Source organism: Bradyrhizobium sp. SZCCHNR1002 (assembly GCF_032381435.1).
Classification (GTDB): Bacteria; Pseudomonadota; Alphaproteobacteria; order Rhizobiales; family Xanthobacteraceae; genus Bradyrhizobium; species Bradyrhizobium aeschynomenes.
Genome location: NZ_JAUHIS010000001.1, coordinates 2478315 through 2535726, shown reverse-complemented (window position 1 = coordinate 2535726; position 57412 = coordinate 2478315). Strand labels below are relative to the sequence as shown.

Here is a 57412-nt window from a genome sequence, read left to right as displayed (position 1 = left end):
TGGATCGTCGCCATCGCGCTGGTCGCCTCGTGGTTCGTCGCGGTCATCTTCACCCCCTATATCGGCGTGAAGCTGCTGCCGGACATGAAGGCGCATCACGGCCATGATGAGCACGCCGTCTACAACACGCGGATGTATCGTGGCCTGCGCGCCGTCGTGCGCTGGTGCGTGACGCATCGCATCACCACGGTCGCCGCGACGGTCGGCGTGTTCGCCGCCTCGATCGTCGCCTTCGGCCACGTCCAGCAGCAGTTCTTCCCACTGTCGGAGCGGCCGGAGCTGTTCCTGCAGCTGCGTCTGCCGGAGGGCACCGCCTTCAACGTCACCGAGAAGGCCGCGCGCAAGGCCGAGGCGCTGTTGAAGGACGACAAGGACATCGAGACCTTCACCGCCTATGTCGGGCAGGGTTCGCCGCGGTTCTGGCTCGGCCTGTCGCCGCAGCTGCCGAACGAGGCGTTCGCCGAGATCGTCATCGTCGCCAAGGACGTCGCCGCGCGCGAGCGCATCAAGGCGAAGATCGAGACGGCCGCGGCCAATGGCGACCTCAACGAGGCGCGAGTCCGCGTCGACCGTTTCAATTTCGGCCCGCCGGTCGGCTTCCCCGTGCAGTTCCGCGTGATCGGCCCGGACACCGCCAAGGTGCGCGAGATCGCGCGCGAGGTGCGCGACGTCGTCCGGCAGAATCCGAACGTCAGGGATCCGCAGCTCGACTGGAACGAGCAGTCGCCGTACCTCAAGCTCGTCGTCGACCAGGACCGCGCCCGCGCGCTGGGCCTGACGCCGCAGGACGTCTCGCAGTCGCTGGCGATGCTGATCTCCGGCGTGCAGGTGACGACGATCCGCGACGGCATCGAGAAGGTCGGCGTGATCGCCCGCGCCGTGCCGTCCGAGCGGCTCGATCTCGCCGGCGTCGGCGACCTCACCATCACCTCGCGCAACGGCGTCGCCGTACCGCTGCAGCAGATCGCCAAGATCGAGTATGCGCACGAGGAGCCGATCCTGTGGCGGCGCAACCGCGACATGGCGATCACGGTGCGCGCCGACGTCGCAGACGGCGTGCAGGCGCCCGACGTCACCAACCAGATCTGGCCGAAGCTCGCCGACATCAGGGCCAAGCTCGATCCGGCCTACCGCATCGAGATGGGCGGCGCGATCGAGGAATCGGCCAAGGGCAATGCGTCGATCTTCGCGCTGTTCCCGCTGATGGCGATCGTGATGCTGACCTTGCTGATGATTCAGCTGCAGAGCTTCTCGCGGCTGTTCCTGGTGTTCCTGACCGCCCCGCTCGGCATCATCGGCGCCTCGCTGGGACTGAACGTCGCCAATGCGCCGTTCGGCTTCGTGGCGCTGCTCGGCCTGATCGCGCTGGCCGGCATGATCATGCGCAACACCGTGATCCTGGTCGATCAGATCGAGCACGATGTCGCCTCCGGCCTGACCCGGCGCGAGGCGATCATCGAGGCCACGGTGCGCCGCGCCCGCCCAGTGGTGCTGACCGCGCTGGCCGCGATCCTGGCGATGATCCCGCTGTCGCGCTCGGCGTTCTGGGGGCCGATGGCGATCACCATCATGGGCGGTTTGTTCGTTGCGACCTTTCTGACGCTGCTGTACTTGCCGGGCCTGTATGCCCTATGGTTCCGCAAGAGTCTGGACGAGCGCGGGGCAGGTGCGACGGATCATTCTGCAGCGCAGCACGTTGATGGACCGGCCCCGGCGCTTCCGCTCGCCGAGGCAGCCGAATAAGGGATCAACAAGATCGCAGGCATGATGACGCTGGTTTCCGAACACATCGAACCCGATACCCGCGAACGCATCCTCGTCGTGGCGGAGCGCCTGTTTCGACAGATCGGCTACCAGAAGACGACCGTCGCCGACATCGCCAAGGAGCTCCGCATGAGCCCGGCGAACGTCTACCGGTTCTTCGACTCGAAGAAGGCGATCCATGAGGGCGTCGCGCGGACGTTGATGGGGCAGGTCGAGGCGGCGGCGATGGCGATCGCCGAGCGCCCCGGCCCGGTCGCGCCGCGGCTGCGCGAGCTGCTCGGCACCATCCACCGCATGAACACCGAGCGCTATGTCGGCGACAACAAGCTGCACGAGATGGTCGCGGTGGCGATGGAGCAGAGCTGGGAGGTCTGCGAGTGCCACATGCTGCTGATCACGGAGATCATCGGCCGCGTGATCGGGCAGGGCGCCGCGTCGGGCGAGTTCGCCATTTCCGACCTTCCGCTGGCGGCAAAATGTGCCTGCACGGCGATGATGCGCTTCTTCCATCCCCAGATGATCGCGCAATGCGCCACCAAGCCGGGACCGACCATCGACGAGATGATCGATTTCGTCCTGGTGGGGCTTGGTTCGAAGGGCGCTGCAAGCTAAGTTCTCCGTCATTGCCAGCAATGACGGAAGGGACGACGGCGTGACCGAACGGGATCTGCATTTCTACGAACCGAAGAACGGCCACGGCCTCAAGCACGATCCCTTCAACGCCATCGTCGCGCCGCGCCCGATCGGCTGGATCTCCTCGCGCGACGGCAAGGGCAACGCCAATCTGGCCCCCTACAGCTTCTTCAACGCCTTCAACTATACGCCGCCGATCATCGGCTTCTCCTCGACGCAGTGGAAGGATTCCGTCGCCAACATCCAGGATACCGGCGAGTTCGTCTGGAACCTGGTGACGCGCGATCTCGCCAAGCAGATGAACGCCTCCGCCGCGCATGTCGCGCGCGATGTCGACGAGTTCGCGCTGGCCGGCGTCACGCCGGTGCCGTGCAAGTTCGTCGACGTGCCCCGTGTCGGCGAGAGCCCGGTGGCGTTCGAGTGCAAGGTCACGCAGATCATTCAGCTGCAGGGCGCCGACGGCACCAAGGCCCAGGCTTGGCTGACGCTCGGCGAGGTCGTCGCCGTGCACATCGACAAGGCGCTGATCAAGGACGGCGTCTACCAGACCGCGCTGGCGCATCCGATCGTGCGCGCCGGCCGCCGCGGCGACTATTTCGAGATCAAGGCCGAAGACATGTTCGAGATGATCCGGCCGGACTGAGCGCCTCTCGCCGAGCGCCGCGAATTGGAGACCGACTGACGTGACCGAATCTGCCGCCCAAGCATCTGCCGCTCATGCCGCGCCGGCCGAGCCGCGCGGCGATCTCTGCATCCGCACCCTGGCGATGCCGGCCGACACCAACGCCAATGGCGACATCTTCGGCGGCTGGCTGCTCAGCCAGATGGATGTCGGCGGCGGCGTGTTCGCAGCCAAGGTCGCGAAGTCGCGCACCGTTACGGTGGCGATCGAGGCGATGAACTTCCGCAAGGCCGTGTATGTCGGCGATCTCGTCTCGGTGTATGCGCATCTGGTGCGCATCGGCCGCACCTCGATGACGGTGCGGCTCGAGGCCTGGGTGCTGCGCCGGAAGGAGGAGCAGCCGATTCTGGTCACCGACGGCAACTTCACCTACGTCTCGATCGACGATGACGGCCGCCCGCAGCCGATCAAGCGCGACGGCGTGATCGCGACCTGATCACGCGGATGGCTCCGCTGCGGCGTCAATAACCTCCGTCAATGCGTGAGGCTCCTGACGCGACCTTGATCGGGGAACCACGCTCCGGCGGCTCGCGTTCACCGAGATCGCGTGCGCGAAAGCCCGCAAGCATGCATTCGCTGCCGTGAAAGGCAGACCGAGGCCGGGCACGTTTACGATGATTGCAAGTTGAGGTTGCGCGATGGCGGCGATGCCGTGTGTCCGCCGCATTGCGGGTCTCCGTAGAGAGTTCGCACGCGATCGAATGCTCGCTTGGGGCGGCAACAAACAGGCCGGAAGAAATGGCCGATGCGCGGGAAACGATCGGGGGCATCTTGCGCGAACAGGGTGGGAGAGAATCCATGTCGGATGTCGAAGAGAAGCTGACCTTGGAGGTGCTCAAGAAGTTGCAGCAGCGCCTTCTCCATGCCGAACGGAAGATCGGGGTGTATGAGATTCAGCTCAATGCGTTCCGCCAGCATCATGTCGAGGTGCTGCAGGATCTTCGCACGATCTATCAACTGCTCGGCCATCACCACGACCGCTTGAGCGGCGCCGACGCGTCGCATCGCAAGGCCACTCTGGTCCCGGATGATCCGCACTGATCTGGCGCTGCCCGGGCCGGTGCCGCCGATGGCAAGATCACGATCCGCGTGCCGGGTCGCTTCGTCCGTGCCGTCCGCTGCAATTCGTTTGCGCTGCGGCACAATGCAAACGACAACACCTCATCATCAACCGGGCATCGGTCAAACACACCATGGACAAAATCGCCTGTTGACATTCCGCATGGACCGAAGCTGCGGGCGCCGCAGGGAACATTCCTCTCGGCGCTCGGTTATAAGCCCCGGAATGAACGACGGGATTTCGCAATGTCCGACACCTACATCATCGAGGTCAGCTCCCAGGCGGCGGGAATCGTCGTGCGCGACCGCGGCGGCTTCCGCTTCTTCGCGGCGTCGCATCGCTTCAATGCGCTCGAGGGCCAGGTGTTTCGCAACGCCCGCGAGGCCGAGCGCGCCGCGCTTCGGATCGTCACGGGCGAGCTGAGCGCAGCGGCCTGAGCGGATCTCGGGACGAGGGCGATCGCCTCTGCCTCAGGATGTGGTGCTGCCTCTCTGACGGTCCGGCGATTGCTGCGGTGCGTTCAGGCGCCTCGTGCATTGACCCTTGACTCGATCAGCATCACCATGGTGCAGCTCGTTTCGAAAGCTTGCCATGGCCGTCCTCTCTCAACGTCAGACCGACATTCTCAACATCGCCCGCGCCTCCGGCCGCGTCATGGTCGAGGATCTTGCGCGCCGGTTCGAAGTGTCGGCCCAGACGATCCGCAAGGACCTCAACGACCTGTGCGAGCAGCGCGCGCTGACGCGCATTCACGGCGGCGCGATCATCGCCTCGGGAGTCGAGAATCTGGCCTATGAGGCGCGGCGCTTCGTCGCTGCCGACGAGAAGAAGGCGATCGGCGCGATCGCGGCCGCGCGCATCCCGAACGGCTCCTCGCTGTTCATCAATATCGGCACCACGACCGAGGAGGTGGCGAGCGCACTGACCTCGCATCAGGACCTGCTGGTCATCACCAACAATCTCAATGTCGCGATGCTGCTCTATCCGCATCCGCGCATCGAAGTGATCGTTGCCGGCGGCAGCGTGCGGCGCTCCGACGGCGGCGTCGTCGGCTCGACGGCGACGCAGCTGATCGGCCAGTTCAAGGTCGACTATGCCATCATCGGCGCCTCCGCGATCGATGAGGAGGGCGCGCTGCTCGACTTCGACTATCGCGAGGTGCAGGTGGCCCAGGCGATCATCGCCAATGCCCGTAGCGTGATGCTGGTCGCCGATTCCACCAAGCTCCACCGCAGCGCGCCGGTGCGTATCGCCCATCTCAGCCAGATCCAGACTTTCGTCACCGACCGTCCCTTGCCGGATGGGCTCGCTGCCCTTTGCCATAGCCGCGGCATCGAGGTCGTCTCGGCCATGCCCGTGGACGAGACGGATGACACCGCAGAGCCAACCGAAACCAGCTCGTCGGCTGTGCTTCGCCGCGCCTGACTTTCCGACACCCTCAAAGGCTGTTTGATCCCGGATTGGGCAGGTTCTGCCCAATCTCGGCCCAACATGCGAATTTCGATTTGCTTTCACTTTCGTTTGTGTTTAACTCGAAACCGAAAGTGAAATCGCTGCGGTCAAGGCGATTGCCGGGGGATGCGTCTGTTGGAGCGAATCTACGACCTCGCCATCATCGGAGGCGGCGTGAATGGCTGCGGCATCGCACGCGATGCGGCCGGGCGCGGAAACTCCGTTTTCCTGTGCGAAATGAACGATCTGGCGAGCGGAACCTCGTCCTGGTCGACCAAGCTCGTTCACGGCGGCTTGCGCTATCTCGAGTATTACGAGTTCCGCCTGGTCCGCGAGGCGCTGATCGAGCGCGAGATCCTCTGGCAGATCGCGCCCCACATCATTCGCCCGCTGCGCTTCGTGCTGCCGCATCATTCCGGCCTGCGCCCAGCCTGGCTGCTGCGCCTCGGCCTGTTTCTCTATGACCATCTTGGCGGCCGCAAGCTGCTGCCGCCGACGCGATCGGTCAACCTGCGCAGCGACGAGGTCGGCCGGCCGCTGATCCCGGGGCGCTATGCCACCGGCTTCGAATATTCCGACTGCTTCGTCGACGATGCCCGCCTGGTCGTGCTGACCGCGCGCGACGCCGCCGATCGGGGGGCCGTGATCCGCACCCGCACCCGTGCGACCGAGATCCGCCAGGACGGCAGCCATTGGCTGGTCACCACCGAGAACACCCAGACAGGCGAGCGCGAGACGATCAAGGCGCGCGCGCTGGTCAATGCCGCCGGTCCCTGGGTCGAGCAGGTTCTGGCGACCGGCGCCGGCGTCAATGCGAAAGCAAAAGTGCGGCTGGTGCAGGGGTCGCATATCGTGGTGCGCAAGCTCTACGACCACGACCGCGCCTATATCTTCCAGAACGCCGACGGCCGCATCATCTTCGCGATTCCCTATCAGCAGGATTTCACGCTGATCGGCACCACCGATCGCGACTATCAGGGCGACCCTGCCAAGGTGAAGGCGACCGACGAGGAGATCGCCTATCTCTGCGCCGCGGTCGGCGAGTACATTGCCAAGCCGGTGGCGCCCGCCGACGTGGTATGGAGCTATTCGGGCGTGCGTCCGCTGTATGACGACGGCGCCAGCGAGGCCAAGGCGGCAACGCGCGACTACGTGTTCGAGCTCGACACGCCCGGCGGCCTGCCGCTGCTGTCGATCTATGGCGGCAAGATCACCACCTATCGGCGGTTGTCGGAAGAGGCGCTGGAGCGGCTTGCGCCCTATCTGAACGGCGCCAAGGCGGAGGAAGGCTGGACCGGCAAGGCGTCGCTGCCCGGTGGCGACATGAAGGTTTCGGCCGTCGCGCCGCTGATCGCCGATCTCCGCAAGGCCTGCCCGTTCCTGTCGGATGCACATGCGAAGCGCATCGCGCATGCCTATGGCACGCGGGCCAAGACCATGCTGGCGGGTGCGACATCTTCGGCCGATCTCGGCCAGGATTTTGGTGGCACCTTGACGGAGCGCGAAGTCAGGTACCTGATGACGAATGAGTGGGCGTTGACGGCCGAGGACATCGTGTGGCGGCGATCGAAGCTGGGGTTGCGGATGTCGGCGGCTGAGATTGCCGCGCTGGACGCGTGGATCATTGCCAACCGGGAGCAGAAGGCCGTGACGCCGCGTGAAGCCGGGGGACGCGCATGAGCGTGACGCTCGATCACGTCTCGCGCATCGTCGACGGCGTCACGACCATTCGCGACGTCTCGCTGACCTTGCAGCGCGGCACGCTGAGCGTGCTGCTTGGGCCGACGCTGTCCGGCAAGACCTCGATCATGCGGCTGCTCGCCGGCTTGGACAAGCCGACGACGGGGCGTGTGCTGGTCGACGGCAAAGACGTCACCGGCGCCGACGTGCGGCAGCGCTCGGTCGCGATGGTCTATCAGCAGTTCATCAACTATCCGTCGCTGACGGTCTATGAGAACATCGCCTCGCCGTTGCGGGTGCAGGGCAAGTCGCGCGAGGAGATCGAGAAGCGCGTCGCCGAAGCGGCCCGGCTGCTGCGGCTCGAGCCCTATCTGAAGCGCACGCCGCTGCAGCTCTCCGGCGGCCAGCAGCAGCGCACGGCGATTGCGCGCGCTTTGGTCAAGGGCGCGGATCTGGTGCTGCTCGACGAACCCCTCGCCAATCTCGACTACAAGCTGCGCGAGGAATTGCGCACCGAGCTGCCGCGCATCTTCGAGGCGTCGGGCGCAATCTTCGTCTACGCCACCACCGAGCCGTCGGAAGCGCTGCTGCTCGGCGGCCGCACCGTGTGCATGTGGGAAGGCCAGGCCCTGCAGGTGGGCGACACCACGGCGGTGTATCGCCGTCCAGACACGCTGCGCGTCGGCCAGGTGTTCTCGGATCCGCCGATGAACACGGTCGAGATTCAGAAGCGCGGCGACAGCGTGCATTATTCCGACAGCGTCAATGCGCCGGCCGTCGGGCTGTATGCCAATTTGCCGGATGGCTCCTACCGCGTCGGCTTCCGTCCGCATCAGCTCGGGCTGGCCAAGGGAGAGGGCAACCACGGCCGCCATGCTTTTCCGGCGACCGTCTCGGTCACCGAGATCACGGGCTCGGAGAGCTTCGTGCATCTGACGCGCGACGGCATGAACTGGGTCGCCGTGCTCCATGGCGTCCATGAATACGAGCCCGGCGAGATCCTCGATGCCGTGCTCGATCCATCCAACGTATTCGTGTTCGATGCCAGCGACCGCCTGGTCGCGGCGCCGGCGACTTGAGGGAGATGCCGCATGGCCCGCATTGACCTCGAAGGTCTCGCCCACTCCTACGGCAACGGCAGCGATGTCGAGAGCTACGCGCTGAAGCCGGTCACGATGACCTGGCGGCAGGGCGGCGCCTATGCGCTGCTCGGCCCCTCCGGCTGCGGCAAGACCACGCTGCTCAACCTGATCTCCGGCATCCTCACGCCCTCGCACGGCAAGATCCTGTTCGACGGCACCGACATCACGCAACGCTCGACCCGCGAGCGCAACATCGCGCAGGTGTTCCAATTCCCGGTGATCTACGACACGATGACGGTCGGCGAGAATCTCGCTTTTCCGCTGAAGAACCGCGGCGTGCCCAGGGCCGAGATCGACAAGCGGGTCGCGGAGATCGCGCGTCTGCTGGATCTCACGCCGCACCTGAACCGCAAGGCCACCCGACTTACGGCCGATGCCAAGCAGAAGATCTCGCTCGGCCGCGGCCTAGTGCGCTCCGACGTCGCCGCGGTGCTGTTCGATGAGCCGCTGACGGTGATCGATCCCGAGCTGAAATGGCAGCTGCGCTCGAAGCTGAAGGCGCTGCATCGCGAGCTCGACTTGACGATGATCTACGTCACCCACGATCAGACGGAGGCGCTGACCTTCGCCGACACCGTCGTCGTCATGCATGACGGCCGTGTCGTGCAGAGCGGCACGCCGGCCGAGCTGTTCGACAAGCCCGCGCATACCTTCGTCGGCTATTTCATCGGTTCGCCCGGCATGAACATCCTCGCCGCCGAGGTGAAGGGCCGCGAGGCGCGGATCGACGGCCACACGCTGACGCTGGCGCGCAGCTACGATGCGCTGCCGGCCGGCGCGAAGATCGAGATCGGCGTGCGCCCGGAATTCGTCGACGTCGCCGCGCCCGGGCCGGGGCTGCTCGACGCCAACATCGAACGGGTCGATGATCTCGGCCGGATCCGCTTCGCACGCGTCCGCGTCGGCGACGTCAAGTTTGCCGCGCGCCTGCCGGCCGGTTTCTCGCCGTCGGGGTCGGCGGTCGGGCTGAAGTTCAATCCGGCCAATGTCCACGTCTATGCCGACAGCCGTCTGGTCGAGGGAGCCTGAGTGATGGACAAGACCATCAACAACAAGGCCTGGTTCCTGGTGCTGCCGGTGTTCCTGCTGGTTGCGTTCTCGGCGATCCTGCCGCTGATGACGGTGGTGAACTATTCGATGCAGGACACCTTCGGCAACAACCAGTTCTTCTGGAACGGCGTCGGCTGGTTCAAGGAGCTGCTCGATCCCTCGACGGATCTCGGCGGCCGCTTCCTCGCCTCGCTCGGCCGCAACCTGATGTTCTCCGCCGCGATCCTCGCCATCGAGGTGCCGCTCGGCATCGTCGTGGCGCTGTCGATGCCGCGGGGCGGCTGGACGGTGGCGTTCTGCCTCGTCGTGCTGGCGCTGCCGCTGCTGATTCCGTGGAACGTGGTCGGCACGATCTGGCAGATCTTCGGCCGGCCCGACATCGGGCTGCTCGGCTACACCCTGAACGGCCTCGGCATCGACTATAATTACGTCTCGAACGAGTTCGATGCCTGGGCGACCGTCATCGTCATGGACGTCTGGCATTGGACCAGCCTGGTGGCGCTGCTGTGCTATGCGGGCCTGAAGTCGATTCCCGATGCCTATTATCAGGCCGCGCAGATCGACGGCGCCTCGCGCTGGGCGGTGTTCACCGCGATCCAGCTGCCGAAGATGCATCGCGTACTGCTGATCGCCGTGCTGCTGCGCTTCATGGACAGCTTCATGATCTACACCGAGCCGTTCGTGGTCACCGGCGGCGGGCCGGGCAATTCCACCACCTTCATCTCGATCGAGCTCGTCAAGATCGCGCTCGGCCAGTTCGACCTCGGCAAGGCGGCTGCGCTGTCGCTGGTCTACAATCTGATCATCCTGATCGTCTGCTGGGTGTTCTACACCATCATGACCAATGCCGGCGCCGAGCGCCGGCCGGTGGAGGGGGGCGCGTGATGAACACCATTCCGGGCCGCCGCATCATCATCTCGCTGTTCCTGGTCTTCCTGCTGCTGCCGATTTACTGGCTCGTCAACATGAGCTTCAAGACCAACAACGAGATCGTCACGACGATGACGCTCTGGCCGCATCAGCCGACGCTGGCCAACTACGTCAGGATCTTTACCGACGAGAGCTGGTACTCCGGCTATATCAACTCGCTGAAATACGTGATCATCAACACGGTGATCTCGATTCTGGTGGCGCTGCCGGCGGCCTATGCGTTCTCGCGCTACCGCTTCCTCGGCGACAAGCACCTGTTCTTCTGGCTGTTGTCGAACCGCATGGCGCCGGCCGCGGTCTATGCGCTGCCCTTCTTCAACCTGTACTCGGCGATCGGCCTGTTCGATACGCCCTGGGCGGTGGCGTTGGCGCACTGCATCTTCAACATCCCGCTGGCGGTGTGGATCCTCGAGGGCTTCGTGTCGTCGGTGCCGCGCGAGATCGACGAGACCGCGTTCCTCGACGGCTATTCCTTTCCGCGCTTCTTCGTGAAGATCCTGGTGCCCTTGATCGCGAGCGGCATCGGCGTCGCCGCGTTCTTCTGCTTCATGTTCTCCTGGGTCGAGCTGCTGCTCGCGCGCACGCTGACGTCGGTCGACGCCAAGCCGATCTCGGCGGTGATGACGCGCACGGTTTCGGCCGCCGGCATGGATTGGGGCCTGCTCGCCGCCGCCGGCGTGCTGACCATCATCCCCGGTGCGCTCGTCATCTGGTTCGTCCGCAACTACATCGCGCGCGGCTTCGCGCTGGGACGGGTGTGATGATCGAGCGCTCGTATCTCCAGGGCCGCTGCCGCACCTCTCCCGCTTGCGGGGAAGGTCGCATCGCATCGTCAGATGCGATGCGGGTGGGAGCCTCCATCCTCTCGGGCAGTCCGACTCGTGGCGCCCTTACCCCGACCTTCCCCCGCAAGCGGGGGAGGGGGCTCATCATCGCCTGGAGCTACTAGCCATGGACAGCATCGCATGGATGGCCTGGACGGCGCCGACCGCGATCTTCTTCGTCGCGCTGGCCTGCACGCTCGTCATCATGACGCTGCTCGCCGCGCGCTATCCGGAAGCCGAACGCGTCGGCGTGCTGCGCATTCCGACCACGCGCGGCGACCGGCTGTTCATCTCGCTGATATCTGCCGCCGTTATCCATCTGGCATGGATCGGGCTGGTCGGGACAGATACGATTGCGACCTTGCCGATCGGCGAGGAAGGTCTTGAGGTCTCGAGCCTGTGGCTCGCGACCGCAATTTCGCTTGCGTCTGCCGTTGCGATCTTTCGCACCGTCTGACGCGAGCGAAGAAGGGCAGATCCGGGGCCAACCCGGACCTGGAATACGTCTGTCGCTGCAAGGAGGAAACCATGCGACACTTGAAACGGAAGCATCACCTGAGCAAGGCCAGTTATCTTGCGATGACCAGCGCCGTTGCGCTGTTCGCCGCGACCATGACGTTGTCCATTCCGGCGCGAGCCGACGACGCCACCATCCAGAAGTGGATCGACAGCGAGTTCCAGCCGTCGACCCTGTCGAAGGAAGAGCAGAAGAAGGAGCTCGAGTGGTTCGCCAAGGCGGCCGAGCCCTTCAAGGGCATGGAGATCAACGTCGTCTCCGAGACCATCACGACGCACGAGTACGAGGCCAAGACCCTGGCCAAGGCGTTCAGCGAGATCACCGGCATCAAGCTGAAGCACGACCTGATCCAGGAAGGCGACGTGGTCGAGAAGCTGCAGACCCAGATGCAGTCCGGCAAGAACGTCTATGACGGCTGGATCAACGATTCCGACCTGATCGGCACCCACTTCCGCTACGGCCAGACCGTCGCGCTGTCGGACTACATGAAGGGCGAAGGCAAGGACGTCACCAATCCCGGTCTGGACGTCAACGACTTCATCGGCAAGTCGTTCACGACCGGCCCCGACGGCAAGCTCTATCAGTTGCCGGTCCAGCAGTTCGCGAACCTGTATTGGTTCCGCTACGACTGGTTCACCAACCCGGACTACAAGGCCAAGTTCAAGGCCAAGTATGGCTACGATCTCGGCGTGCCCGTGAACTGGTCGGCCTATGAGGACATCGCCGAGTTCTTCACCAACGACGTCAAGGAGATCAACGGCGTCAAGGTCTATGGCCACATGGACTACGGCAAGAAGGATCCCTCGCTCGGCTGGCGCTTCACCGACGCCTGGCTGTCGATGGCCGGCAACGGCGACAAGGGCATCCCGAACGGCCTGCCGGTCGACGAATGGGGCATCCGCATGGAAGGCTGCCGTCCGGTCGGCTCCTCGGTCGAGCGCGGCGGCGACACCAACGGTCCGGCCGCGGTCTACTCGATCGCGAAGTACCTCGACTGGATGAAGAAGTATGCGCCGCCGCAGGCGCAGGGCATGACCTTCTCCGAGGCCGGCCCGGTGCCGGCGCAGGGCAACGTCGCCCAGCAGATCTTCTGGTACACCGCCTTCACCGCCGACATGGTGAAGCCCGGCCTGCCGGTCGTGAATGCGGACGGCACGCCGAAGTGGCGCATGGCTCCGTCGCCGCACGGCTCCTACTGGAAGGAAGGCATGAAGCTCGGCTACCAGGACGCCGGCTCTGCGACGCTCCTGAAGTCGACCCCGCCGGATCGCCGCAAGGCCGCCTGGCTGTACCTGCAGTTCATCGTCTCGAAGACGGTGTCTCTCAAGAAGAGCCATGTCGGCCTCACCTTCATCCGTGAATCCGACATCTGGGACAAGTCGTTCACCGAGCGTGCGCCGAAGCTCGGCGGCCTGATCGAGTTCTACCGCTCGCCCGCGCGCGTGCAGTGGACCCCGACCGGGAACAACGTGCCCGACTATCCGAAGCTGGCGCAGCTGTGGTGGCAGAACATCGGCGATGCGTCGTCCGGTGCGAAGACCCCGCAGCAGGCGATGGACGCGCTCGCGGCCGCTCAGGACTCCGTCCTCGAGCGTCTCGAGAAGTCCAAGGTGCAGGGTGAGTGCGGTCCGAAGCTGAACAAGAAGGAATCGGCCGAGTTCTGGTTCAACAAGTCGGCCAAGGACGGCAACATCGCTCCGCAGCGCAAGCTCGCGAACGAGAAGCCGAAGGGCGAGACCGTCGACTACGACACGCTGATCAAGTCGTGGCCGGCGACCCCGCCGAAGCGCGCCGAGGCCAAGTAAGCGCCTGACAACAGCGATCGCCCGGCTTGACCGGGCGATCCAGTCACCTGAGGCCGGGAGCAATCCCGGCCTTTTCTATTGCCGGTCTATTGACGGCGATTTGAGCCGCGTGCCCGTCTCGTCCGGGAATTATTCCCGGATCGCCTGGGACATATTCCACGTGCCAAGTGCCTTGAAGGCGATGACGACAGGCGGCACTCTTTCTTCGCCGGCATCGTTGCCATTTCGCCGCGACTTTGCCCCAACGACGCGAAACAACAAGGCCTCGACACGATCCGGCGTTGCGTCATGCGATCAGGCGCCGGCATCGCGATCAGGAAGCACGGGGCCATCGAGGGAGTACGGCCATGGATCAGGCGCACATCGCCAATATCGCGAGCACGCTGCCGGAAGCGTTGTCGCCCTGGACCATGTTCATGCAGGCCGACGTCGTCGTGAAGGCCGTCATGATCGGGCTTGCGCTGGCGTCGGTGGCGACCTGGACCGTGCTGGTGGTGAAGACCATTCAGCTTCGCTCGGCGTTGCGCGCGGCCCGCAATGCGCTCGGCATCGCGATGGCGGCGCGCGCCTTGTCGGATGCGTCGGGTCGGATTTCCGCCGCGGATGGTGTCGTCGGCCGGCTGCTGGCCGTGGCCGACGACGAGATCGACAAGTCGCGTGGACTGCCCGCCGACGGCATCAAGGAGCGCGTCTCCTGGCAGTTCGAGCGGATCGAGGCGGCAGCGGTCGCGCGGATCGGGCGCGGCATCGGCATTCTCGCGACCGTCGGTGCCGTCGGACCGTTCGTCGGCCTGTTCGGCACCGTCTGGGGCATCATGAACAGCTTCATCGGCATCTCGCATGCTCACACGACCAACCTCGCGGTGGTCGCGCCGGGTATTGCGGAGGCGCTGCTCGCCACCGCCTTCGGCCTCGCCGCGGCGATTCCTGCCGTCGTCATCTACAACCTGTTCGCGCGTGCGACCGGCGGCTATCGCGCTGTGATCGCCGATGCCTCCGTGGCGGTGATGCGCCTGCTCAGCCGCGATCTCGATCGGCAGCATTCCGGGCCAGCCGAAGCGCGGCGCAGCGCCATCCGCGCCGTGGACGCGCCGATGCTGTCGATCGCTAATCCCGCGGAGTGAGCCATGGCCGTCAAGCTTGCCCGGCGCACCGACGAGTTCGAGGAGACGCACGACATCAACGTGACGCCGTTCATCGACGTCATGCTGGTGCTGCTGATCATCTTCATGGTGGCCGCGCCGCTCGCCACCGTCGACATCCCCGTCAATCTGCCGGCGATTTCGGCCGAGCCGCAGCCGCGCGCGGAGACGCCCGTCTTCGTGACCTTCAAGGCTGACCGCTCGCTCGCGGTCGGCGATCAGGGCGTCGCGCAGGCCGACATCGCGGCCTCCCTCGACGCGGCGACCAAGTCCGATCATGGCCAGCGCGTGCTGCTGCGTGCCGACCAGACGCTGCCCTATGGCGAGGTGATGGCGCTGATGAACACGCTGCGCCGCGCCGGCTACACGAAGGTGGCGCTGGTCGCCTTGGAAGACCGGGGCGCGCAGTGAGCGTCCTGACGCTCGATCCGTTCGACCATGAGGAGCGCCGCGAGCGGACGCTGTGGACCGTCGCTGCACTGGTGGTGGCTGGGCTGCATGTCGGGCTCGCCGCGGGCTATTTGTTGCTGCGTGCCGCGCCGCTGGGACGTGCCGAGGCGCCGGCGTTCGATGTGGTGTTCACCCCGGCAGTCGTGAGCGAGCCGGCGGCCCCGGCGCAAGAAGCACCGGCGGCGGAGCCGACCCCTCCGGTGGAGCCGCCGCAGGACGAGCCGCTCAAGCAAGAGCCGGTTGCCCGCGAGGCCGTCGCCGAGCCGGTGCCGCAACCTCAACCTGACCCGGAGCCGCAGGTGGCGGCCCAGCCGGAGCCGGTGCCGGAGGTGATTGCCTCGCCAGAGCCGATGCCGCAGGTCGCGCTTGCGCCCGAGCCGCCGCGCGCGGACGACGTCGTGCTGCCGCCCCCGCCGCCGCCCAAGCCGATCGAGGCGAAGCCGCCTGAGACGAAACCTGCTCCGCCGCCCGAGCGCGTCGAGCGCAAGCCGGTCGAGAAGAAGGAGGCGAGGGAGAAGGCCGAGAAGAAGCCCGCGCCGCCGAAGCCGGCTGCCGCAGCGCCGAGCCGGCCGTCACGCGTGGCGTCTGCGCCAAATCCCGGCGAGGACAGCGTCGGCTCGCGTGAGGGACAGGCGTCCTGGAACGCGGAAGTGGTGGCGCATATCCGCCGTCATGTTGCCTATCCATCCGACGGCAACGGCGCCAGCGGCACGGCGATGGTCAGCGTCGTCATCGATCGCAACGGCCGGCTGCTGTCGCGCCGGCTCAGCCGCAGTTCGGGCTCTCCGGCGCTGGATCGCGCGGCGCTGTCCATCATCGATCGCGCCGCGCCGTTTCCGCGCTTTCCTCCCGTCATGAGGCAGGCGCAGGAGTCGCGGACGGTGCCGCTCAACATGAGGCCGCGCTGAGCGGCCTCATCGCGTTCAGTCTACTTCGAGCATTCGGTGAGATCGGTATCGCGCACGATGAACTGCGCGCCTTCCTTGAGCTCGATGTTCTTGGCGACGCAGGTACGGCCGCCTTGTTCGGACAGCTTGATGTCATAGCGGCCCGATTTCACGCCAACCAAGGTCATGCGCTCGTTGTGGTCGACCATGCCTTCGTCGTCGTTCTTGCACTGATCGGCGCCCCAGTTCTTGGTGCCGGCGGCCGCCAGATACATCTTCACGATGGTCTGGCCGGTGCGGTTGAGAAAGCGCGGACCGTCTTCGGCGTAAGCGGCAGAGCCTGCCAGTGCGAGCATGGCGTAGGCGGTGACGAGGCGACGCATGAGGAGTGTCCTTTTCTTATGATTGAGGATGAGATGAGGGGCCGACAGCGGGGCCGAGGTCAGAAATCCTTGCCGATGCTGGTCTTGACCGCGAGGCCGCGCGAGTTGTTGGTCAGGCCGTAGCCGACGCCGAAGCTGAACTCGAAGCCTTTGAATCTGGTGTCGGCAACGGCGTAGAGCGTCTGCATCTGCTGATGCCACGGCAGGACGTGGCCGAGCGGGCCGAGGTTGGCGAAATGCTCGATGCCGACGGTCCAGCGGTCGTTCAGGCGCTTGACGAAACGGATCGAGGGCTCGAAGGCCGAGCCGGCACCGACGACGCCGAAGGTCATGTTGGCGTTGAAGATCAGCTGATAGTCGTTGGGCAGGTTGACGCCGACGATCGGCGTGATCATCTGCGCCACGCGCGGCGTCGCCTCCTGCACGAAGCGCGGCGCACCGGGCTGGCCGGCGCCGGCCTTGTTGGCAACCCACAGATCCGGCGTGAGCCCGCCCTGCGGCGCCAGGATGGTGCGCGAGACGAGGCCGACGAACACCGTGCGCTCAAGCCGGTCGCCCTGGATGAAGGTCTGGCGAATCGTGACGCCGCCGGACTGGAATGAGTAGCCGGGCACGCCGTTGTCCATGACGTTGCCCAGCGCCATCGGCACGTTGGCGCGCGCGAACGCATAGGGCGAGGTCAGCGCGATCTCGTACCATTCGGTCGGCGAGTACCCGATCTCGGTCTCACCGGTGAGCGCGCGCTGCGGCACGCGCCGTCCGCCGTTCTGCTGCGGATTGAACGTCGTGAGATAGCCGAAGCGTTGCTCGACCTGAAAATGTCCGGGCGAGGCAGGATCGTTGCCCTGAATCTCCTCGGCCGCGGCGGCGACGGGTGACAGCAGGACAGCACAGGTGATGGCGCGGCAGACCCATCGTCTCGCCCGGCCTACCCTTGTCTGATCCGTCGACACCATTGTCCCCGCACTCCCCTCGCTGACGAACTAACGAGTCGGCACGGCGAAAACATGCGGCGGTCCCGGCTGAAAGGTGACACAATCGGGAAACGATCAGTTGCGTATCGCCGCATTTTGTCGTCCAGGTGCAGGCGTCAGCGGCAATAGGGATGTTTTGGCAAGTCGATCGGGAGTTTTTGACCGATCGAATATGGCGCTGGAGTCGCGAGTGAATCTCAGCTCGGTGATGAATGTGGCGCGTTGCAAACACATTCAGGTCATAGAGCGATGGAAGACATGCATCGCAACACGCGTTGCTGATGATCGGATCAGCCAGAGATCGGATACGCCCGTGACTCACGCCAACGATCAACGTCGCCGCACGTCCACGCGGTCCGTCCGGCGGCTTGCTGTGGTGATCACCGTGACGCTGTTCGCCTTGATGAGCCTGTCCGAACCCGGTCTTGCGCGGGAGAAGCTGCTGCGCGAAGACCTCGAAGCCTGGTGGAGCCAGCTGCAGGCCAGGAAGGACGCGGCCAGGAAAACATGTGCCGAGTCCACCGCGCCGGGCTGCGGCCGCCATCAGACCGCGCGGTCTCGGACCGGTGGCGCAGAAGCCATGACTCAAAGGGACGCCTCTGCCCACGCCACGCCGCACCGTTCCCGAACGAGCAGGCACGAACGTGGCATGACCGCCAACGCCCGGGCCGAGGCGCGAGACAACGCCGACAGCTCGGACAGGAGGCCTCGCCGCGATCGCCCCGGGAGATACTTCCTGCACGGTCCCAGGTTCTAGTCCCGACACGTCGGGCGCAATTTTCCCGCGCGTCGGCTTCTTGCACTTGCGAAAGGGCGGAACCTCGCATAGTTCCGTAGTGTGCATGTCGTGTCGCGGCAGAACCAGCGACGCTCGCATACGTTGTTACTGCACCCCTTCATCGCCGCCCCGATCGGACGGCGGAGACAAAGGATCAATTCGATGAATTGGAAACTGATGACGACGGCGGCCGCGGTTGGCATGGCCGCGATCGTCGGCACGGCGACGGTGGCGGTCAGTGCGCCCGCTCCCTCCAAGCTGCTGACCTCGATCGATCCCGACAAGGACGGCACCGCCGACATGAACGAGATCCGCGCGGCCGCCGGTGCGCTGTTCGACAAGCTCGATCGCGACCATGACGGCACGCTCGATGCCAAGGAGTTGCGCGGCCGCGTCTCGGCCAAGGACCTGAAGGCCGCTGATCCGGACAATGACGGCACGCTGACCAAGGACGAGTATCTCGCGCTGGTGGCCGGCCGCTTCAAGGCAGCCGACCCGGACAATGACGGCACGCTCGATTCGAAGGAACTGAAGTCGGTGGCCAAGCTGCTGAAGTGAGCGCGCGTTCTGCGTGACCTGTTGCTATCGATGCCGAGGGCCCGCGACGACGCGATCGTTGCGGGCCCTCCGACTTTGAGCGCATCCGCATCACAGGCTGAGCGGATCCGGCCACCAACGCTGGGCAAGCGCTCACAGGCCCGGTCGGGACATCTCCACGGCCAGACGAACCAGGTCGGGCAGGCTGCGCGCGCCGAGCTTCTGCCGCAACCGGTAGGTCAGGTTGATGACCGTCTTGTAGCTGATCCCGAGATGATCGGCGATCGCCTGGTAGGATTTCGCCTCAGCCAGCAGCGCGAGCGCCTGACGCTCGCGCGGCGTCAGTGACGTCGCCTCCGTTCCATCGGCCTCCTTGCGCAGCAGCGCGATGCGCATGGCCAGTTGCGGATCGAGATAGGTGCCGCCGGCCCGCACCTGCTCCAGCGCTTTCGGCAGCTCCTGCGGCGGTGCATCCTTCAGCAAATAGCCGCTGGCGCCGGCCTCGATGGCGGAGCGGACGATGCGCGGATCGCCCAACATGCTGAAGACCAGGATCCGGGGGCGCGGGTCGTGGGATCGCATTCGCTCGATCAGGCCGATGCCGCCGAGGTCATCGCCCCGCAGGCGCAAATCGACGATGGCGACGTCCGGCGGATCGCGGAGATAGGCCGCGTACGCGCTCTCGGCGTCATGCGCCGCGGTCAGCGCGCCGATCCCGGCCTCGTTCAGCAGCCAGCGGCAGGCCGTGATCACGACCGGGTGGTCATCGACGAGCAGAACGCGGTACATCCGATGAAGGTCTCGCCCCTAGCGCCGGCTGCGCCGACGTCCCTTATAATGCGAGTTCCCTTGCAAACCAGAACCGAGTGCGACAATGCGGCCGAGCCGAGGAGTAAGCTTGGCGAAATCGTTGCGAGTTTCCGGATCCGGGAAAAATGTCCCTAAAGCGGGAAGAATAATCCCCATTGCGGCAGTATTGGCCGCTGTTTACGAATGTTACCGTTCATATTCTGTTGGAATTGACTGGTTTCGGCACGTGTGAGGCTCAGGGGCGTGAGCTGTTGCCGGGATCGGTCGACAAGAAACTGGGGGACGTCTTGACCAGACTCTCGGCGCTGAAGAGCGCTCTTCTCGCGACGTGCGCGTTGCTGCCTACGGCTGCCTTCGCGCAGCAGACATTGGAGACCATCGAGGTGGTCGGCGTCTCGCCCGTCCAGGGCAGCGAAATGGCGAAGGACAAGATCCCTTCCAACGTGCAGACGATCACCGCGAGGGATCTCGATCGCACCCGGACGCCGTCGCTGCTCGACGGCATCCTGCAATCGGTGCCCGGCGTCTCGCTGAGCGACCAGACCGGCAACCCGTTCCAGCGTGACCTCGACTATCGCGGCCAGACCGCCTCGCCCGTGCTCGGCACGCCGCAGGGCATCGCCGTCTACCAGAACGGCACCCGCATCAACGAGGCCTTCGGCGACATCGTGAACTGGGACCTGATCCCGGAGATGGCGATCGCGCGCATGACCCTGATGCCGAACAATCCGCTGTTCGGCCTCAACGCCACCGGCGGCGCGATGTCCATCGAGATGAAGAACGGCTTCAACTACCAGGGCGCCGAGACCCAGCTGTTCGGAGGCTCGTTCGGCCGCATCCAGTCGGGCGCGCAATACGGCTGGAACAACGGCACCTATTCGGCCTATATCGCCGCCGAAGGTGCCTATGACCGCGGCTGGCGCGACTACTCGTCGGCCTCGCAGATCCGGCGCATGTATGCCGATTTCGGCGCGCGTGGCGACACGACCGAATTCCATCTCTCCTTCACCGGCGCCGACAACAAGCTCGGCTCGGTGGCGGCCACCCCGATCGAGATGCTGAACCGGCGCTGGTCCAGCGTCTACACCTGGCCGCAGTCGCTACATCTGCAGATGCAGATGATCCAGGCCAGCGCCAAGTGGACGCCGACGGATACGCTGTCGATCCAGGCCAACGGGTACTACCGCAACTACAAATCCGCGCGCGTCGACGGCAATGGCACCGAGGTTGCGGCCTGCGACCCCGCGGGCGCGTTCCCCGGAGAATTCTGTCTCAGCGATGCCGCCGGCACTGAGTTCCAGATGAACCGCAACGGCCCGACTGCCAACACGCTGGCCGCCGATGCGGCGCTCGGCCAGATCGACCGCAATACCGTCAAGACTGCCAGCTATGGCGGCTCGCTGCAGGCGACCTCGACGACGCAGCTGTTCGGTCACGACAATCATTTCGTGGTCGGCGCCAGCGTCGATCACGGCAATACCAACTTCCAGGCGACCTCCGAGCTCGGCACCGTCGACAACAATCTGTTCGTCACCGGCCTCGGCGTCTACGTCGATCAGCCGAATGCCGGCCTCGCGCCGGTCAACCTGAATGCCAAGAACACCTATCTCGGCATCTACGCCACCAACACCTTCGACATCACCTCGCAACTGGCGCTGACGGCGGGCGGCCGCTTCAACTGGGCGCAGATCAACCTGCGCGACCAGACCGGCTTTGCGCCGCTCCTGAACACCAACAACAATTTCCAGCGCTTCAATCCGGTGGTCGGCCTGACCTACAAGATCACGCCGAACATGACCGCCTATGCCGGCTACTCGGAGGCCAACCGCGCGCCGACGCCGCTCGAGCTCGGCTGCTCCGATCCCGCCAATCCCTGCTTGATCGACAACTTCCTGATCGCCGATCCGCCGCTCAAGCAGGTGGTGTCGCGCACCATCGAAGGCGGCCTGCGCGGCGAGATCTCCGGCGGCCGTTCGGCGATGGCGGCCGATCTGCCGGCCTATCGCAAGGCGCCGATCAAGGCGGTCTCCGTCGATGACGGCTGGCGACTGCGCTGGGGCCTCAGCGTGTTCCGCACCGAGAATTCGGACGACATCATCAACGTCGTCGACCCCGCCAATCCCGTGCGTGGCTATTTCAAGAACGCCGGCACCACCCTGCGGCAGGGCGTCGAGGCCAAGGTCGATCTCGCCTGGAACCGGTGGACCGCCTACGCCAACTACACCTTCATCGACGCCACCTTCCGCAGCGCCTTCGACGTCAACGACCCGTTCCTGGGCGTGCCCGTGGGCGTGGTCTCCGGCAATCACATCCCCGGCATTCCGGCGCATCGCCTGAAGCTCGGCGCCGAATATGCGGTGACCGATGCCTGGAAGGTCGGTGCGAGCCTCAACTATGTCGGCAGTCAGTATCTGCTGCGCGACGAGACCAACGTCTATCCGAAGGTTCCGTCCTATTGGGTCGTGAATCTCAATACGTCCTATCAGGTGACGAAGAACGTCGAGGTGTTCGGGCTGGTGCAGAACCTGTTCAATCAGCGCTACTATTCGGCGGGTGCCGTGTTCGATGTCGCCGGCTTCAACACGGCCGGTGGCGGCAACGCATTCGCGTTCAACGATCCGCGCAGCATGGTGCCGGGCATGCCGCTGGCTGCCTATGCGGGCATCCGGGCGAAGTTCTGAGCGTTCGGAACGAACCGCCAATGACCATAGGCGCATCGCGCCGTGCCACGGAAGCCCCCCGCCGTGGCAAGAGGGTCGGGAGAAATCCCGGCCCTCTTTGTTTTTGCGCATGCCTTCGGTGGACTGCATCTCTGACGCGAAATCGGCCGGTCGCAAGATGATTTGTCGTCGTTAGTTGTTTGTCGAAGTGATTACTAATAAGTCGGTTGGAAAATGTCCCTGGCATTTCGAGAAACTTTCGCCGCGCTGACTCACGTCAATATTTCGATACAATTTGGAACCAACAAGAAAGTGCATGTAATGCGTAAAGTTGGGGCGTCAGGTGAAATCAAAGAGCAGGAAGCGCAGCGAAGCGGCTGCCGCGAGTTTCGTTTTGTTGTCGACATGGATGGTCGCGGGCGAAGCAAGGGCCGAGTGTACGACGCCCGGCCTGACGGTGACCTGCAGCGGGGCCATCACCTCCGCGGTCACGGTGTATGACGCGGCCGCTGCAACGGCGCCGACGAACGGCAGCAATGCCTACACGCCGGCCAACCCGGCCTTTCCCGCCACTGGTTACAATCCGAATCCGCCGACGACCACCATCACCCTGGATGCGACGGCGATTCGCAATCTCACCACCAGCAATCAGACCGGTCTTGCCAACCGCGGCATGATCGTAGCCAATTTCTCGAATGATGAAGATCCGGCGGTCAACAACGTCGTCATCAACAATGCGGGTTGGCTCGGGCTCACCGTCACCCAGCTCAGCGCTGGACGGCTGCACGTCATCGTCGCCGACAGCCAGGTCAACAGATTCACGGTCAACAACACGGGGACGCTCGCCGTCACTCAGAATTCGTTCGGCACGTTCAACGCGGCGAACCTGAACGTCTCGATCGGCACGACCGCGACGGGACGCTACAATAGCACGAACCTGCCGATCATCTCGGCGCTGTTTTCGGACGACAACACCAACAGCTTCGTGGTCAACAACCGGGCCGGTGGCACGATCTCGGCAACCGGCAATTTCGCGGCGGGCTATTACGGCCGTGCCGACACGACGATTGCCAACTCGGGCACGATCGCCAACACCGGCTGGACCGCGGCGAGCCGGTTCTATGATGGCCATTGGGCGATCGCAGCCTTCGCCGGCGCCGAGTTCGAGACCATTCCCGGCAGCAACCCTGACTCGCCGCTCTACAAGTTCGACTCGAACGGAAACGTCACCGTCGCCGAAACCAAGGCGCTGACCCTGACCAACAACGCCAGCGGCGTCATCAAGGGCGATATTCTCGCGCTGGACACCAACCCGCTGACCACGGCCGCAGGTCTTGCCGCAGGCTCGACCTTCCCGCTGACGGGCAGCGGCTCGAACTCGGGCCCGCGTGACAGCGTCATCGCCAATGCCGGCCTGATCCAGGGCAACATCTATCTCGGCTCGGGCGAGCACGAGGTGACCAACAGCGGCACGATCTCGGGGTCGATCTCGGTCGATCAGAGCGCCTCGCGCGGATCATTCGCCAAGGGGACGGCGGGTACGGTCGCCGGAACCTTCGCCAGTTCCGGCGCCGGGACCGACGCCAACGGCAACGCCTGTCCGACCGCGGGCACCAACACCACCGATCCGCTGTGCGCCGCCACCACCAATGTCGCCGCCACCTTCTTCGGCGAGCGCGTCTTCAACCTGGTCAACACGGGCAAGCTCGGCGGCGACATCGTGATCAACGATCAGGATGACGCCACCAACACCATCCTGCTCAAGGGCACGGGCTTCAGCGGCAACGTCATCGCCCAGAATGGACTTGGCACGAACGCGCTGACGCTCGACGGCGTGACAAGTCTCGCCAGCGTCGTCAATTTCGGCATGCTCGATCTGATGAAGTCGCAGGTCACGGTCAATGGTGCGGCCGGAGTCCAACTGGTCGACGGTGCGGTGCTGAGGACGACGATCTTCGGACCCGGCGGCACCGCCGTCTCGCCCTCGGCGAAGCTCGGCAGTATCACGGGTACGTTGACCTTTGCCGGCGCGGGCACGGTTGCCCCGACGCTACAGGGTATCGTGCGCAATGGCGATGTGTACCGGGTGGCGACCTCGGTGTCGGCGACGCCGCTCGACGTCGACTTCTCCAGCGCGCTCGTGGGATTCACCGCCGATACGGCCACGGGCGCTCTGCTGCTGAACGCAACGGTGCGGTCGCCGTCGACCATTGCCGGCATCTCGCCGAGCAGCCTCGCTGCGCTGAATGGCCTGTTCGGCTATGCCGGCAGCAATGCGCAGGTGCAGGCGCTGGGCGGCGCCGTCCAGAGCCTCGGCTCTGACCGCGAGGTGCGCAACGCCGGCGATCAACTCCGTCCGTTCGTGAACGGCGCGCAGGTCCAGGTGCCGCTCAGCACCGCAGCGCTGTTCCAGGGGCAGATCGACAATCGCCTCACGGCCGCAGCCGCGGGGCCGTCCGCCAATTCGCGCGTCGCCTCGGCCTTCGCGTCCGAGACCGATCCATTGACGTCGATGCTGATGGCGTATGGCGCCACCAAGGCTCGTCCGGCTCTGAAGGCCCCGGCCATCGCCCCAGAGCCCGAGCGCAGCGTATGGGGAAGCCTGATCGGCACCAACGTGTCGCAGCACGACGTGGCCGGAGTCGCCGGCTATTCGGGCAACACCGGCGGTCTCGTCGCGGGCATCGATCAGCGGATCGACAGTGCGTTCCGCGTCGGCGCCGCGTTCGGCTACGCCACCAGCAGCATGGACGATCGCACCGCTGCGGGCGATGCGGTGGGGATGCAGCACTATCAGGGCACGGTCTACGGCGCCTATGTCCAGCCGTCCTGGTACGTCAACGGCTCTGCCGGCCTCGCTCTGATCGACTACACGACCACGCGCCGCATCAATTTCGCGGGCTTCACCGACGCCGCGTCGGGCAGCCACAAGGGCTGGCTGAGCCTGGTGCGCGGCGAGTTCGGCGTTCCGGTCAAGCTCGGCGAGGCCGTGCTGACGCCGTTCGCAGGCGTGACCTACGCCCGTCTCGATCAGCAGGCCTATACGGAGACCAGCGCCGCCGGCGCTGCGCTGACGGTCGCCAAGCAGACCACCAATTCGGTGCGCTCCAATCTCGGCGTCCGCTCGACCGTGCCACTGCTGGTCACATCCACCTACGGCTTCGGACTGGAGACGCTGGCCGCCTGGCGGCACGAGTTCGGCAACACCGCCCAGAACGTGACGGCGAGCTTCGCCGGTGGCGGTGCGAGCTTCGTCGCCGCCGGTCCGTCGCCCGAACGCAACCTCGCCGAGCTCGGCGCCGCGCTGAAGCTGGTGGCCTTCGGAGAACGCCAGTCCATCTCGCTCGGCTACAATGCCGTCATGGGCAGCCAGTATCTCGAACAGTCCGCCGTGCTGAAGGTGCGCGCGGAGTTTTGATCAGCGGCGTTTGCGCCGTGTGTAGATAGGCACGAGGGCCGGGAGCGATCCCGGCCTTTTGCGCGCGTGTCGCCACCGGTGACCGTGCTGCTCAGTCCGCTCTGCTGCCTGCGCTCGCAACCCGGTGCTTTGGCGCAGTACGCCACGGCCATCGATGTGATCACGACTGCCTCGGCGCGCTGGATCGCCGCGGTCAAGCCGGCGACGACGGCGGAAGGTGGCGTGCGCAGATGACGGTCTCCTACGCATATGCGTTCTCATGCGCAAAACGTTCCCGATGTGCGAGTCCCATCGAACGCCATCGATCGAGCACGGACGCATGAGCATGGAGATGCAGGAATACGTCCCGGCTTCCCGGTGAATGAATCTGCCCTGCATCCAGAAAATTGGGAGATCGACGCGATCGCCATGGATCGTCGTTGATGACTGCGAACTTATGCCACGAAGATCGACGAGCTATTGCCCATCTCTCGCATCGAACAATGAGGTGATGGATATGAGCGGCCAGTCATCGAGGTCCCTAGCTGTTGTTTCCGCAGCGGCGCTCGCGATCGGCCTCGCGTCGTGTTCGTGGCTGCTCCCCGCCGCGATGGCGCGCGATGTCGATGGACGCTATGCCAACTCGCCGCTCAAGAGCTGGTTCGAGAAATTGCGCTCGGCGAAGGGGCCGTGCTGCTCGGATGCCGACGGCACGGCGCTGTCGGACATGGACTGGGACATGAAGGACGGACGCTACCGCGTTCGCATCGAAGGTCAGTGGTGGATCGTTCCGGACGAAGCCGTGGTGACCGAGCCCAATCGTGCCGGGCGGACCATGGTGTGGCCGGTATATTATCGCGAGCTCAATACCGGCCTGCGCATCGATGTGCGCTGCTTCCTGCCGGGAAGCATGACGTAGTTGGAACGACAGGTCGCGAGCACGGTAGGGTGGGCAAAGGCGCGGGCGAGATATCGCGTCAGACGCGGTCTCGCCTTGCGCCGGGCCCACCACTGCCAGTGTGGATGCAGGAGGAGACACGCGCCGCCTGATGGCGGCGCTTTATCCATCCCGCAAGAGCTTGACTACTCCGCCGCCTGCGCCGCGCCGAGCGTCGGATAGTCCGTGTAGCCCTTCTCGCCGCCGCCATACAGCGTGGCGCGGTCCAGCTCGTTGAGCGGGGCGCCGGTCTTGAGACGTTCGACCAGATCGGGATTTGAGATGAACGGCTTGCCGAAGGCGATCAGGTCGGCGGAGCCGGCGTCGAGCTGCTTGTCGGCGAGGGCGCGGTCATAGCCATTGTTGGCGATATAGGTGCCCTTGAAGCGCTTGCGCAACGACGCGTAGTCGAATGGCGCATTGTCGCGTGGCCCGCCGGTGGCGCCCTCGATGACGTGGATGTAGACGAGGTTGAGTGCGTCGAGCTGGTCGACGATGTAGTCGAACAGGGCCTGCGGGTTGGAATCGGAGATGTCGTTGGCGGGGGTCACCGGCGACAGGCGGATGCCGGTCTTCTCGGCGCCGATGGCACCGGCGACGGCCCTGGCAACCTCGAGCATCAGCCGGGCCCGGTTCTCGATCGATCCGCCATAGGCGTCGGTGCGCTTGTTGGCGCCGTCCTTGGCGAACTGGTCGAGGAGATAGCCGTTGGCGCCATGGATCTCGACGCCGTCGAAGCCGGCTTCGATCGCGTTGAGTGCGGCCTGCTTGAAGGCCTCGACGATGCCCGGAATTTCGCTCAGCTCCAGCGCGCGTGGTGTCGAGACGTCCGTGAAGGCGCCGCCGACGAAGGTCTTGGTCTTGGCAGGGATGGCGGAGGGCGCAACCGGTGCGCCGCCATTCGGCTGCAGCGAGACGTGAGAGATGCGCCCGACATGCCAGAGCTGGACGTAGATGCGGCCGCCCTTGGCGTGCACGGCGTCGGTCACCTTGCGCCAGCCGGCGATCTGCTCCTTCGAATAGATTCCGGGCGTGTCCTGGTAGCCCTGGCCCTGCTGCGACACCTGGCTCGCTTCGGTGATCAACAGCCCTGCGCTGGCGCGCTGGGCATAGTAGGTGGCCGTCAGTGGGCCGGCGACAAGGCCTTCGATGGCGCGGTTGCGCGTCAGCGGCGCCATCACGACGCGATTGGCCAGGGTGATCGGACCCAGCTCGTACCGTTCGAACAGTTTCGATGTGCTCATCGGGATCTTTCCAGCAAGAGAGAAGGGGTTGTGGTCAATTGTGCATTGCCGCGGGCGCCGCAATGCCGCGAGGTATCCGCCGGGCGCAGACGAGAACCGCGACCTTGCCGGCCGGACATGTCCGCGTGGCGAAACCGGCGATCAAACAGAGAACGCCGTGTCAGGCGACGCCCAGGAAGTCCCGCTTGCCGATCTCGACCCCGTTGTGGCGCAGGATGCCGTGCGCGATCGCGGCGTGAAAATAGAAGTTCGGAAACGAGACCCGGTTGACGAAGTCCTGGCCCTTCAGCGTCATGCTGACGCCGCCCGCAGCCGGGAAGGTCACGTCGCGGCTATCAGCACCGTCGAACTGCGCCGGCGTGAACGTCTTCAGATAGTCGATGGTCTTGGCAAGCCGCTGGCGCAGCTCGGCAAAGCTCATCTCGGTGTCGGGAGTGCTCGGGATCTCGCTGTGCGTCAGCCGTGCGCAGCCCTTGGCGGCGAAGTCGCAGGCGAGCTGGATCTGCCTGGAGAGCGGCAGCATGTCCGGATACAGCCGGGCGCCGAGCATCACCTCCGGAGCAATCTTCTTGGCCTCGCAATGGGCCTCCGCCTTGCTGAGCAGGCCGGACAGGCTGCCGAGGATCGGGAGGTAGGCCGGCACGGTCGAATCGTAGAAGGACATGATGCTCTCGCTGAGGGAGGAGACGGCGCAAACGATGCGTGTTCCCGAGATGGGGCGGCGTCCAAGAGAATGCAACTGCATCTTCTTGCGGTTTTGCGTCCGCCGTCCGATTCACCTCGGCGATGTCGCTGCCGCCGCCCGCGGCGAGCCGCCTCGCATCCGCGCCAGCAGCTCCGCCGTCGGCCAGGAATCCGCCGGAAGCCCGAGCCGCTGCTGCATGGTCTTGACCGCGATGCGGCTCTGCTGGCCCAGCACGCCGTCCACCTTGCCGACATCGAAGCCGGCTTTCACCAGCAGCGTCTGCAGCTCCTTGATTTCGTTGAACGGCAGCTGCGCGACCGGGGCAGTCGGCTTGCGCATCGGCGCGGCGCCGGCGATGCGGGTGGCGAGGTAGGCGGCAGTGGTCGAATAGATCAGCGAATTGTTCCACTCGGTGTAGGCGGCGAAATTGGCGTAGGCGAGGAAAGCCGGGCCGTTGCGGCCCATCGGCAGCAGCACCGAGGCTTCCAGCGCATCGCTCGGCAGCGGCCGGCCGTCGGCATAGGTCACTCCTAGGCCGGCCCATTTGCTGCGCGGCGCCTTGACGGTGAGATCGGCCTGCTCCCACGGGAATGTCTGGGGGACGCGGATTTCCTCCAGCCACGGCTCGCCGCGGCGCCACTTCAGCCCGGTCGCGATGTAGTTCGCGGTGGAGCCGATCACGTCGGGCGCGCTGCGCAGCAGGTCGCGGCGGCCGTCGCCGTCATAGTCGACGGCGTAGGTCACGTAATGCGTCGGCAGGAACTGGGTCTGACCCAACTCGCCGGCCCAGGAGCCGATCATCTCGGGGGGCGTGAGATCGCCGCGGTCGATGACCTTGAGGGCGGCGATCGTCTCGTTCTGAAAACGCTCGCTGCGGCGGCAGTCATAGGCCAGCGACACCAGCGAGGGCAGCACCGGCAGATTGCCCATGTTGGCGCCGAAATCACTCTCCAGGCCCCAGAACGCTGCAATGACCGCGGGCGGCACGCCGTAGTCCTTTTCGGCGCGTGCGAATGCCGCCGCGTGCATCCTGATGTGCTGCTGACCGTTCTGCATCCGGTAGGCCGCCGCCATCCGGCCGGCGAACTCGGTGAACAGCTGGCCGAACACGCGCTGGCCGCGGTCGCGGTTGACGATCCCCTGATCATAGGTGAGGTAGGGCGAGGCGGCGGCAATCGCGCGCTGCGACACGCCCTCGGCGATCGCACGCTGCTTCAGCTCGGCGAGAAAGCGGTCGAAGCTCTGGCCGTTATGGCAGGCTGCCGCCCGCATCGACGGCGCGGGCTTCGGCCGCGGCGCTGTGGCCTCCGGCGCCATTTGCGCGGCGGCGCTGACAACCAGCATGAACGAGGTTGCAAGCGCGCTGAAGGTGACGCGCAAGGCAGTCGAAGAGCTTCGCATCCGGTCTCACCGATGGCTGTCTAATCCCTTGTGCGCCCATCGATATCCGAACCGCGGCAAAAAGGGAAACGGCGGGAACGCAACCGGCGTTGGCCGCGCGAGGCCATCCAAGATGTCAAGGCCCGCAAGGCGCTTGCCGTGCGGGCCGGTCGTTTCGCGTCGGCTCGTCAGCCGCCGCGCGCATCATTGTGCGGCCATCAATACTGGACGCCCGGGCGGTTCGGATAATAGCCGCGGTTGCAGGCCCGGCGCAGCTTGTCGTCCCAATAGCCGCGCTGCGCGGGCGGATAGGTCATGGCCACTTTGTGCGCGTTCGTAAGGCAATTCACATACGGCTTGTTGCTCACCCAGCTGAGATCGAGCGCGGCCGACGGTGTCGCCGAACTCGCAAGCAGGCTGACGGAGAGGGCGGCAGCGGCGGCAAGCAGAGCGATCAGACGGTTCATGATTGTTGGTCCCTGTGATCTCGGCTGCCCGATGCAGCCTGTGACGGGGATCATGATGCAACGTGGCCGAAGCGAATGTGCACGTCGTCACACACGCTTCGAACCCCCATGATGGCCGTTGCTACGCGACCTTCGCCAGCGCGGCCTGCGCCTCGCTCTGGATGCGCTTGAGATGCTCGGCGTCGCGAAAACTTTCGGCGTAGAGCTTGTTGACGTCCTCGGTGCCGGAGGGGCGGGCGGCGAACCAGCCGTATTCGGTTTCGACCTTGATGCCGCCGAACGACTGGCCGTTGCCGGGCGCCTTGGTGTGCACGACGCGGACGGGGTCGCCGGCGAGCTCCTTCAGGTTCAGCGTCTCCGGCGTCAACGCCTTCAGCGCCGCCTTCTGCGGCGGGCTGGCCGGCACGTCGATGCGTTCATAGACGGGGGCGCCGAGCTCCGCCGTGAGCTCCTTGTAGAGCTCGCTCGGGTCGCGGCCGCGCTTGGCCATGATCTCGGCGGCGAGCAGGCCGAGGATGAGGCCGTCCTTGTCGGTGGTCCACACCGTGCCGTCGCGCTTGAGGAACGAAGCGCCCGCGCTCTCTTCGCCGGCGAAGCCGAAGCTGCCGGTGCCCAGGCCCTCGACGAACCATTTGAAGCCGACGGGCGTCTCGACCAGCTTGCGGCCGAGCTTCCGGGCAACGCGATCGATCAGGGAGCTCGACACGATGGTCTTGCCGATCGCGGCGTCGCTGCGCCAGTCCGGCCTGTGCGCGAACAGATAGGAGATCGCGGTCGCCAGATAATGGTTCGGGTTCATCAGCCCGCCGGTGCGCGTCACGATGCCATGGCGATCGGCATCGGTATCGTTGGCGAAGGCGACGTCGAAGCGCTCGCGCATCGCGATCAGGCTCGCCATCGCATAGGGCGATGAGCAATCCATGCGGATCTTGCCGTCCCAATCCGCAGTCATGAAGCGGAAGGTCGGATCGACGACATCGTTGACGATCGTGGCGTCGAGGCCGTAGCGCTCGATGATCGGCGCCCAATAGGCGATGGCGGCACCACCGAGCGGATCGATGCCGATCTTGACGCCGGAGGCCTTCACCGCGTCGAGATCCACCGTGTTGGCGAGATCGGCGACATAGGGCGTGATGTAGTCGTGCGGATGCACCGAGCCGCGCTGCTTGGCCTGATTGTAGCTGATGCGCGACACGCCATCGAGGTCGTTGGCGAGATAGACATTGGCCTGGCGCTCGATCTCGCCCGTGGCGTCGGTATCAGCCGGGCCGCCATGCGGCGGATTGTATTTGTAGCCGCCGTCGTCGGGCGGATTATGTGACGGCGTGATGACGACGCCGTCGGCGAGATGCGCCGTGCGGCCCTTGTTGTAGGAGATGATGGCGTGCGAGATCACCGGCGTCGGCGTGTAGCCGCCGTCCTTGTCGATCATCACCTCGACGCCGTTGGCGCCGAACACCTCCAGCGCGCTGGCGAGCGCCGGCTCGGCCAGCGCATGGGTGTCGATGCCGACGAAGAGGGGACCGTCGAGACCCTGCTGGCGCCGGTAGTCGCACAGCGCCTGCGTGGTGGCGAGAATGTGGTTCTCGTTGAAGCCGGTCTTCAGCGACGAGCCGCGATGGCCCGAGGTGCCGAAAGCGACCCGCTGGGTGGGCTCGTGCGGGTCGGGCTTCAGCGCATAATAGGCCGTGATCAGCCGCGGAATGTTGGCGAGCGCGGCGTTGGCGATCGGCTTGCCGGCAGCGGGGTCTGTCTTGGCCATGGAGCATCCTTCGCAAGTTCGAAAACATCGGCGGCGGCGGTTCGTTCCGCCCCGACAGCAGGCGGTCCAACATGGCGGCGTGCGCTGATCCGATCAACGGAAATTCGTGCCGCCTTCGCGGGGGCCGCGCGCCGGTCAATCCGTCAATTCGTAGACGAGGTGCCCAGGCCCGACCAGCCGCGCGGTGAAATTCACCGTGCGTCCGGCCAGCGCCGCAAAACGCCCCGAGGCCAGCTTGAACACGACCTTGCCTGTGGCCTCGGAGATGGCCGGCGTGCCGTCCTTCATCACCACCGAGCCCGCACCTTCGCTCAGCACGGCCACGGCATAGCCGTCCGTGCTGCGGTGAATGCCGGCGCCGTACAGATATCGGCCCTTCTGGTTCTCCCATTCGGAGGCGACGTTGGCGGTGTAGGTCGCGCCCTTCATCAACCCGTCGGTGCCGATGCACGAATATTGGAAGCTGACCAGCATGTGACCGGGACGGTCGCCGATCGGCTCGAGGCCCATCGTGCCGACGATCGTGCAGTCGTAGCGGGCGATGGTGTCGGCGCTCGCGGTTCCGAGGCAGAGCCCCATCGCGACGCACGCGGCCGACGCCGTCCTGGAGAAGTACATCTGCTCGCCCCCACCTTTCCATGCCGTACAAACACTACCACAGATCGCGCCCGGTCCGGCTGCTGTTCCCCGCGACTTGTTTGATCGCGCTACGAAGAACCTGCTCGGCCGACGCTGCCGCTTCATGCGCTGGACATTAACCACGCCGCGCTGAGACCACCGGCCCGGACCGGCGCTTAAGCCTGAGTTTAACGCATCTCCGTGGAAATAGGAGGCCAACGAGGGGCGCGTGGGGCGCGCAGGAGAGTCGTCAGGAGCGGGAAAGTGAGAGCGCTTTGTATTGGCGCGTTGGCCGTCGTATCAGTCTTGGCTCTGGCAGGATGCAGCCGTCCGGTCATGCCGCAGGTCGCGGCGCCTTGCGTGGATCTGAGCGGCAACGCCTGCGCGGACAATGCTGCCGCCGGTCAGCCGGCGTCGCTGGCGCCCTCCGAGAAGGTGGCCAAAGCGAAGAAGACCTCCGCCGTTGCGCGTCGTGCGGCCCTGCAACGCAAGCACGCCCGCGCGGCCAAGCGACGCTTGCCTCCGCAGGTCGCCACCGCAAGGCCGCCTGAAAAGCCGCCCGCCGCGCCGGCGCCCAGATCATTCTCCGACAAGTCATCTTCCGACAAGCCGTCGCCCGAGCCGGTCCCGCCGGCCGACGGCGCCTCCGCGCCGGTCGTCAAGATTCCGTCGCCCGCGAAGGATACCCCGCCCGCCCCGGGCAAGGTTCAGAGCGAGGTCATGGTCGCAGCGGTCACGGTGGCGGCCGAGCTGGCCGAGCGCATGACCGCGCTACGTGTCCCGGAGGGGCCTGCCGACAGCCATCTCGTGGCCGTGGTGCTGGCGCGCCCGACCGTGCGGGGCCTGGCCGATCTCAGCGGCAAGGTGATCGCGATCGATGAACGCTATGCCAAATCCAATGCGAGGATCACGACGGCCATGAATGCCGCCGGTGCATCCGAGGTGCTGCTGCTGGAAGGGCAGGCGACCGCGATCACCCGGCTCAGCAACGGCGAGGTGAACGCGGCCGTGGTCGCACTGGCCTCGCCGGAAGCCGCCGAGGCGTTTCCGAAGATCGCGGGTTTCCGCCTGTTCACGGTCGCCCTGAAGCCTTAGCTGCAAGGCCAGCTCAGGTCGCCGCGGGGGTGCTCGTCGCACGCGGCAGTGCTGCCGCGCCGCGCGCAGCGGTGACGCCCTTCGGGAAGCCGCTGCGATCGAAATAGAGCCGCTTGCGGCCGCGCCGCGCATCGTGCTGCCGTGCGACGTCCTGGGCTGCGAGATAGTCCAGGACCGTGATGCCGCCGACCATCACCAGCGCAGCCATGACGGTGCCGACGCGCGGGTTGCTCGGCCTGACCTCGCCGAGCAGCGTCGCCATGTCGAGCCCGTCGCCGGCCACGCGGCTCCACAGGCCGGCCTTCTTCTCGACCGACAGCGTCATGACGCCGGCGAGCAGCTCGCGGACACCATAGGCGCGGACCAGGCCCTCGCGGCCGTCCATGCCGAGCGCGCGCGTCACCCGATGCGGGGCCAGCAGCTCGAGCGTGCCGAGCGCGATCGAGAACCAGCCGAGCCCCCGCGCCAGCCGGTCGGCCGCAGTCAGCGAGCTCGGGCCGGTCGCGATGATCTTGGGGTCGCCCTTGGACCTGACGAGATTGGAAAAATGAAACATGCTTTGCGCTTCCCTTACGGCTTCAACACGACCTTGACGCAGCTGTCCTGCTTGTCGCGGAACGCGCGATACATCTCGGGGCCCTGCGCCAGCGGCACGGTGTGGGTGATGACGAAGGACGGGTCGATCTGGCCTTCGGCGATGCGCTGCTTCAGATCCTCGGTCCAGCGGTTGACGTGGGTCTGACCGGTGCGGATCGTCAGCCCCTTGTTCATCAGCGCGCCCATCGGCACCATGTCCGAGAAGCCCGAGTAGACGCCGGGGATCGAGACGATGCCGCCAGGCCTGCAGACATAGATGATCTCGCGCAGTGCGTGCGGACGATCGTTCTCGAGCATGAACATCTGCTTGGCGCGATCGAGCACGCTGTCGGGCTGTGCCATGCTGATATGGCTCTCGAAGCCGACGCAGTCGATGCATTTCTCCGGGCCCTTGTTGTCGGTCAGCTCGTTCAGCCTTTCGACCACGCTCTCTTTGTCGAAGTTGATGGTGATGGCGCCGCCGGCCTCGGCCATCGCCAGCCGCTCCGGGATGCGGTCGATCGCGACCACCTGCTTGGCCCCGAGCAGGATGGCGCTGCGGATCGCCATCTGTCCGACCGGGCCGCAGCCCCACACTGCGACCGTATCGTCGGGCTCGATGTCGCATTGCGCCGCGCCCTGCCAGCCCGTCGGGAAGATGTCGCTGAGAAACAGCGCCTGCTCGTCCGTGATGCCGTCGGGCACCTTGATGTGGGTGGCGTCGGCATAAGGCACGCGCAGATATTCGGCCTGGCCGCCCGGATAGCCGCCGGTCAGATGCGTGTAGCCGAACAGGCCCGCCGTGGTATGGCCGAACACCTTCTCGGCGAGATGCTTGTTGCGGTTGGTGGTCTCGCAGACCGAGAAATTGCCGCGCTTGCACTGCTCGCACTCGCCGCAGATGATGGTGAAGGGCACGACGATGCGGTCGCCCTTCTTGAGCTTGCCGTTGACGCCGGAGCCGACCTCGACGACCTCGCCCATGGTCTCGTGGCCCATGATGTCGCCCGGCATCATCGCCGGGATGTAGTTGTGGAACAGATGCAGGTCCGAGCCGCAGATCGCGCAGCTCGTCACCTTGATGATCGCGTCACGCGGATGCTCGATCTCGGGATCGCTGACCGTGTCGCAGCGGATGTCCTCTTTGCCATGCCAGACCAGCGCCTTCATTCCCATCTCCGCGTCACCAAGACCTCCGGAGCAAGTCTGAGCCGCGACGATGGTTGCTATGAGCGCGCGAATTTTCACCGTGCCACGCGTGGCGCGGCACGTTCCGAGATCAGACGACGAGGCGCTGGCCGGTGTGGGCGCTCGTCGCCCGGCTCACGTTCCGGGTCAGCTCAGGCCTTCGTCTTGGCAGGCTTCTTCGGTCCGGTCTTCGTGGGAGGCGTCTTGCTCGCCTTGCCGCGGGAAGCCTTGGCCGGCGCGGCATCGGACGGCTTGTCGGCCTTCTTCTCCGGCGCCTTCTTGTCGGGGACCTTGGGCAGCTCGGCCGCGGCGGCCTGCCGCATCGCGCGGGCATAGCTGTCGGCAACGTTGTCGGCCGAGATCAGCAGCCGGCGCGCGGCGGCATTGGCCTGCTCGACCGCCTCACGGGCGAGCATCTTGAAGCGCTCCTTGGCGTCCTTGTCCTTGGCCTTGACCGCCATGCCGTTGAAACGGTCCCGCCGCTTCTTGGCCGCCGCCAGAATGGTCTTGTTCTGCTGCTTGGCCAGTTGCCGGATCACGGCATCAAGATCGGCATCTGCCATCGTCGTCCCCAAAACCCCCTCGAGAATCAGCGCGTCGGGCGCCGAAAAACGCGCGGACTATGCTATCCGCGTCGCCACTTTGCAATCGGGGTACCAGAGGAGGGGCGCCGTCCCAATCGGAGGCATGCAGGAGCCGTCGCATCCATCACCGCTCACGCCCCGAAGGGGCCTCGCGAGGGCCGCTGCATGTCAGTCATGCGGGGGGCGATGGTGCGAAGGCACCGTTTAGGACAATCGGAAACAGGATGTAACCGACTCTCTGCAATTCCATCAATTCCAACGCAACGGTTGGTCCGCAACATCGTCCGCAACGGATCTTGTTTGTCGGAGTTTTGAGCCTTGTCGGCCGGACATCAGTACCTCACGCTTCTGTCGCGGTTCCAGCGCAACGACAGCGGTAATATCGCCATCATCTTCGCGCTGGCGCTGCTGCCGATCCTGGCCTTCGTCGGCTCGGCCATCGACTATTCGATGGCCGTGCGGGCCAAGGCCAAGCTGGCTGCCTCGCTCGATGCCGCCATGCTGGCGGCGACCGGCTATACGGCGATGCGCGGCAGTGCGTCCGACGCCAAGACGGCGGCGACCAACATGTTCAACGGCCAGATGTCGGCGCACAACCTGTCATCGAACGCGCTGAACATCGACATCGCAGATAGCGTGACCGCGCGAACCGTGACGGGCACCGCCAACGTGGTGGTGAAGACCGTATTCATGTACATGTTCGGCTATCCGACCATGACGATCTCCACGTCCTCGTCGGCCTCGGCCTCGTTCCCGACCTACATGGACTTCTACGTGCTGGTCGACAATTCGCCGTCGCAGGGCCTCGGCGCGACCACGGCCGACATGACCAAGCTGCAGAACGCGACCTCCGACAAATGCGCCTTCGCCTGCCACGACACCTATACGTCGAGCTCGAAGAAGACGCTGCAGACCAACAGCTACTATCAGATCGCCAAGAACAAGGGCGTGACGATGCGGATCGACGTCGTGAGGTCCGCGACCCAGTCGCTGACGGACACTGCGACCGCAAGCCAGGTCGTCAGCAATCAGTATCGGATGGCGGTCTACAGCCTGGGCAGCGATTGCGGCTCGCTGGGGCTGACGACCATCGCCAGCCTGTCCTCGAGCATGTCCTCGGTGAAGTCGTCGGTCAGCTCGCTCGACCTGATGACCATTCCCTATAGCGGCTACAACAACGACATGTGCACCGATTTCGACGGCACCATGTCGGCCATGAACGGGGTGATCCCGACCCAGGGCGACGGCTCGTCGTCGAAGCCGCAGAAATGGCTGTTCTTCGTCTCCGACGGCGTCGCTGATTATTCCTATCCGACCACGTGCAGCAAGACCGTGCTGTCCGGCGGACGCTGCCAGGAGCCGCTCAACACCACGACCTGCACCGCGCTGAAGGCCCGCGGCATCAAGATCGCAGTGCTCTACACCACCTATCTCGCGATCACCAACAACAGCTGGTACACGACCTACATCGCGCCGTGGCGCGACTCGATCGGCGGCATCATGAAGTCCTGCGCCAGCCCCGGCTACTACTACGAGGTCGATTCGAGCGGAAGCATCGGCACGGCGCTGACGGCGCTGTTCCAGCAGGCCATCGCCTCGGCGCATCTGACGAAGTAGGGCGGAGGCTCAGGCCTTTGCAGCAGGCAGCGCAACCAGCCGTTCCAGCGTCGCGCGGTCGTTGAGCACGGCGAGCATTTCTCGGCGGGAGAGGAAGCCTGTCGCTTCGTCGAAGCTGGTCGCGTCGGCAATCCGGGCTTTCGCCGTCGCCAGTTCGACATTGATGTCGCCCGGCTTGCGCCGCGGCGTGGCAGGCAAGGCGTCGACGTGCTGCCGTCGCAGTTCGGCATTCCGCTGCAACGCGACCAGCGCGGGGGCGCGGCGCGGCTCCGGCTCATCCGCAAGCTGTCGGGCGCGGACCAGTACCGCGGGAGGAGAGCGGTCCTCGGGCGTGGTGAACAGGCCCGCGCCGGTGCTGCGTCCGCCGGTGAGGAGGCCGATCGGAATCGACAGCACGAGGCCGGCGATCACCGGCGACATCCACGCCAGCAGAGGCAACGACACCGCATAGGCGCTGGCGGCCATCGCGAGGCCGCACAATGTCGGCAGCGCGAACTTGCGATAGATCTCCCGCCGGCTGACCCCGCCGTCGCTGCGGCGCTGCACCTGCCAGCCGGCGTCGCGGCCGAGCAGGATCTCGATCACCGCGATCGACTGGAAGATCATCATCGAAGGTGCGATCAACGCTGCAAGCACCGTTTCGGCGAGCACGGCAGCGCATAACCGCAACCCGCCGCCGAAGCCGCGGCGCCTGTGACGGCGGAACAGCGTCGCGATACAGGCCAGCAGCTTCGGAATCATCAGCAGGCCGAGCGTCGCGGCGAAGACCTGGGCGGCGAGCACGGGATCCTGGGCCGGCCAGGTCGGAAACAGCGCAAAGCCCTTGGGGAAGTATTCGGGGCGGACGAAGTTGGCCTGCAGCGAAATGAGAATGCCGAGCACGAGGAAGGCGAACCACAGCGGCGCAGTGACATAGGCGCCGATGCCGATCAGCAGATGCAGCCGCGATACCCAATGCAGCCCGCGTGCCGGCAGCACTGCCAGATGCTGCAGATTGCCCTGGCACCAGCGCCGGTCGCGCGCGGCATGGTCGATCAGCGAGGGCGGCACCTCCTCGTAGCTGCCGTCGAGGTCGACGGTCATGTAGATCCCCCAGCCTGCGCGGCGCATCAGCGCGGCCTCGATGAAGTCGTGGCTGAGAATATGGCCGCCGAACGGCTTTCGTCCGGGCAGCTCCGGCAGCGCCGCGTCCTGCGCGAATGCTTCGACGCGAATGATCGCATTGTGGCCCCAGTAGTTGCCCTCGGCGCCGTACCACCAGGCATTGCCGGCGGCGATCAGCGGTCCGTAGAGCCGCCCGGCGAATTGCTGCAGCCGCGCGAACAGGCTGGTGCCGTTGACGATCACGGGCAGGGTCTGGATCAGCGCCGCCTGCGGTGCCTGCTCCATGGCATGCGCCAGCCGCACCACGGTCGCGCCGCTCATCAGGCTGTCCGCATCGAGGATCAGCATGTGGTCATAGGCGGCGCCGAAGCGCTGGACCCATTCGGCAATGTTGCCGGCCTTGCGCGCGACATTGTCGGCGCGGTGCCGGTAGAACACGCGGGCACTGCTGCAGACTTGGCGCAAAGCCAGGAACGCTGCCTCCTCGCCGATCCAGATGTCCGGATCGGTGGTGTCGCTGAGCAGAAACCAGTCGAAGCGCTCGGCCTGGCCGGTCTCGGCGATCGACTCGATCATGGCGCGCAGCCGCACCATCACCGCGTGCGGATCCTCGTTGTAGGTCGGCAGTAGCATCGCCGTACGGCTTGCGAGGGCGGGCAGGGGACCGTCGACGTCGATCGCGATCGTGTCGCGCCGCCGTGCGAACATCGCGCCGAAGCCGGCCAGCGCCGACACAAAGGCAAATGCGATCCAGGCGAGCAGGATCGAGAACAGCACGAGCACCAGACTCTCGAGCACCGTCACGCCGCCAACCTCGACGACCTCATACATCTTGGTGCAGCCCGCAAGCGTCAGGGCGGCGGTACCAAGAAACACGAGACTGCGACGGAAGGCGATGCGCGGCCCGCTCGTGACATCGCGCCTGGGGGGCGCGCGATCGTTGAGCGGCTTCGGCACCATCGCGAGCGGCGCCTCGGCCGGGAGAAAGCCCGAACCCGCGGCCTGATCGGAGCGCAGCAGCTGGGTGGCGGTCATGGCGTCCACCGATAGATCCAGCTCTCTGAGATGAGCTTGTCGTTGGCGACCAGCTCCGCCCTGAGCTCGACCGGAGCGTCGCTGACCGCGCACTGGAAGCTGAGCCGCCAGCCTCCCGTTTCGGGGTTGGGCTGCGCTACGACGTTCGTCACCTCGGACTTCGCCGCGCTGACCACGCCCTTGACCGTCGCCGGATCGATGCCCTTCAAGGCGTCGCCCTCCAGCTCGAGCACGAACAGCCGGCCTTCGCCGCGGGCGCCGACGCCGGTGCGCGTGAAGCGCGCCAGCGCGTGTGGCTTCGGCCTGTCCGGCCCCCAATGCAGCCGATAGGTCATGTTGTGCTCGCCCTTGGCGGCGAGCGGCGTCTTCGGCCGCCAGAATGCGGCGATGTTGTCGTGGATCTCCTGCTTGGTCGGGATCTCGAACAGCACCACGGCGCCTTCGCCCCAATCGCCGATCGGCTCGATCCACAGGCTCGGCCGCTGCTCGAAATGCGACTCGAGATCCTGGTAGGCGGTGTATTTTCGTTCCCGCTGCATCAGGCCGAAGCCGCGCGGATTGAGATCGTTGAAGACGCTGACCTGGAGGTCGCGCGGATTGCTCAGCGGACGCCAGAGCTGCTCGCCCTTGCCGTTGAACATCGCGAGTCCATCGGAATCGTGCACCGCGGGCCGGAAGTCGTCGGCCTCGTTGCGGTCGTTCGGACCGAAGAAGAACATGCTGGTCATCGGCGCCAGTCCGGCGTGGCCGATCTCGACGCGTGGATAGAGCGAGGCCTCGACGTCGAACACTGTGGTGTCGCCTGGACGGATGGTGAAGCGGTAGGAGCCTGTGGCGCTCTTGCTGTCGAGCAGCGCATGCACGACCATCGCGGTGGCGCCGGCCGTCGGCTTCTCCAGCCAGAACGCCTTGAAGACCGGAAACTCCTCGCCCTTCGCTTCGCCGGTGTCGATCGACAGCCCGCGCGCGGACAGCCCGTAGAGCTCGCCCTTGGACACGGCGCGGAAATAGCTCGCGCCCAGGAACACGCAGACCTCGTCGTAATAGTCGGGCCGGTTCATCGGCGCGTGAATGCGAAAGCCGGCAAAGCCGAGATCCGCCGCCGGGAACGCGGCCACCTGCGGACCGAACGCGAAGTCCTCGGGGCGATAGGCCACTGGCTTGGCCTGTCCGTCCGTGACCTCGTAGATGTCGACGCGGTCCTTGTAGATCGAGCCGCGATGGAAGAACTGCGCCTGAAACGGCAGGTTCTCGCCGCGCCACAGCGCGTGATCCGGCAGGAAGCGGATCGAGCGATAGGCGTCGTAGTCGAGCTTGGCCAGCGCGTCCGGCAGCTGATTGTCCGGCGCGGCATATGGCTTGGCGGCGAGATTGCGCGCGAGATCGCGCACATAGGCCGCATTGAACGGCTGAGCAGCTGGCGCTGCGGCTCCCGCGCTCGGCACGAGTGATGCGGCGACCGGAATCGCAGCCGCAGATTGAATGAACTGACGGCGGTTCAACTTATTCTCGCTTTGCTGGGTGGAACAGCGGAGCAACATCTCAGGAGGCGTCGGGTTCCATCCGACTAGGCCGCATGTCTGACGAACAATGGATCATCGTGGCCGAACGGCAAATGAACGACGATCATGACGCCGCTAACGGTGCATCATCGGCGGCAGCTCTGCGATATGGAATGCGACGGCGCGAGCGATGCTTCAACGCCGAGAGAGACCGATCTCCCCTGATCGGCGCCGTTCCGTGCGCATGGCCCCAGCCGATCGGGAGTGCAACCAGTCGCGCAGGCTCATGACTTCCGGGCACTCCGCCGTGCCCTCAGGTGCCATGAGCCAGTCTCCCACTCCCGTGCCTTTGTCGATCCTGTCGCAGCGATAGCCTGGATGGCTGCCCAACCCGCGGCCGATCAGCGCATCGACCTTCCCTTCGACCAACTCATGCAAGCCGGCAGGCTGCAAGATGCGTAGACCAATGTCCGGATGGGTGCTGCGGAAATTCTCCAGGTCGAGGCGTCGCAACTCGAAGTTCTCAGGCACGCCCACCTGCAGCAGTACGGCGCATCGAGGCTTGAGTTGCAAGGTCGCGTCTGCAATGCGGCGAAAGCCATCGGAGACTCCGACCAGATAGGCCTGCCCATCTGCGGTCAGCACGAGTTGCTTGTGCAGCCGCGCGAACAGGCGCACGCCGAGGCGTAGCTCCAGGGCCTTCACGTGCTGCCCGACAGCGGCGGGTGTCACGTGCAGCTCATGTGCCGCCAGCTTGAAGCTGAGATGTCTCGCCGCGGCCTCGAAGGCACGGAGCGCGTTCAATGGAGGAAGGCTGTAGGTCATTGTTTCGTACTCTGGCACGGCTGCCACATGCGCTTGCAATAGATTTTCTATCGCTGAGGGGCAGAAACTTTGCTTTGAAGCGCGCGCATGCTCCCGTCTACGATTTGTGTGCAAGCCCGCGGCCCTGGAACGGCAGGCGTCGCAGCACAGTCTTCGAAGAGGTGTTCGATGCCCGATATCCATCCATTCTACCAGACACAGCGCAGCGCCATGCAATCGGCTATGCGCCAACGTGTCACGCTTTCCCGCCCCCTGTTGCGCGAGCGGGCCGGATTGTTGGACCTCGGCACAATCAGCGACGAGATCATGGAGGAATTCGACATCGTGCTCGCTCAGATGCCGTATGTCGGCGGCATTGCGAGCCGCATGAGCGACTTCTTCATGCGGCTGATCGGATTCGTGGCGATGAGCCGGGTGCTTCGGCGACACGGGCTGAAACCCGCAGTGATCGGCGACATCGAACAGGAGGTCTACAATGCGCAACTCCTCGCCGAGCCTGAAGCAGACCGTCTCGCCGCGGGACGGTCTTTCATGTCGCCGGAGAACCAGCGATTGCTCCGCGACCAGGCGGCGTTGAGCGCCTCGGAAAGCCACCGAAGTGAATTCCCCGGTGACTTCGTCTACGATTTCGTCGAGCCCGCCCCTGGGGACGGGTTCGAATTCGGGATCGACTACAAGGCCTGCGGCTTCTGCAAGTTCGCAGCCAGTCATGGCGATCTGGACATTCTGCCAAACATCTGCGGGCTGGACTTCGTTGCCTATGCGGCGCGCGGCATCCGTCTTGAACGGACCCAGACTCTCGCCGGTGGGGCGAGCCACTGCAACTTCCGCTTCTCCCGGCTCAAATCGGATCAGGTCGCCACGTTCAAGAGGTAGAGCAGGCAAAGGCGTGCTTGCAAGTCTGTCCGCGTCTCTCACCGGCTGTTTCGCGCGCGTGACCACGATGTGGCCGGTTTTCGCCTGATGGACGGTGGGTACGCAGCCGCCCTTTGTGCGCCCGTTCGCCCAACCTGCGGCCATCGCGGCCACCTCCGTCAACCGCGCTCGCCAGCGGCCAATCTGCCGATTTACCGAAAAAAATCCGGTAACCCGGAAAATAGGTCTTTCTTTTTTACAGAAATCATGATTGTATGCACCCATCCCGTCTCGATTAAGGGGCGTATCGCGGTCGTCACGAGCGTTGATGCGGGATGCGATGGGCGTGTCGGGCCGCAGCGTGAGCAATCGCGCCGACGAACGGTTCGATGCGCACGGTCAAGCCGTGTGGTCCTGGTCTCCCGGTGCTGAGATCAAGTTCGCGCCGACGATGGTGCGGATGACAGGGGCAAGACAGCCGGTCCCTGGGGAGAGCGCGGAGTAAGCCGTAAAGCCATCGCGCAGGGAGGGCCGGGTCTGTCCGGCTGGACCTGTGGTACCTGCCGCCTGCATTTTTTTCGCAGGCGGGCCACGGGCCTCAGTCGAGGTCCGGCCTTCCCTGCGCCCTCGCGTTGTCCGTGAGGGTCCCGATCATCCCTTCGGGCGCGTGTTGCGCCGCGAGAGCAATGACGCCTGCGCGCCCGGTAGCGCTGGCATACTGGATATGCTTATTAGTTCGCGGGCGTCGAAGCGGACGCCTCACCACGAGCATCTCGGCCGGTCTCAACGGCTGAATCCAGGAGGAACCCAGATGGCACCCACCTCACGCCGCAATCTTCTTGCTGGCGCCGGCAGCATGGCTGCGGCGGCCGCGATCATGGCGGAGACACAACCGGCTGCTGCACAGGCGGGACCGAAGCCGATCTTCGCCGTGCCGGCGACCACGATTCCGATCGTCGGCGAGCAAGGCGTATTTCCGGTGCGCCGCATCTATTGCATCGGCCGCAACTACGCGGCGCATGCGATCGAGCGCGGCTCCGATCCGAATCGCGAGCCGCCGTTCTTCTTCCAGAAGCCGACCGATGCGATCCAGAACGTCAGCATCGGCGAGGTCGCCGAGCATCCGTATCCGTCGCTGACCAAGAACTATCACCACGAGGTCGAGCTGGTCGCGGCGCTCAAATCCGGCGGCACCAACATCCCCGCCGAGCAGGCGCTCGATCACGTCTATGGCTACGCGCTCGGCCTCGACATGACGCGGCGCGACCTGCAGAACGGGATGGCCGCCGAGAAGAAGCCGTGGGAGATCGGCAAGAGTTTTGACCATGCCGCCGTGCTCGGACCGATCCATCCGGTGGCGAAGGTCGGCCATTTCACCAAGGGCGCGATCTCGCTCGCGGTCAACGGCACGGTCCGGCAGAACTCCGATCTCACCAAGATGATCTGGAGCGTCGCCGAGCAGATTGCGAAGCTGTCGGAAGCGTTCGAATTGAAGGCGGGCGATATCATCTATTCCGGCACGCCGGAAAATGTCGGCCCGGTGGTCAAGGGTGACGTGCTGCTGTGCAAGCTCGAGGGGCTGCCGGACATGTCGATCAGGATTGTTTGAGGGGAGGAGGATACGAGGTCAACCTGCTGCGCATCTACTCCTGTCAAATAAGATGAAGCTGGTCGCCGCGACGGATGGTGCGCTCCCTCTCCCCGTCCTTCACGGGGAGAGGGTTGGGGTGAGGGGCAGCCACGCGCACCGGCCCTGCGGAGAGCCCCCCTCACCCGGATTGCATCTCTCGATGCAATCCGGCCTCTCCCCGCACGCGGGGAGAGGCGTGCAGCGAGCGTCGCCGTGCGTGCTGTTATCCCAAAGGGCGGCAGCCGCCATCATCCCTCCGGATGCCGCGCCTGCCGCCGTGGCGCTCGCGGCGCCGGGGTCCTCATCGCCTGCCGGCCACCGGTCATCGTTGTTCCCGCGCAAACAGCCGCTGCCAGCCGTTCGCAAGTTTGTGGGCCGACAAAGAGCCGTCGGGCACCGCCCTTTATCGTCGCCCGCAACAGGCAAGCGAACGAGGGCAGACGTGGCCATCACCATCGAGATCGATCACGCCAGGACGCGCCGCATGGCGCAGGAGAAGGGCCAAAGCCAGTCCCCGGCTCACCGCCCGGCGCCGGTGCGCAAGCCGGCACGGTCGCCACGCCAGGTCGGCGGTCCCGTGGTTCCGCAAGGCGTCAAGGGACCGATCCGTCGGCTCAAATGGCTGATCCTGGTGCTGACGCTCGGCGTCTATTACGTCACGCCGTTCCTGCGCTGGGACCGCGGCCCGAACGCGCCGGAGCAGGCGGTGCTGCTCGATTTCGCCCATGGACGGCTCTATCTCGGCCCCGCCGAGATCTGGCCGCAGGACCTCTATCTCATCACTGCGGCGATGCTGCTCGCGACCTTCATCCTCGTCCTGGTGAACGCGCTGGCCGGCCGCCTGTGGTGCGGTTTCGCCTGCCCACAGACGGTCTGGACCGACCTGTTCCTGCTGGTCGAACGCCTCGTCGAGGGCGACCGGCGGCAGCGGCTGAAGAACATCGGCGCGCCGCTGACGGCGAAGCGGATCGCGCAGATCGCGACCAAGCACGCGTTATGGATCATGATCGCGCTCGGCACCGGCGGCACGTTGATCTTCTACTTCACCGATGCGCCGGAACTGGTGCGCGATGTCCTGCATGGCGAGATGTCGGCGACGGCGCTGACCTGGACGCTGGTGTTCGCGGGCACGACCTACGGTCTCGCCGGCTTTGCGCGCGAGCAGGTCTGCACCTTCATGTGCCCGTGGCCCCGGCTGCAGGGCGCGATCTGGGATCCCGAGGCCTTCACCGTGAATTACCGCGACTATCGCGGCGAGGTCCGGATGTCGGCAAAGAAGGCGGCCGAGGCCCGCGCGCTGGGCGAGCCGGCCGGCGACTGCGTCGATTGCGGCGCCTGCGTCGCGGTCTGCCCGATCGGCATCGACATCCGCCAGGGGCCGAGCTTCGCCTGCATCAATTGCGGCCTGTGCGTCGACGCCTGCGACGGCGTGATGGCCAAGCTCGACCGGCCGCGCGGCCTGATCGACTACGAGAGCTGGCGCAACATCGAACGTGGCCGCGCTGCCGAGCCCCGCGTCTCGCGGCTGGTCCGGCCGAAGACCATCGGGCTTGCGCTCGCCTGTGTCACGCTGGCGGCGGTGATCGCGGTGTCGTTCGTGACCAAGACCACCGCGGTGCTGTCGGTCCAGCACGATCGCGATCCCTTGTCGGTGCGGCTGTCGGACGGCTCGGTGCGCAACGCCTACACCGTCAAGCTGCTCAACAAGTCTTCGGCGGTGCAGAGCTTCACGCTCGGCGTCAGCGGTGTCGAAGCGGCGCTCGCCATCATCGGCCATGTGGCCGCGGATGCCATCGAGGTCGAGCCGGACGGCTCGGAGACGCTGCGCGTGACGCTGACGATGTCCGCGCCCGTGGATGCGGACGTCACCTTCCAGGCCGTCGATGCCACCGGCCAGGTCGTGCTGAGCGCGCACGACCGCTTCGTCAACCGGTAGAGGAGGGACTAGAGATACGCCTTCGGCAGCAGCATGTGGATGCCCTTGTTGCCGTCGACCAGCTGGGTGACGCGCAGATTGCCGGCCAGCGAGCACAGCATGTAGGCCTGGTTGCGCGACAGGTTGGTGCGGGCGCAGACGTGCTTGACCATCTCGCGCACCGCCTGCTTGGCGGCGTCGTCGAGATCCTCGTCGAGGCCGATCGACATCAGGTGCGTGGCATTCTCGGCGAACGGCCAGGTGACATCCATGTCCTTGCGCACGGTGAGGCGGAAGGTGCCGCTGACGCCGGTCTCCAGCGCGGTGATGCAGACCTCGCCGTCGCCCTGCACGCCGTGGCCGTCGCCGGCGAAGAACAGCGCGCCATCGTTGAACACGGGCAGATACAGCGTCGTGCCGGGCCGCAGCTCCTTGTTGTCCATGTTGCCGCCGAAGCTGCGCGGCACCGGCGAGCCGCACCGCCCCCACGCCGGCGGCGGCGCGGTGGCGATGATGCCGAAGAACGGATCGAGCGCGATCTCCGTGCCCCAGGGCATGATGCAGACCTGGCGCTCGTGATCGACCTTCGGGTGGATGGTCTCGTAGTCGGTGAATTCCTCGGGCAGGGTGCCGAGCAAAGGCAGGATCGAGACGAAGCCCCAGTCCTGGCTGACCTTGCAGCTGAGGATGTCGACCTGCAGCGTATCGCCGGGCTGCGCGCCCTTCACATAGACGGGCCCGGTGATGAAATGCGGGCCCGGCCCCTGGATCATGGTGTCAAGCGCGGTGAGATAGGCGGGCGGAACGATGCTGCGGTCTTCGGGGAGGGTTTCCTTGCCGCCGGCCGGGAACGAATGCAGCGTCACGGTGTCGCCGGAGGCGACCTCGAGGACCGGTGGGGTCGTGCTGTCGAGATAGCCCCACACCATGCTCTCATGCGTCGCGGGAATCTCGTGGCGTTTGGACATGGGCTGTCTCCGTCGGGCTCGGGTCTCGGCGCTGATAACAAGGCAGGATGCGGCGGGCGGCAATGCCAAAAACTGGTCAGCTTTGCTCACGGCCCCGGCAGATCGACGGGACGTCTTCCGCTGATGTCAATTTTGCCAATCGGCGACGTGGCGCCGGCAGACCCCGGCGATTCCACGCCGTCGCCCTTGACCGTTCCCGCCGTGCGCATCGGTGACGCGCGGTCCCGAGGGCCATGCGCCTGGGTACTACCAAGCTCATGGAATTCATGCGAGAATAGACCTGTTGGCCGCGTAGGGGTCTGTGAGCATGCGACGTTCCCTGCACACCGAGCACGAGATCCTGGTTTTGCTTTGCGAGGCGGAGTCGGGTGTTCCGATTGCCGAAATTTGCAGCACGGCCGGCGTGTCGCTGCGCACCTTTTATCGCTGGCGCCAGCGCTATGGCGGTCTCACCAGTCCTGCCCTGCGCCATTTGAAGGAGCTGGAGATCGAGAACCAGCGGCTGCGCTCGCTGGTGACCAAGCTCGTCGAGGGGCAGCCGAATGCCGCCGTTGCCCCGAAGGTCGCGCCGGCACCGCTGCGCCAGGATTGCGGCAGCACGCCTCATGGCGTGGCCGGTGCGCCGGGACAGGCCCGCGGCGCCGTGATCGGCCGTTATGCCTCGGTACGCTACGGCCGCTAGCTCGTTGCCGTTCTGTTGAAGGGATCATCGGCCGGATCGCTCCGGCCGATGACGGGCTCGTCGTCTTAGATCGCGAGCTGCTTGCCGATCGGCAGCGCGCGCAGACGCTTGCCGGTGGCGGCAAAGATCGCGTTGGCCAGCGCCGGCGCAAACGGCGGCACGCCCGGCTCGCCGACGCCGCTCGGCGGCGTTTCGGGATCAGCCGGCACGATGTGGACGTTGGTGATGAGCGGTGCCTCGTCGATCCGGACCACCGGATGGTCGTCGAAGTTGCGCTGCTGCACCCGGCCGTTCTTGAAGCTGACTTCGCCGTATTTGGCGAGGCTCAGTCCCATGATCGCGGCACCTTCGAGCTGCGAGGCGATGCGTTCGGGGTTGACGAAGACACCGCAATCGATCGCGCTGTCGACCTGGTGCACCGTCAGCTTGCCCTTGTCGTCGACCTCGACCTCGACGATGGTGGCGATGTAGCTGACGAAGCTGCGATGAGCGGCGATGCCGAGGCCACGGCCCTTGCCGACCTTGCGGCCCCAATTGCCCTTCTCGGCGACGAACTCGACGACCCGGCGCAGCCGCCCGGTATCGATCGGGTAGCTCTCATAGGGCTCGCCGTAGTTCCAGAGATCCTTCACCGAAGCGAGCTTGACGATGCGCGGACTGCCGATCAGTTCGAGCAGCATGTCCTTCTGGTCGCGACCGGTGGCGGCGGCGATCTCTCCCATCATCGATTGCACGGCGAAGGCGCGCGGGATGTTCGAGACCGAGCGGAACCAGCCGATGCGGGTCATCGCCTTGGCAGCGGGGTTCTCGCACTGGATGTTGGCGATCTCGAACGGCATGTCGACGAGGCCCATGCCGAGCTCGAACGGCGCGGCGTGATCAGCGCCCGCCGCAAAGGTCGACAGGATCGTCGGCGCAACGCTGCGGTGACGCCACGCCACCACTTTGCCGGACTTGTCGAGCCCGGCCTCGATCCTTTCCACCGAGACGGTGTGCAGGAAGTCGTGCTGGATGTCGTCGTCACGCGTCCACTGCACCTTCACGGGCGCGCCCAGCTCCTTGGAGAGCAGGGCGGCTTCGAGCGCGAAGTCGCATTTCGATTTGCGGCCGAAACCGCCGCCGAGCAGGGTGACGTTGACCGTCACGTTCTCGATCGGGATCTGCAGCGTCTTGGCGACATCCTCGCGGGTGCCGCCGGGGCTCTGCACCGGCGCCCAGATCTCGGCCTTGTCGCCCTTGACGTCGGCCACCGCGACCGGCGGCTCCATGCTGGCATGGGCGAAATGCGGCAGATAGTACTCGCCGATGATGACCTTGTCGGCCGATTTCAGCGCCGCTTCGACATCACCTTCCTGGCGCACGACGAGTCCGGGCTGGCGCGCGGCCGATTCGAGCTCGGCGCGGTAGGCGACGGAGTCGTAGGCTGCATTGGGGCCGTCGTCCCATTCGACCTTCAACGCGTCGCGGCCCTTGATCGCCGCACCGGTGTTGCGCGCGATCACGGCGACGCCGCCAAGCGGCTGGAACTTCGACGGCCACGGCCAGCCCTTGACCTCGAGCACCTTCTCGACGCCGGACACCTTGAGCGCCTCGGCCGGATCGAACGACTTCACCTTGCCGCCGGTGACCGGCGGCCGGGCGATGACCGCGTACTTCATGCCGGGCAGGCGGACATCGGCACCATAATGCGCCTTGCCGACGGTGATGTCGTGCAGGTCGACGATGCTGACCTGGCCCTTGCCGAGATAGCGAAAGTCTTTCGGCGACTTGAGCTTGATGGTGTCGACCGCGGGCACCGGCTGGCTGGCGGCGTCGGCCGCGAGCTCGCCGAAGCCGAGGCGCTTGCCGCTGGCGCTGTGCACGACCTCATGGTTGACCGCCTTCACCTCGCTTGCGGGCACGCCGAGCTTCTTGGCGGCAGCCGCCTCCAGCATCGCCCGCGCCATCGCGCCGATCTGGCGCATCGGCAGGAGATAGTGCCGCGTGCTGCGCGAGCCGTCGGTATCCTGGTTGCCGAACTTCACCTCGTCGCCGGGCGCCTGCACGACGCGCACGCGCGACCAATCGGCCTCCATCTCCTCGGCGACGATCAGCGGCAGGCTGGTGCGCACGCCCGTGCCCATCTCAGAGCGATGGGCGAGGATCGACACGATGCCGTCGGGTGCGATCGACACGAAGATCTTGGGATCGACCACGGTGCCATGCGGCATCTTGCCGGCGCCGGTCTCATAGGCGGCGAACGCCGGGCGCGACAACAAGGGGGCGGCGAGCACGAAGCCGCCGGCCAGTCCCAGCGTCTGCAGAATTGCGCGACGCGAAACGTTTTCCACCTTGAGATGCCGTTCGAAGCCGCGGCGCGATGCGGGCTTTGCGATCTCGGGATTTGCGATGATGCTCATGATCACACCCCCGTCGAGGCCAGATGGACCGCATTCTCGATGCGCTGATAGCAACCGCAGCGGCAGATGTTGCCGGCCATCGCGTCGCGAATCTGATCATGCGAGGGCTTCGGATTCTGGTTGAGCAGCGCCGCCGCCTGCATGATCTGCCCGGCCTGGCAGAAGCCGCATTGCGGGACGTTGACCTGCCGCCACGCCTTCTGCACCGGGTGGTCGCCGGTCGGATGCAGGCCTTCGATGGTGGTGACCTCGCGGCCCGCGACATCCGACACCGCGGTGATGCAGGCGCGCGCGGCCTCCTTGTCGACCATCACGGTGCAGGCGCCGCACAGCGCCTGGCCGCAGCCATATTTACTCCCCGTGAGCCCGAGCTCATCGCGCAGATACCACAGCAGCGGCAGGCTCGGATCGCCATCCCAGCTCTGCTCCTGTCCGTTGATTTTCACCTTGATCATGTTCGCCCTCGCTCTGTCGGACCAATGGTCGTTGGTTCTGATCGTTGGTGGACGCGCGCGGGACCACATGTCCCTGGTGCACGCGCCGGATCAATTGAGTTGTCGGAAAGCCACTCATGATAGCAGACCGGGAGGGATGCCGGTCTACACAGGCGCGTGTGTTGCAGGCGCTGCCACCAGCTGTACGCGGTCCCGTGCGGTGCAATTCGAAGCGATGGCATTGGCGGCGCGCCTTCGCGCATCGCGAGACCGGATACAACGTCAGCAAGGGCGTCGAGGGAGGGCCGGCCAAAAGAAAGAATGCCTCGCCGGCACATAGGCAGGCGAGGCACCAAGTCTTCAGGAAGGAACGCTTCAGTTGGTACGCTTGGTACGTTGCGGCCGTCAGGCCGCCTTTGCTTTCGCCACGTGGGTGGCAATCGCATCCATGAGGGCCGGCGACAGGCAGTCATAGGGCTCGAGCCCCAGCTCCTTCAGCCTCGCCCGGATCTCGCCCATCTGCTCCGGCTTCACGCCCGATTCGATCACCGAGGAAACGAAGGCGGCGAAGCCCGGTGCGGCCGAGCCCTGCTCCTGGAACAGCTCGGGGTGAATGAAGTCGAGGCCGTAGAACGGGTGACCGGTGTTCTCGATGCGGCCATACATGTGCGTGCCGCAACCGGTGCAGGCATAGCGCTGGATGACGGCGGAGGGATCGACGATCTTCAGCTTGTCGCCGTTCTCCAGAACCGCGACGTTCTGCCGCGGCACGACGGCCACGACGGAGAAGGTCGCGCCGGATGGCTTCCAGCACTTGGTGCAGCCGCAGGCGTGGTTGTGAGCCACGTCACCGGTGATGCCGACCTTCACCGGGCGATCGTGGCACTTGCAGACCAGCGTGCCGCCGGCGAAGTGGCCGCTTCCCTGTTTGACGCCGTTGTCAACGGACGGATGGATGTGGACAGTCATGGCGCAATCCTCCTCATGTTTGCGTGCTTGGGGTCAGAACACGACGACGGAACGGATCGATTTGCCCTCATGCATCAGGTCGAAGCCCTTGTTGATCTCTTCGAGCGTGAGCGTGTGGGTGATCATCGGATCGATTTCGATCTTTCCGTTCATGTACCAATCGACGATCTTGGGAACGTCGGTGCGCCCGCGCGCGCCGCCGAACGCCGTGCCCTTCCAGACGCGTCCGGTGACGAGCTGGAACGGGCGGGTGGCGATTTCCTTGCCGGCTTCGGCGACACCGATGATGATCGATTCGCCCCAGCCGCGATGGCAGGCTTCCAGCGCCTGACGCATGACGGTGGTGTTGCCGGTGCAGTCGAAGGTGTAGTCGGCGCCGCCGTCGGTCAGCGCGACCAGATGTTGGACGATGTCGCCGGTGACCTTCTTGGGATTGACGAAATGGGTCATGCCGAAACGACGGCCCCATTCCTCCTTGCCGTCGTTCAGGTCGACGCCGATGATCTTGTCGGCGCCCGCCATCCGGGCGCCCTGGATGACGTTGAGACCGATGCCGCCGAGGCCGAACACGATCACGTTCGAACCCGGCGTGACCTTGGCCGTGTTGACCACGGCGCCGACGCCCGTGGTGACGCCGCAACCGATGTAGCAGCTCTTGTCGAACGGTGCGTCCTCGCGGATCTTCGCCACCGCAATCTCGGGCAACACCGTGAAGTTCGAGAAGGTCGAGCAGCCCATGTAGTGGTAGATCGTCTGGCCCTTGTAGCTGAAGCGCGAGGTGCCGTCGGGCATCAGGCCCTTGCCCTGCGTCGCCCTGATCGCGGTGCAGAGATTGGTCTTGCGGCTGAGGCAGCTCTTGCACTGCCGGCATTCCGGCGTGTACAGCGGAATCACGTGATCGCCGGCCTTCACCGAGGTGACGCCGGGGCCGACCTCGCGCACGATGCCGGCGCCCTCATGGCCGAGGATCGAGGGGAAGATACCCTCACTGTCGAAACCGTCGAGCGTATAGGCATCGGTATGGCAGATGCCGGTCGCCTTGATCTCGACCAGAACCTCGCCGGCCTTCGGCCCTTCGAGGTCCACCTCGACGATCTCCAGCGGTTTCTTGGCTTCGAAAGCGACCGCGGCGCGCGTCTTCATGTCTCAAACTCCTGTTTCAGTCTCTCGGGCCCGCGACGCTGCCCAGCTCGCGGTCCCCATCGTCGATCATTTCTTGCCCATGCAGGAGTTCTCCGCTTCCGTATAGGCAGGCGGCTTGCCCTCATGCTTGGCCGGGCGGACGCGTCCCACCGCGTCATTGCCGCGGGCGCGCAGGTAGATGTAGAGATCGTCCATGTAGCAGGCCACGTTCGGATTGTCGCCGAAGGCCGGCATGACGTTTTCCTGGGACGAGCTGACATTCTTGCGGCCACTGGCGATGACGCCGATGAAGTCGCCATAGCTCATGTTCTTGACCGAGTCCTTGAGCGCCGGCGCGTAGGTGGAGCCCATGCCGTCGGGGCCGTGGCAGACGTGGCATTCGGAATGATAACGGCGGTATCCGGAGTAGGTGTACCAGTCCACCGATCCATCGGCGCCCACCTTGTAGGTTGGATCGCCATCCTTATCGAAATACTTCCCGTCTTCGGACTTGACGGCCGTTGGATCTCCCGGGCCTTCCGCCCAGGCGTTCCCGGCCACACTCATGGTGCCGGCTGCCGCGCACAGGGCCGCGGCGACCGCAATCAGAATCTTACGCAAGGGCGTCATCCCCAAATTTTCGAGGCAGGCGAACCGGCGCATGGACAAGATCCATGCGCCGGAAGCAGATTGCTCAGCTCACTGCTGCGGGAGCGAGAACACGGTGAGCGTGCCGCCGAGCGCGGTGTAGTTGCTCAGCGCCGCGTAGCCGCCGACGGCACCGAGACCGGCGGTCGGATCCGTCAGGCCCGCTGCAAGACCGATACCGGCCCAGCCGCCGACACCCGAGAGCACGGCAACGTACTGCTTGCCGCCATTCTCATAGGTCGTGACGTTGCCGATGATGCCGGACGGAGTCTTGAACTTGTAGAGCTCCTTGCCCGTCTTGGCGTCGACAGCCTTGAGGTAGCCTTCGAGCGTTCCGTAGAACACCACGCCGCCGGCCGTTGCGAGCGCGCCCGACCACACCGAGAACGGCTCCTTGTTCGACCAGACGATCTTGCCGGTCTTGCCGTCCCAAGCGATGAAGTTGCCCATATGGGTGTCACCCGCAGGCGGATACATCGACAGCGTCGCGCCGACATAGGGCTGACCTGCGGTGTAGCTCACCTTGAAGGGCTCGTAGTCCATGCAGACATGGTTGGTCGGTACATAGAACAACTGCGTCTCCGGCGAGTAGGCGGCCGGCTGCTGATCCTTGGTGCCGAGCGCCGCCGGACAGATGCCCTTGGTGTTGACGTCCTCGCCCTGCTTGTCGGTCGAGTACTGGTCGACGACCTTCGGGCGGCCATAGGTCGCCGAGTTCTTGTCCATGTCGACGCCCGTGGTCCAATTGACCTTCGGATCGTACTTCTCGGCGACCAGGAGCTCGCCATTGGACCGATCGAGCGTATAGGCGAGACCGTTGCGGTCGAAGTGGGTCAGCAGCTTGCGCGGCTGGCCGTTGACCGCCTGATCCGACAGGATCATCTCGTTGACGCCGTCATAGTCCCACTCGTCGTGCGGCGTCATCTGATAGACCCATTTCGCGACGCCGGTGTCGGCCGCGCGCGCGAAGATCGTCATCGACCATTTGTTGTCGCCGGGACGCTGCTTCGGATTCCAGGTCGAGGGGTTGCCCGATCCGTAGTAGACCATGTCGAGCTGCGGATCGTAGGAGATCCAGCCCCAGGTGCAGCCGCCACCGGTCTTCCACTGGTCGCCCTGCCAGGTCTTCAGGCTCGAGTCCTTGCCGACCGGCTTGCCGAGCGACGTGGTGTTCGCATCGAACAGGATCTGGTCGTCCGGACCTTGAGAATGTGCTCTCCAGGCCTGCTTGCCGGTCTTGATGTCGTACGCCGTCAGGTGGCAGTTGACGCCGAACTCGCCGCCGGAGGTGCCGACCAGGACCTTGTCCTTGACGACGAGCGGCGCCGAGGTGCCGGTCTGGCCCTTGCTCGGATCGCCGTTGACGGCGGTCCAGACCTGCTGGCCGCTCTTGGCATCGATCGCCACCAGCTTGTCGTCGGCCTGGTGCAGGAAGATCTTGCCGTCACCATAAGCGACGCCACGATTCACCGTGTCGCAGCACATCACCGGAATGACGTTCGGATCCTGCTTGGGCTCGTACTTCCAGACGATCTTGTTGTCGTTCGCCAGATCGATGGCGTAGACCTTGTTCGGGAACGGCGTATGCACATACATCATGTTGCCGACGATGATCGGTCCGCCTTCATGGCCGCGCAGCACGCCCGTGGAGAAGGTCCACGCGACCTGCAGCTTGCCGACGTTCTGCGCGTTGATCTGGTTGAGCTTGGAGTAACGCGTGTTGGCGTAGTCTCCCGCCGGCATCACCCAGTCCTTCGGGTTGGCCGACATCTTGACCAGTTCTTCGCTGGCCCATGCGCCACCCGCGGCGAGCGCCGCGACTGACGTCAGACATGTTGCGAGTAGCACTCTTCGCATCGTCTTTCCTCCCGGGTTCAACTGAGGTTCCGCAGAAAGCGGCCCAGTATTCGTTTTCGGCATCATTGATTATCCACTTCCCGATCGGGAAACTTGCCCAAAAGAGAAAAGAGCTTGCTCAAGAGTGAAGCGAACCGAAGTTTTTGCAGGAGATTTTGCTTTGCTGGTCCGCAACATCGGGCGCATTCTTGTTGCAGAGCATCAATTCACAGCATGCGGGTTCCACCGAAGGTTGATGTTTTTCTTGACCTTACAGGGACGAAGGCGGAGGATCGTTGCGGGCGTTTTATGGAACTGATGCGTCGCGAGGGATATCGCGGCCTTAAAATCGGAGTAATCTTGCAGCATTCTCATCCGCCGTCCTGCGGCGGACCCGTTGCGTCTCGATCTTGAATCGGTGGATGAATATGTCCGATACGATCCGCTCGCTTACTACCTCGGGGTTTTCGCCCAGGAGCCAGATACAGCGTTGGTCAGATGCACTGACCGATCTCTGCGGACGTTTCGATGTCGACCCTCTCGAGGGGGCTTCGTTCGAGGGCCGTATCAATTTCACGACGGTGTCGCGGCTGAAGCTGTGCCAGATCGAGGCCAGCCAGCACCGCATTGCGCATACCTATGCCCGTGCGCAGAAGGTTGCGCATCCCTACATCAAGATTCTGTTCCAGACCTACGGAACCTCCTACTTCGAGCAGGATGGCCGCCAGATCGAGATCGGCCCCGGCGATTGCCTGGCCTATGACGTCTCGTCGCCGCACACCATCATCAGCCCTGCGCTGACGCGCCATGACGTCGTGATCGTGCCCAAGGAACTGCTGCAGGAGCGCGGCTTCCGGTCCGAGAAGATGCCGGCCTACAAGCTGTCGGCGCGCAGCGGCACCGGCCGGATCGCGCACGACGTGACGCATGCCGCCTTCGATGAGGCGACCCGGCTGTCTCCGAACTCGGCGGCCAGCGTCGCCGAGTCGCTGATCGATCTGCTGCTGCTGCCGCTCCGCGAAGCCGATCGGATGCTGGATCGTGCCGGACCCGAGGCCGTCTACATCAGGGCACAGGCTTTCATCCGCGAGCACCTTCGCGATCCCGACCTCTGCATCGATCAGATTTCGGCAGCCTTAGGTTGTACCAAGCGCTATCTTCATATGGTCTTCAGCGACCGTGGCATGACCGTGAGCGACTATATCTGGCGCGCCCGGCTGCAGCATTGCCGCCAGGAGCTGGAGACGCAGACCGGCAAGACCATCACGGACGTCGCGTTCTCATGGGGCTTTTCGAGCTCGTCGCATTTCAGTCGCGTGTTCCGGAAGTATTTCGGTGTGGTGCCTTCGTCGGTTCACAAGACGGCAGCGCGCGCGGATTGAATATGCAGCCGCGCTAAAGCGCGATGAGATCAGGACGAATCGTCATCGCGCTTTAGATTGTTGTTTGCGCATGATCTTTTCGGAAAACCGCTGCGCACTTTTCCGGTTCATGCTCTAGCGTGCGCCGCTCCGGATGATTTTCTGGAACGCATCACCAAGAATGATTGGCGCGCGGGGCGGCAGATAGGTCAGGCCGGCAGTCCCTGCCAGCTTGGCAAGCTCTCCAGACCCTTCCAACTCCGCCAGGATCTTATTGACCGCCGCCAGCAGTTCCGCCGAACCGGACAGTGCGACATAACCCCGGTTGGCGCCGATCGGATAATTGTAGCCGGAGGCGACGAGCTTGCTGTCGGGATGAGCGGCCCGGTAGGCATCGAAGCGTCTGCCATCAAGCAG

General features: G+C 65.2%; 53 protein-coding genes (2 of these 53 only partly in view). 30 read left to right on the top strand and 23 right to left on the bottom strand.

Annotation, left to right across the window (positions count from 1 at the left end; all coding sequences use genetic code 11):
• The 17 genes from QX108_RS11430 to QX108_RS11350 all read left to right on the top strand — a co-directional run.
• On the top strand, positions 1-1743 hold the 3' portion of the coding sequence (locus QX108_RS11430) for an efflux RND transporter permease subunit (protein ID WP_315781927.1). It extends 1398 nt beyond the left edge of the window; only the last 1743 of its 3141 coding nucleotides appear in the window; its start codon lies beyond the left edge, outside the window; the stop codon is at positions 1741-1743.
• Positions 1744-1767: 24 nt separating this feature from the next.
• Complete coding sequence (locus QX108_RS11425) at positions 1768-2376, top strand: TetR/AcrR family transcriptional regulator (RefSeq protein WP_315726331.1); 609 nt, start codon at positions 1768-1770, stop codon at positions 2374-2376.
• Between the two features lie 40 nt (positions 2377-2416).
• The gene (locus QX108_RS11420; protein WP_315781925.1) at positions 2417-3040 is read left to right on the top strand and encodes a flavin reductase family protein; all 624 of its coding nucleotides are present in this window, start codon (positions 2417-2419) and stop codon (positions 3038-3040) included.
• A gap of 124 nt (positions 3041-3164) precedes the next feature.
• Positions 3165-3515, top strand: a complete 351-nt coding sequence (locus QX108_RS11415) for an acyl-CoA thioesterase (RefSeq protein WP_210261894.1) — start codon at positions 3165-3167, stop codon at positions 3513-3515.
• Between the two features lie 218 nt (positions 3516-3733).
• A complete protein-coding gene (locus tag QX108_RS11410) occupies positions 3734-4120 on the top strand; it encodes a hypothetical protein (RefSeq protein ID WP_315781923.1) in 387 nt (128 codons plus the stop codon).
• 264 nt (positions 4121-4384) lie between these two features.
• Positions 4385-4576: a hypothetical protein gene (locus QX108_RS11405; protein WP_006612520.1), complete on the top strand. Its 192-nt coding sequence runs from the start codon at positions 4385-4387 to the stop codon at positions 4574-4576.
• A 154-nt stretch (positions 4577-4730) separates the two neighbouring features.
• Positions 4731-5564, top strand: a complete 834-nt coding sequence (locus QX108_RS11400; RefSeq protein WP_315721405.1) for a DeoR/GlpR family DNA-binding transcription regulator — start codon at positions 4731-4733, stop codon at positions 5562-5564.
• Between the two features lie 153 nt (positions 5565-5717).
• Complete coding sequence (glpD, locus tag QX108_RS11395) at positions 5718-7271, top strand: glycerol-3-phosphate dehydrogenase (RefSeq protein ID WP_315721404.1); 1554 nt, start codon at positions 5718-5720, stop codon at positions 7269-7271.
• Positions 7268-8350 (top strand): ABC transporter ATP-binding protein, encoded by a 1083-nt coding sequence (locus QX108_RS11390; protein WP_315721403.1) that lies wholly within the window; start codon positions 7268-7270, stop codon positions 8348-8350. The genes glpD and QX108_RS11390 overlap by 4 nt, the downstream gene beginning before the upstream one ends.
• A gap of 12 nt (positions 8351-8362) precedes the next feature.
• Positions 8363-9442, top strand: coding sequence for an ABC transporter ATP-binding protein (locus tag QX108_RS11385; protein ID WP_315781920.1), 1080 nt, complete (start codon positions 8363-8365; stop codon positions 9440-9442).
• A gap of 3 nt (positions 9443-9445) precedes the next feature.
• Positions 9446-10348: a sugar ABC transporter permease gene (locus QX108_RS11380; RefSeq protein WP_315721401.1), complete on the top strand. Its 903-nt coding sequence runs from the start codon at positions 9446-9448 to the stop codon at positions 10346-10348.
• A complete protein-coding gene (locus QX108_RS11375; protein ID WP_315721400.1) occupies positions 10348-11154 on the top strand; it encodes a carbohydrate ABC transporter permease in 807 nt (268 codons plus the stop codon). The genes QX108_RS11380 and QX108_RS11375 overlap by 1 nt, the downstream gene beginning before the upstream one ends.
• Positions 11155-11344: 190 nt before the next feature.
• Positions 11345-11674: a DUF2160 domain-containing protein gene (locus tag QX108_RS11370; RefSeq protein WP_315781918.1), complete on the top strand. Its 330-nt coding sequence runs from the start codon at positions 11345-11347 to the stop codon at positions 11672-11674.
• A gap of 122 nt (positions 11675-11796) precedes the next feature.
• Positions 11797-13539, top strand: a complete 1743-nt coding sequence (locus tag QX108_RS11365) for an ABC transporter substrate-binding protein (RefSeq protein WP_315726326.1) — start codon at positions 11797-11799, stop codon at positions 13537-13539.
• Between the two features lie 347 nt (positions 13540-13886).
• Positions 13887-14663 carry a tonB-system energizer ExbB gene (gene exbB / locus QX108_RS11360; RefSeq protein WP_315721398.1) on the top strand — a complete coding sequence of 259 codons (777 nt, stop codon included), beginning with the start codon at positions 13887-13889 and terminating at the stop codon, positions 14661-14663.
• A gap of 3 nt (positions 14664-14666) precedes the next feature.
• Positions 14667-15092 carry a TonB system transport protein ExbD gene (gene exbD, locus QX108_RS11355; RefSeq protein WP_172114127.1) on the top strand — a complete coding sequence of 142 codons (426 nt, stop codon included), beginning with the start codon at positions 14667-14669 and terminating at the stop codon, positions 15090-15092.
• Positions 15089-16039, top strand: coding sequence for a TonB family protein (locus tag QX108_RS11350; protein WP_315781915.1), 951 nt, complete (start codon positions 15089-15091; stop codon positions 16037-16039). Before exbD ends, QX108_RS11350 begins: the two co-directional genes overlap by 4 nt.
• A 20-nt stretch (positions 16040-16059) precedes the next feature.
• On the opposite strand, the gene QX108_RS11345 is transcribed toward QX108_RS11350, so the two are convergent.
• On the bottom strand, positions 16060-16401 hold the full coding sequence (locus QX108_RS11345) for a hypothetical protein (protein ID WP_315781913.1): 342 nt from the start codon (positions 16399-16401) through the stop codon (positions 16060-16062).
• Positions 16402-16460: 59 nt separating this feature from the next.
• The gene (locus QX108_RS11340) at positions 16461-17357 is read right to left on the bottom strand and encodes a hypothetical protein (protein ID WP_315781911.1); all 897 of its coding nucleotides are present in this window, start codon (positions 17355-17357) and stop codon (positions 16461-16463) included.
• 208 nt (positions 17358-17565) lie between these two features.
• On the opposite strand from QX108_RS11340, the gene QX108_RS11335 reads away from it, so the two are divergent.
• Together QX108_RS11335 and QX108_RS11330 are read left to right on the top strand one after the other, a co-directional pair.
• Complete coding sequence (locus QX108_RS11335; protein ID WP_315799403.1) at positions 17566-18132, top strand: hypothetical protein; 567 nt, start codon at positions 17566-17568, stop codon at positions 18130-18132.
• A 222-nt stretch (positions 18133-18354) separates the two neighbouring features.
• Positions 18355-18711, top strand: a complete 357-nt coding sequence (locus QX108_RS11330) for an EF-hand domain-containing protein (RefSeq protein ID WP_172114205.1) — start codon at positions 18355-18357, stop codon at positions 18709-18711.
• 132 nt (positions 18712-18843) lie between these two features.
• On the opposite strand, the gene QX108_RS11325 is transcribed toward QX108_RS11330, so the two are convergent.
• The gene (locus tag QX108_RS11325; RefSeq protein ID WP_172114130.1) at positions 18844-19479 is read right to left on the bottom strand and encodes a response regulator transcription factor; all 636 of its coding nucleotides are present in this window, start codon (positions 19477-19479) and stop codon (positions 18844-18846) included.
• A gap of 308 nt (positions 19480-19787) precedes the next feature.
• Here QX108_RS11325 and QX108_RS11320 point away from each other — a divergent pair, with 308 nt between their 5' ends.
• The 4 genes from QX108_RS11320 to QX108_RS11305 all read left to right on the top strand — a co-directional run bounded on the left by QX108_RS11320 (position 19788) and on the right by QX108_RS11305 (position 26476).
• The gene (locus tag QX108_RS11320; RefSeq protein WP_315781908.1) at positions 19788-22181 is read left to right on the top strand and encodes a TonB-dependent receptor; all 2394 of its coding nucleotides are present in this window, start codon (positions 19788-19790) and stop codon (positions 22179-22181) included.
• Between the two features lie 376 nt (positions 22182-22557).
• Complete coding sequence (locus tag QX108_RS11315) at positions 22558-25578, top strand: autotransporter domain-containing protein (protein ID WP_315781906.1); 3021 nt, start codon at positions 22558-22560, stop codon at positions 25576-25578.
• 78 nt (positions 25579-25656) lie between these two features.
• Entirely contained in the window at positions 25657-25812 is a 156-nt protein-coding gene (locus tag QX108_RS11310) for a hypothetical protein (protein WP_172114132.1), read from the top strand.
• 262 nt (positions 25813-26074) lie between these two features.
• Positions 26075-26476 carry a hypothetical protein gene (locus QX108_RS11305; protein ID WP_409998493.1) on the top strand — a complete coding sequence of 134 codons (402 nt, stop codon included), beginning with the start codon at positions 26075-26077 and terminating at the stop codon, positions 26474-26476.
• 164 nt (positions 26477-26640) lie between these two features.
• Here QX108_RS11305 and QX108_RS11300 read toward each other — a convergent pair whose 3' ends face one another.
• The 6 genes from QX108_RS11300 to QX108_RS11275 all read right to left on the bottom strand — a co-directional run bounded on the left by QX108_RS11300 (position 26641) and on the right by QX108_RS11275 (position 32650).
• The gene (locus tag QX108_RS11300; RefSeq protein WP_315781903.1) at positions 26641-27738 is read right to left on the bottom strand and encodes an alkene reductase; all 1098 of its coding nucleotides are present in this window, start codon (positions 27736-27738) and stop codon (positions 26641-26643) included.
• 160 nt (positions 27739-27898) lie between these two features.
• Positions 27899-28402, bottom strand: a complete 504-nt coding sequence (locus QX108_RS11295) for a DUF1993 domain-containing protein (RefSeq protein ID WP_315781901.1) — start codon at positions 28400-28402, stop codon at positions 27899-27901.
• A gap of 111 nt (positions 28403-28513) precedes the next feature.
• Positions 28514-29740, bottom strand: a complete 1227-nt coding sequence (locus QX108_RS11290) for a lytic murein transglycosylase (RefSeq protein ID WP_315782254.1) — start codon at positions 29738-29740, stop codon at positions 28514-28516.
• 281 nt (positions 29741-30021) lie between these two features.
• Positions 30022-30270: a hypothetical protein gene (locus QX108_RS11285; RefSeq protein WP_172133565.1), complete on the bottom strand. Its 249-nt coding sequence runs from the start codon at positions 30268-30270 to the stop codon at positions 30022-30024.
• Positions 30271-30391: 121 nt separating this feature from the next.
• Positions 30392-32032: a phosphoglucomutase (alpha-D-glucose-1,6-bisphosphate-dependent) gene (gene pgm, locus QX108_RS11280; RefSeq protein WP_315781899.1), complete on the bottom strand. Its 1641-nt coding sequence runs from the start codon at positions 32030-32032 to the stop codon at positions 30392-30394.
• 135 nt (positions 32033-32167) lie between these two features.
• Complete coding sequence (locus tag QX108_RS11275) at positions 32168-32650, bottom strand: hypothetical protein (RefSeq protein ID WP_315721387.1); 483 nt, start codon at positions 32648-32650, stop codon at positions 32168-32170.
• Positions 32651-32986: 336 nt separating this feature from the next.
• On the opposite strand from QX108_RS11275, the gene QX108_RS11270 reads away from it, so the two are divergent.
• On the top strand, positions 32987-33745 hold the full coding sequence (locus QX108_RS11270; protein WP_315781897.1) for a hypothetical protein: 759 nt from the start codon (positions 32987-32989) through the stop codon (positions 33743-33745).
• Positions 33746-33758: 13 nt separating this feature from the next.
• Here QX108_RS11270 and QX108_RS11265 read toward each other — a convergent pair whose 3' ends face one another.
• The 3 genes from QX108_RS11265 to QX108_RS11255 form a co-directional block, all read right to left on the bottom strand.
• A complete protein-coding gene (locus QX108_RS11265) occupies positions 33759-34301 on the bottom strand; it encodes a hypothetical protein (protein WP_315781895.1) in 543 nt (180 codons plus the stop codon).
• A 14-nt stretch (positions 34302-34315) separates the two neighbouring features.
• Positions 34316-35491 (bottom strand): zinc-dependent alcohol dehydrogenase, encoded by a 1176-nt coding sequence (locus QX108_RS11260; protein ID WP_315781893.1) that lies wholly within the window; start codon positions 35489-35491, stop codon positions 34316-34318.
• 170 nt (positions 35492-35661) lie between these two features.
• Positions 35662-36072, bottom strand: coding sequence for a hypothetical protein (locus QX108_RS11255; protein ID WP_315781891.1), 411 nt, complete (start codon positions 36070-36072; stop codon positions 35662-35664).
• Between the two features lie 339 nt (positions 36073-36411).
• On the opposite strand from QX108_RS11255, the gene QX108_RS11250 reads away from it, so the two are divergent.
• Positions 36412-37710, top strand: a complete 1299-nt coding sequence (locus QX108_RS11250) for a TadE/TadG family type IV pilus assembly protein (protein ID WP_315721382.1) — start codon at positions 36412-36414, stop codon at positions 37708-37710.
• A gap of 9 nt (positions 37711-37719) precedes the next feature.
• Here QX108_RS11250 and mdoH read toward each other — a convergent pair whose 3' ends face one another.
• The 3 genes from mdoH to QX108_RS11235 form a co-directional block, all read right to left on the bottom strand.
• Positions 37720-39849, bottom strand: a complete 2130-nt coding sequence (gene mdoH / locus QX108_RS11245; RefSeq protein WP_315781889.1) for a glucans biosynthesis glucosyltransferase MdoH — start codon at positions 39847-39849, stop codon at positions 37720-37722.
• Positions 39846-41351: a glucan biosynthesis protein G gene (locus QX108_RS11240; RefSeq protein WP_315781887.1), complete on the bottom strand. Its 1506-nt coding sequence runs from the start codon at positions 41349-41351 to the stop codon at positions 39846-39848. The genes mdoH and QX108_RS11240 overlap by 4 nt, the downstream gene beginning before the upstream one ends.
• Positions 41352-41546: 195 nt before the next feature.
• Positions 41547-42176, bottom strand: coding sequence for a LysR family transcriptional regulator (locus tag QX108_RS11235; RefSeq protein ID WP_315781885.1), 630 nt, complete (start codon positions 42174-42176; stop codon positions 41547-41549).
• A gap of 168 nt (positions 42177-42344) precedes the next feature.
• Here QX108_RS11235 and QX108_RS11230 point away from each other — a divergent pair, with 168 nt between their 5' ends.
• The 3 genes from QX108_RS11230 (at position 42345) to ccoG (ending at position 46597) form a co-directional block, all read left to right on the top strand.
• Positions 42345-43052, top strand: a complete 708-nt coding sequence (locus tag QX108_RS11230) for an L-2-amino-thiazoline-4-carboxylic acid hydrolase (protein WP_315781883.1) — start codon at positions 42345-42347, stop codon at positions 43050-43052.
• 790 nt (positions 43053-43842) lie between these two features.
• Positions 43843-44640, top strand: a complete 798-nt coding sequence (locus tag QX108_RS11225; protein WP_315781881.1) for a fumarylacetoacetate hydrolase family protein — start codon at positions 43843-43845, stop codon at positions 44638-44640.
• A gap of 463 nt (positions 44641-45103) precedes the next feature.
• Positions 45104-46597, top strand: a complete 1494-nt coding sequence (gene ccoG / locus QX108_RS11220; RefSeq protein ID WP_315781880.1) for a cytochrome c oxidase accessory protein CcoG — start codon at positions 45104-45106, stop codon at positions 46595-46597.
• Between the two features lie 8 nt (positions 46598-46605).
• On the opposite strand, the gene QX108_RS11215 is transcribed toward ccoG, so the two are convergent.
• A complete protein-coding gene (locus QX108_RS11215; RefSeq protein WP_315781878.1) occupies positions 46606-47544 on the bottom strand; it encodes an acetamidase/formamidase family protein in 939 nt (312 codons plus the stop codon).
• A 307-nt stretch (positions 47545-47851) separates the two neighbouring features.
• Between QX108_RS11215 and QX108_RS11210 the strand changes: the two genes are divergently transcribed.
• Positions 47852-48226, top strand: coding sequence for a transposase (locus tag QX108_RS11210; RefSeq protein ID WP_315781876.1), 375 nt, complete (start codon positions 47852-47854; stop codon positions 48224-48226).
• 65 nt (positions 48227-48291) lie between these two features.
• On the opposite strand, the gene QX108_RS11205 is transcribed toward QX108_RS11210, so the two are convergent.
• The 6 genes from QX108_RS11205 to xoxF5 all read right to left on the bottom strand — a co-directional run bounded on the left by QX108_RS11205 (position 48292) and on the right by xoxF5 (position 55655).
• A complete protein-coding gene (locus QX108_RS11205; RefSeq protein ID WP_315781874.1) occupies positions 48292-50625 on the bottom strand; it encodes a xanthine dehydrogenase family protein molybdopterin-binding subunit in 2334 nt (777 codons plus the stop codon).
• Between the two features lie 2 nt (positions 50626-50627).
• Positions 50628-51080: a (2Fe-2S)-binding protein gene (locus QX108_RS11200; RefSeq protein WP_315721372.1), complete on the bottom strand. Its 453-nt coding sequence runs from the start codon at positions 51078-51080 to the stop codon at positions 50628-50630.
• Between the two features lie 384 nt (positions 51081-51464).
• A complete protein-coding gene (gene gfa, locus QX108_RS11195; RefSeq protein WP_172114152.1) occupies positions 51465-52028 on the bottom strand; it encodes an S-(hydroxymethyl)glutathione synthase in 564 nt (187 codons plus the stop codon).
• Positions 52029-52061: 33 nt separating this feature from the next.
• Entirely contained in the window at positions 52062-53171 is a 1110-nt protein-coding gene (locus QX108_RS11190; RefSeq protein ID WP_315781872.1) for an S-(hydroxymethyl)glutathione dehydrogenase/class III alcohol dehydrogenase, read from the bottom strand.
• A 66-nt stretch (positions 53172-53237) separates the two neighbouring features.
• Entirely contained in the window at positions 53238-53717 is a 480-nt protein-coding gene (locus QX108_RS11185) for a c-type cytochrome, methanol metabolism-related (protein ID WP_315726319.1), read from the bottom strand.
• A gap of 132 nt (positions 53718-53849) precedes the next feature.
• Positions 53850-55655 (bottom strand): lanthanide-dependent methanol dehydrogenase XoxF5, encoded by a 1806-nt coding sequence (gene xoxF5 / locus QX108_RS11180; protein ID WP_315721370.1) that lies wholly within the window; start codon positions 55653-55655, stop codon positions 53850-53852.
• A 407-nt stretch (positions 55656-56062) separates the two neighbouring features.
• Between xoxF5 and QX108_RS11175 the strand changes: the two genes are divergently transcribed.
• The gene (locus tag QX108_RS11175) at positions 56063-57016 is read left to right on the top strand and encodes a helix-turn-helix domain-containing protein (RefSeq protein ID WP_315721369.1); all 954 of its coding nucleotides are present in this window, start codon (positions 56063-56065) and stop codon (positions 57014-57016) included.
• A gap of 114 nt (positions 57017-57130) precedes the next feature.
• Here QX108_RS11175 and QX108_RS11170 read toward each other — a convergent pair whose 3' ends face one another.
• Positions 57131-57412 carry the end of a transporter substrate-binding domain-containing protein gene (locus tag QX108_RS11170; protein WP_315721368.1) on the bottom strand. The gene runs 654 nt beyond the window's last position, so only the last 282 of its 936 coding nucleotides appear in the window; the start codon falls outside the window, past its right edge — the gene reads right to left on this strand; it ends in the stop codon at positions 57131-57133.

Excerpts from the sequence above, each read along its gene's own strand:
- QX108_RS11425 (WP_315726331.1), top strand. The coding sequence starts at position 1,768 with ATGACGCTGGTTTCCGAACACATCGAACCCGATACCCGCGAACGCATC.
- QX108_RS11415 (WP_210261894.1), top strand. The coding sequence starts at position 3,165 with ATGCCGGCCGACACCAACGCCAATGGCGACATCTTCGGCGGCTGGCTG.
- QX108_RS11405 (WP_006612520.1), top strand. The coding sequence starts at position 4,385 with ATGTCCGACACCTACATCATCGAGGTCAGCTCCCAGGCGGCGGGAATC.
- QX108_RS11400 (WP_315721405.1), top strand. The coding sequence starts at position 4,731 with ATGGCCGTCCTCTCTCAACGTCAGACCGACATTCTCAACATCGCCCGC.
- glpD (WP_315721404.1), top strand. The coding sequence starts at position 5,718 with ATGCGTCTGTTGGAGCGAATCTACGACCTCGCCATCATCGGAGGCGGC.
- QX108_RS11390 (WP_315721403.1), top strand. The coding sequence starts at position 7,268 with ATGAGCGTGACGCTCGATCACGTCTCGCGCATCGTCGACGGCGTCACG.
- QX108_RS11385 (WP_315781920.1), top strand. The coding sequence starts at position 8,363 with ATGGCCCGCATTGACCTCGAAGGTCTCGCCCACTCCTACGGCAACGGC.
- QX108_RS11380 (WP_315721401.1), top strand. The coding sequence starts at position 9,446 with ATGGACAAGACCATCAACAACAAGGCCTGGTTCCTGGTGCTGCCGGTG.
- QX108_RS11375 (WP_315721400.1), top strand. The coding sequence starts at position 10,348 with ATGAACACCATTCCGGGCCGCCGCATCATCATCTCGCTGTTCCTGGTC.
- QX108_RS11370 (WP_315781918.1), top strand. The coding sequence starts at position 11,345 with ATGGACAGCATCGCATGGATGGCCTGGACGGCGCCGACCGCGATCTTC.
- QX108_RS11365 (WP_315726326.1), top strand. The coding sequence starts at position 11,797 with ATGACCAGCGCCGTTGCGCTGTTCGCCGCGACCATGACGTTGTCCATT.
- exbB (WP_315721398.1), top strand. The coding sequence starts at position 13,887 with ATGGATCAGGCGCACATCGCCAATATCGCGAGCACGCTGCCGGAAGCG.
- exbD (WP_172114127.1), top strand. The coding sequence starts at position 14,667 with ATGGCCGTCAAGCTTGCCCGGCGCACCGACGAGTTCGAGGAGACGCAC.
- QX108_RS11345 (WP_315781913.1), bottom strand. The coding sequence starts at position 16,401 with ATGCGTCGCCTCGTCACCGCCTACGCCATGCTCGCACTGGCAGGCTCT.
- QX108_RS11340 (WP_315781911.1), bottom strand. The coding sequence starts at position 17,357 with ATGGTGTCGACGGATCAGACAAGGGTAGGCCGGGCGAGACGATGGGTC.
- QX108_RS11330 (WP_172114205.1), top strand. The coding sequence starts at position 18,355 with ATGGCCGCGATCGTCGGCACGGCGACGGTGGCGGTCAGTGCGCCCGCT.
- QX108_RS11325 (WP_172114130.1), bottom strand. The coding sequence starts at position 19,479 with ATGTACCGCGTTCTGCTCGTCGATGACCACCCGGTCGTGATCACGGCC.
- QX108_RS11305 (WP_409998493.1), top strand. The coding sequence starts at position 26,075 with ATGAGCGGCCAGTCATCGAGGTCCCTAGCTGTTGTTTCCGCAGCGGCG.
- QX108_RS11300 (WP_315781903.1), bottom strand. The coding sequence starts at position 27,738 with ATGAGCACATCGAAACTGTTCGAACGGTACGAGCTGGGTCCGATCACC.
- QX108_RS11295 (WP_315781901.1), bottom strand. The coding sequence starts at position 28,402 with ATGTCCTTCTACGATTCGACCGTGCCGGCCTACCTCCCGATCCTCGGC.
- QX108_RS11290 (WP_315782254.1), bottom strand. The coding sequence starts at position 29,740 with ATGGCGCCGGAGGCCACAGCGCCGCGGCCGAAGCCCGCGCCGTCGATG.
- QX108_RS11285 (WP_172133565.1), bottom strand. The coding sequence starts at position 30,270 with ATGAACCGTCTGATCGCTCTGCTTGCCGCCGCTGCCGCCCTCTCCGTC.
- pgm (WP_315781899.1), bottom strand. The coding sequence starts at position 32,032 with ATGGCCAAGACAGACCCCGCTGCCGGCAAGCCGATCGCCAACGCCGCG.
- QX108_RS11275 (WP_315721387.1), bottom strand. The coding sequence starts at position 32,650 with ATGTACTTCTCCAGGACGGCGTCGGCCGCGTGCGTCGCGATGGGGCTC.
- QX108_RS11270 (WP_315781897.1), top strand. The coding sequence starts at position 32,987 with ATGCCGCAGGTCGCGGCGCCTTGCGTGGATCTGAGCGGCAACGCCTGC.
- QX108_RS11265 (WP_315781895.1), bottom strand. The coding sequence starts at position 34,301 with ATGTTTCATTTTTCCAATCTCGTCAGGTCCAAGGGCGACCCCAAGATC.
- QX108_RS11260 (WP_315781893.1), bottom strand. The coding sequence starts at position 35,491 with ATGAAGGCGCTGGTCTGGCATGGCAAAGAGGACATCCGCTGCGACACG.
- QX108_RS11255 (WP_315781891.1), bottom strand. The coding sequence starts at position 36,072 with ATGGCAGATGCCGATCTTGATGCCGTGATCCGGCAACTGGCCAAGCAG.
- mdoH (WP_315781889.1), bottom strand. The coding sequence starts at position 39,849 with ATGACCGCCACCCAGCTGCTGCGCTCCGATCAGGCCGCGGGTTCGGGC.
- QX108_RS11235 (WP_315781885.1), bottom strand. The coding sequence starts at position 42,176 with ATGACCTACAGCCTTCCTCCATTGAACGCGCTCCGTGCCTTCGAGGCC.
- QX108_RS11230 (WP_315781883.1), top strand. The coding sequence starts at position 42,345 with ATGCCCGATATCCATCCATTCTACCAGACACAGCGCAGCGCCATGCAA.
- QX108_RS11225 (WP_315781881.1), top strand. The coding sequence starts at position 43,843 with ATGGCACCCACCTCACGCCGCAATCTTCTTGCTGGCGCCGGCAGCATG.
- QX108_RS11215 (WP_315781878.1), bottom strand. The coding sequence starts at position 47,544 with ATGTCCAAACGCCACGAGATTCCCGCGACGCATGAGAGCATGGTGTGG.
- QX108_RS11210 (WP_315781876.1), top strand. The coding sequence starts at position 47,852 with ATGCGACGTTCCCTGCACACCGAGCACGAGATCCTGGTTTTGCTTTGC.
- QX108_RS11205 (WP_315781874.1), bottom strand. The coding sequence starts at position 50,625 with ATGAGCATCATCGCAAATCCCGAGATCGCAAAGCCCGCATCGCGCCGC.
- QX108_RS11200 (WP_315721372.1), bottom strand. The coding sequence starts at position 51,080 with ATGATCAAGGTGAAAATCAACGGACAGGAGCAGAGCTGGGATGGCGAT.
- gfa (WP_172114152.1), bottom strand. The coding sequence starts at position 52,028 with ATGACTGTCCACATCCATCCGTCCGTTGACAACGGCGTCAAACAGGGA.
- QX108_RS11190 (WP_315781872.1), bottom strand. The coding sequence starts at position 53,171 with ATGAAGACGCGCGCCGCGGTCGCTTTCGAAGCCAAGAAACCGCTGGAG.
- QX108_RS11185 (WP_315726319.1), bottom strand. The coding sequence starts at position 53,717 with ATGAGTGTGGCCGGGAACGCCTGGGCGGAAGGCCCGGGAGATCCAACG.
- xoxF5 (WP_315721370.1), bottom strand. The coding sequence starts at position 55,655 with ATGCGAAGAGTGCTACTCGCAACATGTCTGACGTCAGTCGCGGCGCTC.
- QX108_RS11175 (WP_315721369.1), top strand. The coding sequence starts at position 56,063 with ATGTCCGATACGATCCGCTCGCTTACTACCTCGGGGTTTTCGCCCAGG.